Below are 57,671 nucleotides of genomic sequence, written 5' to 3'. Positions count from 1 at the left end.
ATCATCGGGTTCCAGGAAGTCTTCAACGCGCCCTACTTCTGCCAGGTGCAGGAGCCGGAGCACTACCGCTGGGCCGAACCGGTCCCGGACGGGCCGACCGTGCGCCGGATGCGGGACCTCGCCCGGGAGACGGGGATGGTCGTCGTCGCCCCGGTCTTCGAGGTCGAGCGGTCCGGCTTCTACTACAACACCGCCGCCGTGATCGACGCCGACGGCAGCTATCTCGGCAAGTACCGCAAGCACCACATCCCGCAGGTCAAGGGCTTCTGGGAGAAGTACTACTTCAAGCCCGGCAACCTCGGCTGGCCGGTCTTCGACACCGCCGTGGGCCGGGTCGGCGTCTACATCTGCTACGACCGCCACTTCCCCGAGGGCTGGCGGCAGCTCGGCCTCAACGGCGCCCAGCTCGTCTACAACCCGTCCGCCACCCACCGCGGTCTGTCCTCCCACCTGTGGCGGCTGGAGCAGCCCGCCGCGGCCGTCGCCAACGAGTACTTCGTCGCCGCGATCAACCGCGTGGGCCGCGAGGAGTACGGCGACAACGACTTCTACGGGACGTCGTACTTCGTCGACCCGCGCGGGCAGTTCGTCGGCGACGCCGCCGGTGACGCCGGAGAGGAACTGGTCGTCCGCGATCTCGACCTCGACCTCATCGAAGAGGTGCGGCAGCAGTGGGCCTTCTACCGCGACCGCCGCCCCGACGCCTACGAAGGGCTGGTGCAGCCGTGAACGACCTGTACGACCGTCACCGGGCCGTGCTGCCCGACTGGCTCGCCCTCTACTACGAGGACCCGCTGGAGATCACCCACGGTGAGGGCCGCCACGTCTGGGACGCCGAGGGCCGCCGCTACCTGGACTTCTTCGGTGGCATCCTGACCACCATGACCGCGCACGCGCTGCCCGAGGTCACCAAGGCGGTGAGCGAGCAGGCCGCCCGGATCATCCACTCCTCGACCCTCTACCTCAACCGTCCGATGGTCGAACTGGCCGAGCGCATCGCCCAGTTGAGCGGCATCCCGGACGCCCGGGTCTTCTTCACCACCTCGGGCACCGAGGCCAACGACACCGCGCTGCTGCTGGCGACGGCGTACCGGCGCAGCAACACGGTCCTGGCCATGCGCAACAGCTACCACGGCCGCTCCTTCAGCACGGTCGGCATCACCGGCAACCGCTCCTGGTCGCCCAGCTCCCTGTCCCCGCTGCAGACGCTGTACGTCCACGGCGGCGTCCGCACCCGCGGCCCCTTCGCGCACCTGGACGACGCCGGGTTCGTCGCGGCCTGCGTCGACGACCTCAAGGACCTCCTCGGTCACACCCGCCCGCCCGCCGCGCTCATCGCCGAACCCGTCCAGGGGGTCGGCGGCTTCACCTCCCCGCCCGACGGCCTGTACGCCGCCTTCCGGGACGTCCTGAAGGAACACGGCATCCTGTGGATCGCCGACGAGGTGCAGACCGGCTGGGGCCGCACCGGCGACCACTTCTGGGGCTGGCAGGCGCACGGGCGCAGCGGGCCGCCGGACATCGTCACCTTCGCCAAGGGCATCGGCAACGGCATGTCCGTCGGCGGGGTCATCGCCCGCGCCGAGATCATGAACTGCCTGGACGCCAACAGCATCTCCACGTTCGGCGGCACCCAGATCACCATGGCCGCGGCCCTCGCCAACCTCAACCACCTCGTCGAACACGATCTCCAGGGCAACGCCCGGCGGGTCGGCGGACTGCTCATCGAGCGTCTGCGGGCCGTCGCCGCGGGGCTGCCCGGCGTACGGGAGGTACGCGGACGCGGGCTCATGATCGGCGTCGAACTGGCCCGGCCCGGCACCGACGAGGCGGACCCGCAGGCCGCGGCCGCCGTGCTGGAGGCGGCCAGGGAAGGCGGCCTCCTCATCGGCAAGGGCGGCGGCCACGACACCAGCGCGCTGCGCATCGCCCCGCCGCTGTCCCTGACCGTCGCCGAGGCCGAGGAGGGCGCCGCGATCCTGGCGGACGCCCTGCGCGCCGCCCACTGAGGGCGCGCCCGAGGCGCACCCCGCGGCGCCAGGCGAGAAGAGGGGAGTGCCGCCCATGACCACCGCCTCGGACCGGCCGCCGGCCGCCCACGGCCGCCCGGGACCGGCCGCCCGCGGCCCCCGGGAACCCGGCCGCCCGGGACCGGCCGCCCGCCCCGCGCCGGAGACCGGCCCGTCCGCCCCGTCCGTTCCGTCCGCCCTGTCCGTCCGCCAGGTGCTCGCCCTGGAGCGCGTGCTCGCAGGGGAGCCCGAGGTGGTGGCCGGCGCGCACCGGCTCGACCGGCCCGTGCGCTGGGTGCACGTCGCCGAGGCCGCCGACGTCGGCGTGATGCTCAGCGGCGGCGAGATGGTGCTCACCACCGGCGTGCTGCTCGCCGGGGACGAGGAGAAACAGGCCGAGTACATCCGCTCCCTGCACCGCGCGGAGGCCGCGGCCGTGGTCCTGGGCCTCGGGCGGGCGTTCCCCGCGCCGCCCGAGGTGATGCGCCGGGCCGCCGAGCGGTGTGGGCTGCCGCTGGTCGTCCTGCACCGGCCCTTCCCGTTCGCCGAACTGACCGAGGAGGTCCAGTCCCGTCTGGTGCGGCGGAAGTTCGCCTCGGTCAGCCTCTCGGAGGCCGTGCGCACCGCCCTCACCGCCCTGATCACCGCCGGCGCCCCGCTCCAGGCGCTGCTCGACGAGATCGCCCGGCACAGCGCCTGTCCCGTCGTCGTCACCAACCTCGCCCACCGGGTCCTCGCCACCGCCGGGGAACGCTCGGCGGTGGACGACGTCCTGCGCGACTGGGAGCGCATCGCCCGGCAGGCCGGCCGCAGCGAGGGCGACGGCTGGATCCGCGCCGAACTCGGCGGCCGAGGCGGGACATGGGGCCGGATCGTGCTCTGCGGGCACCGCGGGGACGCCGCCGCCGGACGGCTCCTGGCCGACCGCGCCGCCGAGGCCCTGGTCCTGCACCGGATGCTCGGCGCCGCCGCGGGAGGCTCCTGGGAGGAACAGTCCGCGCAGAGCCTGCTGACCGACCTGATCGGCGAGGCCGTGCCCGCCCGGCAGCTGCTGCCCCGGGCCCGGGCGGCCGGCCTCCCGGTCAACCGCCGCACCTTCGTGCCGCTGTTCGTACGGGGCGCCGACCCGGCCCGACTCGACCGGTTGCTGCGGCTGCTGGGCCTGCCCGGCCTGGCCGCCGGAGTGTCCCCCGGCCTCACCGCCGTCCTCCTCAGCCTCCCCCGGGACCAGGACGCCGATACCCTCACCGCCCACTTCGCGGCCCGGCTGCGCGCGGGGCCGGACGGGCCGTGCGCCGGCCCGGGACACGGCGGGCCGGACCAGGCGCCCCCGGGCCCGGGCGCCCCGCACGCCGGGCCGGTCGTGGCGGCCGGAGAGGCCCGCGCGGGCTGGGACGACGTACCCGCCGGGCTGCGGGAGGCGCGGCACGTGGCCGACGCCGTGGGGGACGCCGCCTCCACCCGGGACCTGCCGGCCGTGGTCCGGCTGAAGGACGTCCACCTGCGCGGGCTGGTCCGGCTGCTGCGCGACGACCCGCAGGTGCAGTCCTTCGCCGAGCGGGAGCTGGACGGACTGCTGTGCGGCACCGCGCGGGACCTGCTGGACGTGCTGCGCACCTACCTCGCCACCGGCCGCAACAAGTCCCGCACCGCCCGCCTGCACCACGTCTCGCGGCCCGCGCTCTACCGCCGCCTGGAAGCCATACAGAGCCGCCTGGGAGTCGATCTCGACGACTTCGAACAGGCCGCCTCGGTGCACATCGCGCTCCTCGCGCACGACGCGCAGCGGCAGTGAGCGGGACAGGACGCCAGGACGCGGGAGGGGACGCGGCGGGGGACGCGGACACGGAAACGGCATGACGAGCGGCGGACGGCAAGGGCGGTGAGACATGGAACGGCGTCAGGGTGACACGGTGGCACGCCGCACCCCGGGGGACGTGACACCGTGCACCTCAAAACCGGGCCCGTCCCCTGCCTACGCTCACCGCACACCGACCCAGCAGCGGAGGTTCCGATGAGCCGAGTGATCCGTGCCGCCCTCTTCCAGACCGCCTGGACCGGCGACAAGGAGTCCATGATCACGGCGCACGAGCAGGCGGTGCGCGACGCGGCAGCCCAGGGCGCCCAGGTCCTCTGCTTCCAGGAGCTGTTCTACGGACCGTACTTCTGCCAGGTCCAGGACCCCGCGTTCTACGCGTACGCCGAACGGATCCCCGAGGGCCCCACCGTCCGCCGCTTCCAGGCGCTCGCCCGGGAACTGGGCATCGTCCTCGTCCTGCCGATGTACGAGGAGGAGCAGCCGGGGGTCCTCTACAACACCGCCGCCGTGATCGACGCGGACGGCTCCTACCTGGGCAAGTACCGCAAGACCCACATCCCGCAGGTGCACGGCTTCTGGGAGAAGTTCTACTTCCGGCCCGGCAACAGCGGCTGGCCCGTCTTCGAGACCGCCGTCGGCAAGGTCGGCGTCTACATCTGCTACGACCGGCACTTCCCCGAGGGCTGGCGGGCGCTCGGCCTCGCCGGCGCGGAGATCGTCTTCAACCCGTCGGCCACCTCACGCGGCCTGTCCGGCTACCTGTGGCAGCTCGAACAGCCGGCGGCGGCCGTCGCCAACGAGTACTTCGTCGGCGCCATCAACCGCGTCGGCGTCGAGGAGTACGGGGACGACGACTTCTACGGGACGTCGTACTTCGTGGATCCCGAGGCGCGGTTCGTCGGCGAGGTGGCGAGCGACAAGGAACCCGAACTCGTCGTCCGCGACCTGGACCTGGCCAGGCTGCGAGAGGTCCGCGACCGCTGGCAGTTCTACCGCGACCGGGCGCCGGGCGCGTACACGCCGCTGACCACCCCCTGACCGGCGCCCGTCCACCGGGAGGAGTTGCGACCATGAGCAGCCGTACCGTCATCCGCGGCGGCCTCGTCATCACCGCCGCCGACGAGATGCACGCCGACGTCCTGATCGAGGACGGCCGCATCGCCGCCCTCGCAGCGTCCGGCACCCCCGCCGCCGAGGCGTTCACCGCCGAGCGGACCGTCGACGCCACCGGCAAGTACGTCATCCCGGGCGGCGTCGACGGACACACCCACATGGAGATGCCCTTCGGCGGCACCTACGCCTCGGACACCTTCGAGACCGGCACCCGGGCCGCGGCCTGGGGCGGCACCACCACCATCGTCGACTTCGCGATCCAGTCCAGGGGCGGCACCCTGCGCGAGGGACTGGACGCCTGGCACGCCAAGGCCGAGGGCAACTGCGCCGTCGACTACGGCTTCCACATGATCGTCTCCGACGTGAACGAGGAGACGCTCAAGGAGATGGACCTGCTGGTGGAGGAGGGCGTGACCTCCTTCAAGCAGTTCATGGCCTATCCCGGGGTCTTCTACAGCGACGACGGGCAGATCCTGCGCGCCATGCAGCGCGCCGCCGGCAACGGCGGGCTGATCATGATGCACGCCGAGAACGGCATGGCCATCGACGTCCTGGTCGCCCAGGCCCTCGCCCGCGGCGAGAGCGACCCGCGCCACCACGGCGAGGTCCGCAAGGCGCTCCTGGAGGCCGAGGCCACCCACCGCGCGATCCGGCTCGCCCAGGTGGCGGGCGCTCCGCTGTACGTCGTGCACGTCTCGGCGCGCGAGGCGGTCGCCGAGCTGACCCGGGCCCGCGACGAGGGGCTGCCCGTCTTCGGCGAGACCTGCCCGCAGTACCTGTTCCTGTCCACCGACAACCTCGCCGAACCGGACTTCGAGGGCGCGAAGTACGTGTGCAGCACACCCCTGCGCCCCCGGGACCACCAGGCGGCCCTGTGGCGGGGGCTGCGCTCCGACGACCTCCAGGTGGTCTCCACCGACCACTGCCCCTTCTGCTTCACCGGCCAGAAGGAGCTGGGCCGCGGCGACTTCTCCAAGATCCCCAACGGACTGCCGGGCGTGGAGAACCGCATGGACCTGCTCCACCAGGCCGTCGTCGACGGGCACATCTCGCGCCGCCGCTGGATCGAGATCGCCTGCGCCGCCCCGGCCCGCATGTTCGGCCTGTACCCGAAGAAGGGCACCATCGCCCCGGGCGCCGACGCCGACGTCGTCGTCTACGACCCGCACGCCGAGCAGGTCCTGTCCGCGGCGACACACCACATGAACGTCGACTACTCGGCGTACGAGGGCAAACGGGTCACCGGCCGCGTCGAGACCGTGCTCTCGCGCGGCGAGCCCGTCATCACCGAGCGGGAGTACACCGGACGCGCCGGCCACGGCGTCTACACCCCGCGCTCCACCTGCCAGTACCTCGACTAGGAGCGGCGCCCATGGACTTCGGACTCGTCCTGCAGACCGACCCGCCGGCCTCGCGCGTCATCAGCCTGATGCAGCGCGCCGAACACAACGGCTTCCGCTACGGCTGGACCTTCGACTCCGCCGTGCTGTGGCAGGAGCCCTTCGTCATCCACAGCCAGATCCTCGCCCGGACGCAGCACCTGACCGTCGGCCCGATGGTCACCAACCCGGGCACCCGCACCTGGGAGGTCACCGCCTCCACCTTCGCCACCCTCAACGACATGTTCGGCAACCGCACGGTGTGCGGCATCGGCCGCGGCGACTCCGCGATGCGCGTGGCCGGCCGCAAGCCCAATACGCTGGCCCGCATCAGCGGGGCCATGAAGGTCATCCGGGCGCTGGGCAGGGGAGAGGAGGCCGACCTCGGCGGCGGCACGGTCGTCCGCTTCCCCTGGGTCGGCCCGGGCGCCGAAGTACCCGTCTGGATGGCCGCGTACGGGCCCAAGGCCCTGAAGATGGCGGGCGAGGAGGCCGACGGCTTCATCCTCCAGCTCGCCGACCTGTACCTCACCGAGTACATGGTCAAGGCGGTGAAGGACGCCGCCGTCGCCGCCGGACGCGACCCGGCCGAGGTGAAGGTGTGCGTGGCCGCACCCGCCTACGTCACCGCCGACGACTCGCCCGGGGCGCTCGCCCACGCCCGTGAGCAGTGCCGGTGGTTCGGCGGCATGGTCGGCAACCACGTCGCCGACCTGGTCGCCCGCTACGGCGAGCACTCCGCCGCCGTACCCGGCGCCCTCACCGACTACATCAAGTCCCGCCAGGGCTACGACTACGCGCACCACGGGCGCAGCGGCAACCCGGACACCGCGTTCGTGCCCGACGAGATCGTCGACCGGTTCTGCGTGATCGGACCGGTCGCACAGCACATCGAGAAGCTGAACGCGCTGCGCGAACTGGGCGTGGACCAGTTCGCCGTGTACGCCATGCACGACGCGCGGGAAGCCGTGATCGACGCGTACGGCCGAGAGGTCATCCCCGTCGTCAACCCCGGATAGCCGAGCACCCCTTCTCGATTGGGGCCGTCCATGACCGACACCGCACCCGCGGGCATACCGCCGACCGCACAGGTCACCCTCCCCGACGGGCGCGTGGAGATCGCCCCCGGCACTCCACCGCCCAGCGGCCCCTACGCCAACGCCGACCTGCTCCCGGTCCCGGTGGCACGGCGCACCTGGACCACGTACAGCTTCTCCGCCCTGTGGGTCGGCATGGCCCACAACACGGCCTCCTGGACCCTCGCCTCCGGACTGATCGCCGTCGGCATGGACTGGAAGCAGGCGGTGTTCACCATCGCCGCGGCCAACCTGATCGTGCTCGTCCCGATGCTGCTCACCGGCCACGCGGGACCCAAGTACGGCATCCCCTTCCCGGTCTTCGCCCGTGCCTCCTTCGGGGTGCGCGGCGCCAACCTGCCCGCAGTCGTGAGGGCGTTGGTGGCGTGCGGCTGGTTCGGCATCCAGACCTGGATCGGCGGTGAGGCGATCTACTTCCTGGCCGGGAAGCTGATCGGGTCCGGCTGGAGCGACGCCTCCCGCATCGGCGGGTACGCCTGGACGATGTGGCTGTCGTTCGCGATCTTCTGGGCGATGGAGGTCGCGATCATCTACCGGGGCATGGACACCATCCGCCGCTTCGAGAACTGGGCGGCGCCCTTCGTGCTCGTCGGCGCGCTGGTGATGCTGTGGTGGATGAGTGCCAAGGCCGGCGGCTTCGGCCCGCTGTTCGACCAGCCCTCCCGGCTCGGCTGGGGAGCGGACTTCTGGCGACTGTTCGCGCCGTCGCTGATGGGCATGATCGGTTTCTGGTCGACGCTGTCCCTGAACATCCCCGACTTCACGCGCTACGGCAGGAGCCAGCGGGCACAGACCTGGGGCCAGACGCTGGGCCTGCCCACCACCATGACGCTGTTCGCGTTCCTGTCGGTGCTCGTCACCTCGGGTTCGCAGGCCGTCTACGGCCGACCGGTCTGGGACCCCGTGCAGTTGGCGGCGAAGACGGACAGCACGGTCGGGCTGCTGTACGCGCTGGTGACCGTGCTGGTGGCGACCCTGTCGGTGAACATCGCCGCCAATCTGGTCTCCCCGGCCTTCGATTTCTCCAACGTCGCCCCGCGCAAGGTGAGTTTCCGCACCGGGGCGCTCGTCACGGCCGTGCTCGCCGTGGTGATCTGCCCGTGGAGGCTCTACTCCGACCCGCAGGGCTACATCTTCACCTGGCTCGGTCTGGTCGGCGGGCTGCTCGGCACGGTCGCGGGCATCCTCGTCGCCGACTACTGGATCCTGCGCCGTACCCGGCTCGACCTCGGTGACCTGTACCGTCCGGGCGGGCGCTACTGGTACGCGGACGGCTGGAACTGGCGGGCCGTCACCGCGTTCGTGGTGGGCGGCGTGCTGGCCGTCGGCGGCGCGGACTTCCATCCGCTGATCGACGGCCGGCCCGTCGCGGCCCTGAAGCCGCTGGCCGACTACGGCTGGGCGGTGGGCCTGGGCACGTCGGCCGTGCTGTACCTGCTGCTGTCGCTGCCCGCCCTGCGGGACCGGTCCGCCGCCCGCTGAGACGCGGCGGACGGAGCCGGCCGGGCCGGACGGAGGAGGCGGTCCGGCGGGACGGGCCCGGCCCGGCGCAGGCGTGGACGGGAGGGCACCTGGACGGGGCGGTCAGTTCCCCTGGCCGCCCCCGCTGTTCACCAGCGCCGCCACCGCCTCCCTGGCGGCCTTGATCGCGCCCTTGTTGATCCCGTCCGTGGCGGGCGCCTTCTTCGTCTCGAAGTCGCTGCCGTTGTACGTCACCACCACCAGCGCGTTGGCGGCCCGGACCAGCACCACGCCCTCCCGGGTCTGCTGCTTGTCCTCGGTGGTGAGGTTCACCACCGAGTACGCGGCGTCCCCGAGGCCCGGGACCGCTCCGCCGCCGCTCTTCTCGCCCGTGCGCTGCTGGTAGGCGGTGGTGGCCGCCTCGTTGGACCGCATCACCTCGAAGGACACGTCGAGCCAGCGGTAGTCGTAGCCCTTGAGCGCGTTCCACGAACAGGTGCGGCGCACGCTCTCGTCCGTCGACGCGATCTCCTTGCCCGCCGTCTTCGCACCGGGCACCAGCGCGGTGACGGTCTTCGTGGAGACGGCGGTGCAGGGCGCCGGGGCCGACGTGTAGGTCTTGGGCCGGTCGGCCGCGGCCGACGCCGAGGACGCTCCGGGGACCTGGGGCGAACCGTTCGACGAGGCCGACCGGGTGCCGGTGCCGCCGGCCCCCTGCCCGGCCGCGCCGTGCCCGTCGGCGGACGGGGCGGCGAACGGGCCGGACGTCAACGCCCAGCCCGCACAGGCGATTACGACGACCGGGCTGAGCCGCGCGGTGAGTGCGAGCGGCAGGGGAAGATCACGCACGGCACACTTCTCGTGTGGGGGAACGGACGATGCGGGGGCCGTCCGCAGTGTGGACGGGACGACAGTGTCACACGCCCGCCTGTGCGGCGGAAGTGCCAACTCGCTCCGTGCTCGCGCGCTCACGCGGCCGGCGCCGGCCGGGCGCGCGGAGGACGCGAGGGGGCGGGGGTCGTCAGGGGACGCGCGCCGTCCACTGGGACGTGCCGAACTTGGTGCGCGCCAGTTCCCGGGCGCGGGCGAGTTCCTCGCCGGTGACCTTGCCGTCCGTCAGCCCGTACCGCCCGTCGAAGGACTCGATCATCCGCTCGATGACGGTCTCGCGGGCCAGGCCGGTCTGCCTGCGCAGCGGGTCCACCCGCTTCTTCGCGCTCCTCGTGCCCTTGTCGGACAGCTTCTCCCGCCCGATCCGCAGCACGTCGAGCATCTTGTCGGCGTCGATGTCGTAGGACATGGTCACGTGGTGCAGCACGGCGCCGGGCCCGCCGCCGGGACCGACGATCCGCTTCTGCGCGGCGCCCGCGATCTTGCCCTGGTCGGTGGCGATGTCGTTCAGCGGCTGGTACCAGGCGCGGATGCCCATGTCGCCGAGGGCGCCCAGCACCCAGTCGTCCAGATACGCGTAGCTGTCCTGGAAGGACAGTCCCTGCACGAGCGCCTCGGGGACCGACAGCGAGTACGTGATCGTGTTGCCCGGCTCGACGAACATCGCGCCGCCGCCGGAGATGCGGCGCACCACCTCGATACCGTGCCGGGCGGCGCCGTCGGCGTCCACCTCGTTGCGCAGCGACTGGAAGCTGCCGATGATCACAGCGGGGGAGGCCCACTCCCACACCCGCAGGGTCGGCGGGCGGCGGCCCGCGGCGACCTCGGCGGTCAGCACCTCGTCCAGCGCCATGTGCAGGGCGGGAGACTGCGGGCCCTCGTGGATCAGCTGCCAGTCGTAGTCGGTCCAGTCGGTGGCACGGGCCAGCGCGCGGCGCACCGCGATCCCGACGCCCTCCGAGGTCAGCCCGTACATGACGGTGCCCTCGGGCAGGGCCGCGTCGATCCGGGCGGCGAGCCCCGCCGCGTCGGTGTCGGCCGGGGCGCCCTCCAGCGCGCCGTTGACCGCGTCGAGTGCCTCGTCCGGCTCCAGGAAGAAGTCGCCCGCCACGCGCACCCGCCGCAGCACGCCGTCCTCGGACTCCACGTCCACGACGACGAGCTTGCCGCCGGGCACCTTGTACTCACCGTGCACTTTCCCGGGCCTCCCTTGCTGCCGCAGGGGACAACGCCCGGGCCGGCCGCCGTGTTCCCGGGCTGCCGCGCCGCGGGCCGGTGACGCACACCGTGCTGCCCGCCGGTCACGCGCACCGGTGACGCGTCCTCGGGGCGCATCCCGGTGACGCGTACCCGTGATGCGCCTGTGACCCGGAAGTATGGCTTCCATCACAGTCCCGCCGGACCGCCCCTGATGAGCTGACCGGATGCGCAGAGCCACCCCCCTCGCCCTGATCCTCACCGCCTGCCTCGGGCTCTCGGCGGGCGGTGACCAGTCCGGCACCCGGGCCCCGGCCACCGGGTCCGCGGCCGCCGGCTCCCAGCCGCTGGACGCCTACGACATGACCCCCGCCGAGACGCGCACCGTGAACACCGCCCGCTGGACCCTCGCCGCACGGTGCATGCGCGGCCTCGGGTTCGGCAGTCTGCGCGGCCTGGACCCCGCCCGGCCGCCGGCGTGGCCGCGGCGCCCGGCCGACGGGACGAAGATCTTCGCGCTGGTGATCGTCTCCGACGCCGCCCACCGCTACGGGGTCCAGGACCCCGAGGAGGCCGCGGCCCACGGCTACCGGGGCCCGGCCGCCGCGTACGAGCACGCCGCACCGGACAGGAAGTGGACGCTTCCCGAGTACCTGGCGCTCACCGGCGCCGGCTTCGGCGACGACCCGACGAGCGTCCACGGCCACCGGATCCCGGCCCAGGGCTGCCTGGGCCAGGCCGACCGGCGCATCTACGGCACCGACCGCCGTGCCGCACCGGACCCGTTCTTGACCCTGCTCTCCGAGAGCCGGCGCCAGGCGCGGGAGGACCCGGCCTGGAAGCACGCCGACCGGACGTGGTCGGCCTGCATGAGCCGGGCGGGCTACCACTACGCCACGCCGCAGGACGCGCAGAAGGGCGACGACCGCCTGGAGGAGGAGCTGAGGCGGCGTCTGCTGGGCGACGGCCGCGCCCCGGACGAGCCCTCGGACCCGGAGAAGCGGACCGCGGTCGCCGACGCCCGCTGCAAACTGCGCACGGGCTACGTCCCCGCGGTGCACGCCGCCGACGTCCGCGCGCAGCGGCGCGTCATCGCCGGGCACCGCGCGGAGCTGGACCGGATCCGCGAGCGCAACCGCGCCGCCGCGCGCAACGCCCGCGCCATCGTGCGCAACGGGTCGTGAGGCGGGGTCTGGCCGCGAGCGGCGCGTGAGGCACGCGCGAGGCGTGAGACGGGGCCCGGCCCGGAACGGGCTGTGAGGCGGGGCGCTCGTGCGGGGGCGGCCCGTGAGCCGGACCAGGTCAGGGCGCCCGGGTCAGGTCGCCAGGCCGTGCCGGTAGGCGTAGACGACGGCTTGGACGCGGTCGCGGAGCTGGAGTTTGGCGAGGATGCGGGAGACGAAGGTCTTGACCGTCTCCTGGCTGATGACGAGTACCGCGGCGATCTCGCTGTTGGACAGGCCGTCCGCGATGAGGCGCAGCACCTCCAGTTCGCGGGGGGTGAGCGGGATGTCGGGAGTGGTGCTCTCGGCGGGCCGGATGCGGGCGGCGTACCGCCCCACGAGCCTGCGGGTCACGTCGGGGTCCAGCAGGGCCGCGCCGGTGGCCACGGTCCGGATGCCGTGCAGCAGCCGGTCCGGCGGGGCGTCCTTGAGGAGGAAGCCGCTGGCGCCGGCCCGCAGTGCCTCGTAGACGTACTCGTCCAGGTTGAACGTGGTCACCACGAGGACCTTCACGGGGTGGGCCACCCCGGCGCCGGCCAGCAGGCGGGTGGCTTCCAGGCCGTCGAGGACGGGCATGCGGATGTCCATCACGACGACGTCCGGCCTCACCGCGCGGGCGAGTTCGACCCCGGTGCGCCCGTCCGCGCACTCGCCCGCCACCTCCATGTCGGGCTGGGCGCCGATGATAGTGACCAGGCCGGTGCGGACCAGCATCTGGTCGTCGCAGACCAGGACCCGGATCGGTGCGCTCACGAGGTCCTGCCGGCGGGGATGCGCGCCCGCACGGTGAAGCCGCCGTCCGCTCCGCCGCCGGCGCTGAAGTCGCCGCCCAGGACGCCGACGCGTTCGCGCAGGCCGGCCAGGCCCCGGCCGCCGCCGAGCGCGGCAGGGGTGCGCGAACCGGTCCCGTCCGTGCTGACCTCCACGGTGATCTCCCTTTCGCCGTGCCGCACCTGGACGGAAGTCCGGCTGCCGTGAGCGTACTTGAGGGCGTTGGTCAGCGCTTCCTGCACCACCCGGTAGGCGACGAGGTCGGCGCTCCCGGTCGACGCCGGGGGTGTGCCCTCCTCGGTGAAGTCCACGGGCTGCCCGGCCCGGCGGGTCTGCTCGACGAGCGTGAGGACCCTGCCGACGGCCGGGGTCCTGGGCTCCTTGGCCGCTGCCGTGCCGGCCCCGGTACCGCGCTCGACGCCCTCGCCGGCGCCGTGGTCCGGGCCCGGGCCGGGGTTGAGCAGGTCGAGCAGGTGGCGCAGGTCGGTGAGGGCACGGCGGCCGGTGTCGCTGACGGCCGTCAGGGACTGCTCCAGCCGCTCGGGCGCGGCCGTCAGGTAGCGCGCGGCCTCGGCCTGCACGACCATCGCGGTGACGTGGTGGGTGACCACGTCGTGCAACTCCCGCGCGATCCGGGCGCGTTCGGCGACGCGGGTCTGCTCCGCGACGCGCTCGCGGCGTTCGGCCTCGGCGAGCCGGGTGGACCGCAGCCACGTCCCGGCGCCCCAGGCCAGCGCCAGCACCAGGTAGAACGTCACGAACTCGTCGGGCGTCTCGCTCCCCGAACCGAGCCGGGACAGCGCGACCGCCAGCGGCACGTACGCCACGGAGAGGAGGACCGCGGTGGTGCGCCTGCGGTGTTCCAGATGGGAGCCCGCGCTGATCAGCACGAGGGGCAGGGTGGCGCCGGCACTCGAGTGGTAGCCGCGCAGCTGGTCGAGGGCGAAACCGCCCGCCACCAGGGCCAGGCAGACGGCCGGCCACCGCCGGCGCACCGTGAGCGGCAGGCATTCGAGCGCGAGGGCGACGACGGCGAGTGCGTCGAAGGGACGGGTCGGCAGGTCCCCGACCTCCGTGCCGTGCCCGCGCAGTCCCGGCAGGAACGACGCGAGCAGGAACAGGATCCCGAGCGGGAGGTCGCGGACCGTGACGTCGAGCCGGTGCCATGCCTGGCGGGCCCCCTGAAGGCTCATCACCGGGCGAGTGTAACCAGGGCGTCGACGCGCTCGGTCCGCCGGCGGGGGACGACGGTGCCGCGCCGGTGGGCCAGCCACAGGAAGGCGATCGTCACCAGCGCACCGAACACCACCGAGTACACACTGGCCTCCGGACCGAACTCGCCGCCCGTGATCAGCTTGCTGCCCGACGTAGAGGCGTCCAGCAGTCCGTGGGTGGCGCCGTTGCCGGAGACCTCGGTGCCGAAGATGCCGGACTCGGCGAAGTTCCAGCCGAAGTGCAGGCCGATCGGCAGCCACAGCGAGCGGGTGGCGATGTAGGCGGCGGCGAGCGTGCCACCGGCCTCGATCGCGATGGCGACGGCACCCAGTACGGTGGCGTCCTTGTTGAGCAGGTGGCTCGCGCCGAACACCACACCGGACAGCACGAGCGCGATGTACGTGCCCGTTCCCCGCTCCACGAGCCGGAAGAGCAGGCCGCGGAACATCAGTTCCTCCGTGACGGCGGCACCGGCCATGAAGCCGATCAGCGCCACCGCGCCGGTCAGCGAGCCGAAGCCGTGGACCTTGTAGTCCCCGAGGAAGTAGAGGTTCGCGATGACGCACCCGAACCACACGACGCCGATGACCAGGCCCCGCAGCAGCGCCCCCCGCGCCCCCTGCCGGGCCAGCTCCGTGACCGGGCGCCCTTCGGTGCGCCCCACGACCCACCGGTAGACCAGCAGCGACAGCACGGCCGCCAGGCCGCCCAGGAGCAGGGAGAGCCACGGGTTGCCCTGTACCGCGCTGACGATCTGACCGCCGATCGCACTGACCGCCACCACGGCCAGGATCTGCCACACCAGTTTCATGACGACTCTTTCTCGCGGGTCCCGTCTCCGGTACCTCGTCCGGTCCGCGGCAAGGGCTCCGCGGCTGCACCGAACGCTAGGGAAACGGTGATCAGGAATCGTCACCTCACGGTGGACACCTGCACGTAGCTCTCACGGGGGACAGGGCGGAACCCGGGCCTCGATCACCCGCGCCCCCGCGAGGCCGGTGTCCTCCACGGGTGTCCCGGGGCGCGCGTGCGGGGAGCATCGCGGGCAGGCGGGGAACGCGACGCGGCTTCGCCCGGTCCACCGACGTACACGACAGCGAGGTCAGGTCAGAGATGCGCTTCACGACGCGCCCCACCCTCCAGGGCACCTTCGGAATGGTGTCCTCCACCCACTGGCTGGCCTCCCAGTCGGCGATGGCCGTACTGGAGGGCGGCGGCAACGCCTACGACGCGGCCGTCGCCGGCGCGTTCGTGCTGCACGTCGTGGAGCCGCACCTGAACGGGCCGGCCGGCGAGGTCCCGATCCTGCTCGCACCGGCCGGCGGCGAGGTACGGGTGCTGTGCGGGCAGGGGGTGGCGCCGGCCGGGGCCACGGCCGCGCACTACCGGGGGCTCGGCCTCGACCTCGTGCCGGGCACCGGACCGCTCGCCGCCGCCGTCCCGGGCGCCTTCGACGCGTGGATGCTGCTGCTGCGCGATCACGGCACCAAGAGCCTCGACGAGGTCCTGCGGTACGCCATCGGGTACGCCGAGCACGGCCACGCGCCCGTGGAACGCGTCGGGGCGACCGTGGAGACCGTACGGGAACTGTTCGAGACCGAGTGGACCTCGTCGGCCGAGGTGTACCTGCCCGGCGGCCGGGCGCCCCGGCCCGGCGAACTGCTGCGCAACCCCGGCCTTGCCGCCACCTGGAAGCGGCTGCTCGCCGAGACGGCGGGGGCCGGCGACCGGGAGGCACGGATCGACGCCGCGCGCGAGGTGTGGCGGTGCGGCTTCATCGCCGAGGCACTGGTGCGCCAGGCCCGGCGGCCCACGCTGGACACCAGCGGCGAGCACCACACCGGGACCCTCACCGCCGCCGACCTCGCAGGCTGGTCCGCGTCCTACGAAGAACCGGTGACCTACGACTGGAACGGCTGGACCCTGTGCAAGGCGGGCCCCTGGAGCCAGGGACCGGCCTTCCTCCAGCAACTCGCCCTGCTCCCGCCCGAACTGCCCCCCTACGGGTCCGCGGACTACGTCCATCTGCTGGTCGAGGGCTGCAAGCTCGCCATGGCCGACCGCGAGGCCTGGTACGGGGACGCGGCCGGCGTACCGCTCACCGACCTGCTCTCCGCGCGGTACAACGCAGGGCGGCGCGCACTGATCGGCGACGAGGCCTCCTACGACCTCCGCCCGGGCAGTCCCGGCGGGCGTGCCCCGCGGCTGAGCGCGCACGCGCACCGGATCGCCGCGGACGAGGGCGACTACGACGCCCTGGGCGTCGGCGAGCCGACGGTCGCCAAGCCGACCACGTCAGCCGTGCCCGGCGAGCCCGCGGTCCGCGCCGACGGCGCCACCCGCGGCGACACCTGCCACCTCGACGTCGTCGACCGCTGGGGAAACATGGTCGCCGCCACGCCCAGCGGCGGCTGGCTCCAGTCCAACCCCGTCGTGCCCGGACTCGGGTTCCCGCTCGGCACCCGGCTGCAGATGACCTGGCTGGAGGAGGGCCTGCCGAACACGCTGACCCCCGGCCGCCGCCCGCGCACCACCCTCAGCCCGTCGCTCGCGCTGCGTGACGGCGAACCCGTCATGGCCTTCGGCACGCCCGGCGGCGACCAGCAGGACCAGTGGCAGGTGCACTTCTTCCTGGCGGTCGCCCTGCGCTCCGCCGTCCGCGGCGGCCCGGACCTCCAGGGCGCCGTCGACGCCCCGAACTGGCACACCGACGCCTTCCCGGGATCCTTCTACCCGCGCGGCATGCGCCCCGGCTCCGTCACCGTGGAGTCCCGCACCGACCCGGAGGTCGTCGCCGGGCTGCGCCGCCGCGGCCATGACGTGACGGTCGGCGACGCCTGGTCCGAGGGCCGCCTGTGCGCGGTCGCCCGGGACCCGCGCACCGGGGTCCTGTCGGCGGCGGCGAACCCGCGCGGGATGCAGGGGTACGCGGTGGGCCGCTGAGCGGCATGGGAGCGGGGCCGCCACCGGCCCCGCTCCCAGGGCCTGCCACCGGGCCCGGCCGGCGGGACCCCGGCCCCGGGTGTTCACGCCGATTCCACCCGGTGTGTGCACCCTGCGGGCGGGCGTTGTCACAGGCGCGTGCTCTCATGGGGACATGATCGAAGAGACGGAAACCATCGAAGAGTTTCTCGCGGACCGCTCGGCCGACGTGGAGGAGGCGGTCCGCAAGGCCGCCGCGGCCGAGATCATGCCCCGTTTCCGCAGGCTCGCGGAGCACGAGATCGACCAGAAGTCCGGTCCGCACGACCTGGTCACCGACGCCGACCGGCTCGCCGAGCGGTACCTGACCGACACGCTCGCCGCCCTGCTGCCCGGCTCCCTCGTGGTCGGCGAGGAGGCGGTGCACGCCGACCCGGCGGTGTACGGGGCGATAGGCGGTGACGCCCCGGTCTGGATCGTCGACCCGGTGGACGGCACCCGCCAGTTCGTCCACGGCGACCCCGGCTTCTGCACGCTGGTCGCCCTCACCCTGCGCGGGACGGTGCTGGCCTCCTGGACCTACGCGCCGGCCCTCGACCGGCTCGCCACGGCCGTACGCGGCCGCGGTGCCCGCCTCGACGGCGAACCGCTGCGCGCCGGCACGCCCGAGCCGGGCCGCGCCCTGCAAGTGGCCACCTCCCACCCCGACTACACGACCGACGCGCAAAAGCGCGCCCTGCACGGTCTGTGGACGGACGGGTTCGCGCCCCGCCCCTGCGGCTCGGCGGGCCTGGAGTACCTCGCCGTCGCCCGCGGCGAGTCGGACGCGACCGCGTTCACCTGGGAAGCGGCCTGGGACCACGCAGCGGGCCTGCTCCTCGTCGAGGAGGCGGGCGGCACCCATCTGACCCTCACCGGCGAGCCGTTCCGCATCACCGGCGGCAACGCCCTGCCGTTCACGGCCGCGAGGGACACGGCCACCGCCCGGCGGGTGACCGGCGTGCTCACGCCATCGGAGTGATCCGTACACCGGCCGCCCGGACCGTTCCCCTCCTCCCCGGGGGCCGAGCCGCCTGCCAAGGCCACCGGACGGCCGGTCCACAGGGACCGACCCGCAGGGACCGGCCCAGAGGCCGGGCACGCAGGGACCGGACCGTAGCGGCCGGATCGCAGAGGCCGAACCGTAGAGGCCGGATCGCAGCGGCCGGCTCGCAGGGACCGGACCGCAGGGACCGGTCCTCTGGCCGGTGACCACGGCGTCCGCCGGTCAGTGGCGCCACCGCCACCGCGCCACCCCGGGCAGTGGCCGCCGCACCCTTTGCCCGGGGCGCCCTGCGGTCCGGGGGGCCGGGCCGGCGGCATATCCTGGCCCGGACGACAGGTCCGCGTGGCCATCGGCTGACGAAGGGGTCCGAAGGTGCCGTCGATGCTCGATGTCGTGGTGGTGGGAGCGGGGCCGAACGGCCTGACCGCCGCCGTGGAGCTGGCCCGCCGCGGCTTCTCCACAGCCGTGTTCGAGGCCCGTGACACGGTCGGCGGCGGTGCCCGCACCGAGGAGCTGACCCTCCCCGGCTTCCGGCACGACCCGTGCTCCGCCGCCCACCCCCTCGCCGTCAACTCGCCCGCCTTCCGTGCCCTGCCCCTGGACCGCTACGGCCTGCGCTGGCTCCACCCCGAGCTGCCCATGGCCCACCCCTTCCCCGACGGCACCGCCGCCGTCCTGGCCCGCTCCGTCGCCGAGACGGCCGCATCGTTCGGACCGCGTGACGCCGGTGCGTACCGCAGGCTGGTCGAGCCGTTCCTGCCCCACTGGGACACCCTGGCCCGCGACTTCATGTCCCTGCCGCTGACCGCGCTGCCCCGCGACCCGGTGACCCTCGCCCGCTTCGGACTGGCCGGGCTGCCGCCCTCGACCTGGCTGACCCGCCGCTTCCGCGACGAGCGGGCCAAGACGCTCTTCGCCGGCCTCGTCGCCCACGTGATGGCCCCGCTCGGCGGCTTCGCCACCGGCGCCATCGGCCTGGTCTTCGCACTGGCGGCGCACGCCCGCGGCTGGCCGCTCGCCCGCGGCGGCTCGCAGGCGATCTCCGACGCCCTCGCCGGCTACCTCCAGGACCTCGGCGGTGCCGTGCACACCGACTACGAGGTCAAGCGCCTCGACGACCTGCCGCCCGCCCGGGCCTACGTCTTCGACACCTCGCCCACCGCCCTGGCCCGCATCGCGGGCCTCGGTCACTACTACGACTCGTTCCGGTACGGCCCCGGCGTCTTCAAGATCGACTACGCGCTGGACGGCCCCGTCCCGTGGACCGCCGAGGAGCCCCGCGTCGCCGGCACCGTGCAGATCGGCGCGGACAGCGCCGAGATCGGCACCGCGCTGCGCGCCGCCTCCCGCGAGGGCCGCGCACCCGACAGACCCTTCCTCATCACCGTCCAGCCCACCGTCGTCGACCCCACCCGGGCCCCCGCGGGCAAGCACGTCTTCTGGGCCTACGGCCATGTGCCGGCCGGCTGGGACGGCGACCTCACCGACGCCGTCGAACGCCAACTGGAGCGCTACGCGCCCGGGTTCCGCGACCGCGTCCTCGCCCGTGCCACCGCCGGGCCGGCCCAACTCGCCGCACGCAACGCCAACTACGTCGGCGGCGACATCGCCTCCGGCGCGGTCTCCGGACTCCAGATCCTGCTCCGGCCAAAGCTCACCCTGTTCCCGTACCACACCCCGCACCCGGCCGTCTTCATCTGCTCCTCGGCCACCCCGCCGGGTCCCGGGGTGCACGGCATGTCCGGACACAACGCCGCCAAGGCGGTCTGGAGGAGGCTGAGACAGACATGACCCACGCTTCCGGCGCCGCCCCCGGGCCCGCCATCACCCTGGTCCGCGGCGACATCACCCGTCAGCGCGCCGACGCCCTCGTCAACGCCGCCAACTCCTCCCTGCTCGGCGGAGGCGGTGTCGACGGCGCCATCCACCGACGCGGCGGGCCCGCCATCCTGGAGGAGTGCCGCGCGCTGCGCGCCTCCAGGTACGGCAAGGGCCTGCCCACCGGCCGGGCCGTCGCCACCACCGCGGGCGCGCTGGACGCCCGCTGGGTGATCCACACCGTCGGTCCGGTGTACCAGGGGCCGGGCAGCGACCCGTCCCCCCTGGCGTCCTGCTACCGCGAGTCCCTGCGGGTCGCCGACGAACTGGGCGCCCGTACGGTCGCCTTCCCGGCGATCTCCACCGGCGTCTACCGCTGGCCGCTCGACGACGCGGCCCGGGTCGCCGTCCGGGCGGTGCGGGAGACCAGGACCGCGGTCGAGGAGGTCAGGTTCGTCCTCTTCGACGAGCAGGCGTACCAGGCGTTCGCCGCGCGGCTCGGCTGACTCCCCGGCCGCCCGCGCCACCACCGGGGGCCCCGCGGGCGGTCCCGCTCCGGGTGGACCCCGCGTGTCCGCCGCCGCGGACGGCCGGCGAGGCACCATGATCTCCACGACGAGCGGTCCGCCGGCCCGGCACCGCGGGCCCGCCGCCCACGGACCGGCCGGCGACGAGCGGTCCGCCGCCCCCGGCCGGTGGCCCGCCGGCCCGCCTGCCGATCCTCCGAGGAGCTGTCCCGTGTCCAAGCCCCCGCTGCCCGCCGAGGCCGTCGCCCTGCTGCGCCGGCCCAACCCCTGCGTCATGGCCACCCTGCGCGCCGACGGCGCTCCGGTGTCCACCCCCACCTGGTACGTCTGGGACGACGACGGACACGTGCTGATCAGCCTGGACGAGGGCCGCGTACGCCTCAAGCACCTGCGCCGCGACCCCCGCGTCACCCTCACCGTTCTCGCCGGGGACGACTGGTACACGCACGTCACCCTGATCGGCCGGGTCACCGAACTGCGCGAGGACGAGCACCTCGCCGACATCGACCGCATCGCCCGGCACTACACCGGCGGACCCTACCCGGACCGGGTCCGGGCCCGGGTCAGTGCCCGGATCGAGGTCGACCGCTGGCACGGCTGGGGCGCGCTCAAGGACAGCGACCAGGCCTCCACCTGACCGGGCGGGCTTCCGGACCGGCCCGCTTCCACGACCGGCCCGGCCCCGTGACGGGCAGGGCTCCGCTACCGGCCCGCCCCCGCGACGGGCCGGCCTTCGCGACGGGACCCGTGACCGGCCGGCTCCAGCCCGTCCCTACTTCGGCGCCGACAGCCACGCGCCCAGCCAGTGGAAGGCCAGCGGGTAGGACGCCGCGAACGTGTGGTAGTTGTGCCCGCCGGTGGGCAGCAACTGGGTGCGTACCTGCACCGAGGACGCCGCCGACGCCGCCAGGAACTTCTCGATGGAGGCCGGCGGGCTGACCCGGTCCTGGCGCGAGGTGGCGAGGAACAGGCTGACCCGGGCCGTGGAACCGACGACGAGATCGGCCGGCGTGTTGGCCCGGCGCAGCTTGGGGTCGGGCAGGACCGCGTTGTCGCCGGTCAGCGGGTCGGGGTCGATGGCGGCACCCGCACCGAAGATCTTCGGGTACTGCAGCGGCAGTTTCGCGGCGCAGTACCCGCCGGTCGAGTAGCCCATCACGCCCCAGCCCCGACTCCCGTGCAGGGTACGGAACTTGTGCCGGACCAGGTCGGGGACGTCGTACGCCAGCCAGGTCGCCACCTTGCGGTCGGGAAGGTCGCTGCAGTCCGTGTCCACGCTGCCCGGGTCGATCACCGGCATCACCAGGATGAAGGGGTGCACCTTCCGCTGGTTCATCAGTTTCTCGAAGTCCCCGGGCATCCCGCCGTGCTCCAGCCAGGACTGCGGCGAACCGGGGACGCCGTGCATGAGGATCAGCACCGGGAACCGCTTCTTGCGGTAGGCGGGCTCCTTGTACTGCGGCGGCGTCCACACCAGGACCTGGCCCGACAGGGTCGAGCGGCTGCCGCGGAAGTACGTGTCGAGCACGCCGTCGCGCGTCCCGTGGTTGAACTTGGCGCGGCTCACCGGCGGGCCGGGCATCGCGTCCGCGTTCGCGCTGCTGGTCGTGCCCAGCAGGTCCTGCCAGGAGGCGTACAGCCCGTAGCTGTTGTTTATCCAGGTCGCCACCACGGTGATGGCGGTGAGCTGGCACAGGGCGATCATCGCGCCGTGCACCAGCCAGCGCACCGGTCGCGGCCCGCGCACCTTGGACCACACCGCGACCGTTCCGATCATCGCGAGGACCGTCGCGACGACGAGAACGAAGAAGAACGTCGCACCAGTCAGCGCCACGCGGCCACCTTCCCGTAGCGGCACGCCGCACCGGCGGCTGCCGTTCGAAAACCAAGAAGCCGGTGTGTCGACGGGCAGACCCTGCGAACACCCCAGCATCAACCAGGATGCAAAATGGGGAGCCCGGGTTGCCGATGCGCACACCGAAATACGGTGAAAAGTTCGCCAAGGCGATCCGGAGCCGCCCAGGACACGCAAGGGTCATGTCGGATTCCCGCCAGCGACCAGCCGGCGGATGCAGGATCCTGGACGCATGCAGAAGGGGATGCACACCGACCGTGCACGCTGTGTCCGCGCCGTCCAGTCCAAGGACGCACGATTCGACGGCTGGTTCTTCACCGCCGTCCTGACCACCCGCATCTACTGCCGGCCCAGCTGTCCCGCGGTGCCGCCCAAGCCGGAGAACATGACGTTCCTGCCGAGCGCGGCCTCCTGCCAGCAGGCCGGGTTCCGGGCGTGCAAACGCTGTCGCCCCGACACCAGTCCCGGCTCACCGGAGTGGAACCGGCGCGCCGACCTCGTGGCCCGCGCCATGCGGCTCATCGCCGACGGTGTCGTGGACCGCGACGGCGTCCCCGGCCTCGCCGCCCGCCTCGGCTACAGCACCCGCCAGATCGAACGCCAGCTCCTCGCCGAACTCGGCGCGGGCCCGCTCGCGCTCGCCCGCGCCCAGCGCGCCCAGACCGCCCGGCTGCTCATCGAGACCACCGCCCTGCCCATGGCGGAGATCGCCTTCGCCGCCGGCTTCGCCTCGATCCGCGCCTTCAACGACACCGTGCGCGAGGTCTTCGCGCTCACCCCCAGCGAGCTGCGCGGCCGCACGCCCAGACAGCCCGCCCCGGGCAGGGCGCACGCCGTCACGCCCGGCGCCCTCTTTCTCCGCCTCCCCTTCCGCGCCCCGCTCAACCCGGACAACCTCTTCGGCCACCTCGCGGCGACCGCCGTACCCGGCGTCGAGGAGTGGCGCGACGGCGCCTTCCGCCGCACGCTGCGCCTGCCCTACGGCCACGGCATCACCGCCCTCACCCCGCACCCGGACCACATCGCCTGCCGGCTCACCCTCAGCGACCTGCGCGACCTGCCCGTGGCCATCAGCCGCTGCCGCCGCATGCTCGACCTGGACGCCGACCCGGTCGCCGTCGACGACCAGCTGCGCGCCGACCCCGTCCTGGCCCCCCTGGTCGCCAAGGCCCCCGGCCGGCGTGTGCCGCGCACCGTCGACGAGGCCGAGTTCGCCGTCCGGGCCGTCCTCGGCCAGCAGGTCTCCACGGCCGCCGCCCGCACCCACGCCGCCCGCCTCGTCACCGCCCACGGCGAGCCGGTCGACGACCCCGACGGCGGCCTCACCCACCTCTTCCCCGTCCCCGAGGCGCTGGCCGCCGTCGACCCCGAGTCGCTGGCCATGCCCCGCAGCCGGCGCACCACCTTCACCACCCTCGTCCAGCGGCTGGCCGACCGCACCCTCCAGCTGGGGGTGGAGAGCGACTGGGCCCAGACCCGCGCCGACCTGCTGGCGCTGCCCGGTTTCGGCCCCTGGACCGCCGACGTCATCGCGATGCGCGCCCTCGGCGACCCCGATGCCTTCCTCCCCACCGACCTCGGCATCCGCCGCGCCGCCCGGGAACTGGGCCTGCCGTCCACCCCGGCCGCCCTCACCGCGCGTGCCGCGGCGTGGCGTCCCTGGCGGGCCTACGCCGTCCAGTACCTGTGGGCCACGGACAGCCACCCCATCAACTTCCTTCCCGTCTGAGGACGTTCGCCATGAAGCAGCACACCGTCATCGACAGCCCCTACGGCCCGCTCACGCTCGTCGCCGAGGACGGCGTCCTGTGCGGCCTGTACATGACCGACCAGCGCCACCGCCCGGCCCAGGAGACCTTCGGCGAGCCGCGGAGCGGCGCCTTCGCCGAGGCGGCGGAGCAGCTCGACGCGTACTTCGCGGGCCGCCGCCGGGAGTTCACCCTGCCGCTGCGCCTGACCGGCACCCCCTTCCAGCGCCGCGTGTGGGAGCAACTGCGCGCGATCCCCTACGGCGAGACCCGTACGTACGGTGAACTCGCCCATGCGCTCGGCAACCCCCAGGCCTCCCGCGCCGTCGGCCTGGCCAACGGCAAGAACCCCATCGGCATCATCGTCCCGTGCCACCGCGTGATCGGGGCGAACGGCAGCCTCACCGGCTACGGCGGCGGCCTGGCCCGCAAACGCCGGCTGCTCGACTTCGAACAGGGCGCCGGTCTCTTCTGAAGGTTCCGCCGGAACCTTCTAGAGGTGCGGGGCGCTCTCGTCGCGCAGCCGGCCGAGCAGGGCGGGCAGCGAGGTGCCGATGGGTTCGCGGATCACCTCGTCGGCGATGTCGTCGTACGGCGTCGGTTCGGCGTTGACGACGACGAGCCGGGCGCCGTGGTCGGCGGCGACCCGGGCGAGCCCGGCGGCGGGCTGCACTCGCAGGCTCGTCCCCACGGCGATGAACACCTGGCAGGCCTTGGCGATGGCGACCGCCTCACCCAGCACGACCGGGTCGAGACGCTCGCCGAACATCACGGTGGCGGACTTGAGGATGCCGCCGCACTCCCGGCAGGGCGGATCGTCCTCGCCGGCCTCGACCCGGGCGAGGGCGTCCTCCATGGGCCCGCGGACGTGACAGCCGGTGCACACGAAGCGACGTACCGTGCCGTGCAGTTCGACGACCTTGCGGGCGGGCATCCCGGCGAGCTGGTGCAGCCCGTCCACGTTCTGGGTGATCACGCGGACGGGCACCCCGGAGCGCTCCAGCTCGGCCACCGCCCGGTGCGCGGCGTTCGGCTCGGCCCCCAGCGTCCGGTTCTCGCGCCGCATCCGCCAGGACCGCCGCCGGATCTCCGGATCGCCCATGTAGTACTCGTAGGTCACGAGCTTCTCGGCCTCGGGGTCCTTGCGCCACAGCCCGTTCGGTCCGCGGTAGTCCGGGATGCCGGAGTCGGTGGAGACACCGGCTCCGCTGAGGAGGGCGATCAGGGGCTTGGCCATGGGTCCGAGGGTAGGACGGCCGGGCGGGACCGGCGAACCCTTGTCAGGGCTACGGGGCCGGCGGGGGAAGGGCCGGGGCGCGGTCAGCCCACGCGGTACCCGTTCTCCAGTTCCGCGGTGCCCGCGCCCTCGGTGAGGACGTCCAGGGCGGCCAGGACCCGCCGGCCCAGCGAGCCCGCCAGATGGGCGGTGAGGTCGTCGCGCGCCACCAGGCGCCAGGACAGCAGTTCCTCCTCCTGGAGCCGGATCGCCTTGAAGTCCTCGTCCGCGAGGACGCCGCCGTCGTAGAGGTACGCCACCAGCGGCGGGCGTCCGGTGCCGGGCACCCAGTCCACCGCGAGGAGCCGCCCGAGCGGGCGGTCGAGGCCGATCTCCTCCAGGGTCTCGCGGCGGGCGCCCTGGCGCGGGCTCTCCCCGGTGTCCGATTCGACCGTGCCGCCCGGCAGCGCCCAGCCGTCCCGGTAGTTCGGCTCGACGAGCAGCACCCGCCCCTGGGCGTCACGGAAGAGGGCGGCGGCACCGGCGAGCACACGGGGCAGGCCGGCGATGTAGGTGGCGTAGTCCGCAGTGGTCATCCAGGAAGGGTAAGGGCAACCGGGGGAGGGGCGGGCGCGGTCGCGGAGCTTCCCGGGAGGCCCGGCGCTCGCCGGGGCAGGTCCTTCCCGGGGCGGCCCGGTGCTGCTCGGGCTGCTGCCCGCTGAGGGTGCGCCGCTTCTCAGGGAGCGGGCGGGGCATGACGGCGGGGGCCGTCGCCGGTTATGGTCACAGCGGCGCGGCTGGCCCCCTGACGTGCGGGGCCCGGAGAGCAAGGGGATGCAAGGTGGCGGACGCTGCAGTGCACGGCACCCGCAGGGTGCTGGTTGCCGCGGACAAGTTCAAGGGCTCGCTGACGGCCGTGCAGGTCGCCGAGCGGGTGACGGCCGGGCTGCGCAGGGTCGTGCCGGACCTGGAGGTCGAGGCGCTGCCCGTGGCCGACGGCGGTGACGGCACCGTGGACGCGGCGGTCGCGGCCGGGTTCGAGCGCCGTGAGGTACGGGTCACCGGCCCCCTCGGCGACGAGGTGACGGCCGCGTTCGCGCTGCGCGGTGACACCGCGGTCGTGGAGATGGCCGAGGCCAGCGGGCTGCAGCGGCTTCCGGCCGGGGTCTTCGCGCCGCTGACGGCCTCCACGTACGGCTCGGGTGAGCTGCTGCGGGCCGCGCTGGAGGCGGGCGCGCGGACGATCGTGTTCGGGGTCGGCGGCAGCGCGACCACCGACGGCGGCGCGGGCATGCTCCGCGCGCTCGGCGCGCGGTTCCTGCGGGCCGACGGCGAGCCGGTCGCGCCCGGCGGCGGCGGTCTGGCGGACCTCGCCCACGCGGACCTGTCCGCGCTCGACCCGCGGCTCGCCGGGGTCGAGTTCGTGCTCGCCAGCGACGTGGACAACCCGCTGACCGGGCCCAAGGGTGCCGCGGCGGTCTACGGGCCGCAGAAGGGCGCCTCGCCCGAGGACGTCGAGACGCTGGACGCGGCCCTCGCGCACTACGCGAAGGTGCTGGAGGGGGCGCTCGGGGCCAGGGCCGCCGAGTACGCCGCCTCGCCGGGCGCCGGCGCCGCGGGCGGCATCGGGTACGGGGCGCTCATCCTCGGTGCCCGGTTCCGTGCCGGGATCGAGGTCATGCTCGACGTGCTCGGCTTCGCGCCGGCGCTTCAGCGGGCCTCCCTGGTGATCACCGGCGAGGGTTCGCTGGACGAGCAGACCCTGCACGGCAAGGCCCCGGCCGGGGTCGCCGCCGCCGCCCGCGCCGCGGACAAGGAGGTCGTCGCGGTGTGCGGACGGCTCGCGCTCGCCCCCGAGGTGCTGGGCCGGGCGGGGATCCGCCGGGCCTACGCGCTCACGGACATCGAGCCGGACGTCGCGAAGTGCATCGCGGACGCCGGGCCGATCCTGGAGCGGGTGGCCGAGCGCATCGGCGAGCACTTCCTGCGCTGACCCGGCCGGCCGTCGGCGGACGAACGGAAGGGCCCCGGAACCGTACGGTTCCGGGGCCCTTCCGTGTGCCGAGGGTCACGGGAGCTGCGCCGCCCGTGCCTCGCGCCGGTTGTCGCGGAAGTTGTTCACCCGGCGGGCCGTGGCGAACAGCGGGATCACCGCGCCCATCACCAGCTGGAGCGCGCAGCCGGTCTGCAGCAGCAGCTGACCGCTCGGGGCGTCGAAGGCCCAGGCGGCCAGCAGGCCCATCGACAGCACGATCCAGGAGAGCATCGCCACCGCGAGACGGCCGCGCGGCTTGGGGTACTCCACGCGGCTCACCATCAGCCACGCCGTGCCGAGGATCGCCAGCAGCGTCGCCACGAAGGGCAGCTCCAGCAGGACGACGGAGACCACCGTCAGCGCGCCGAACGGCGAGGGCATGCCCTGGAACACGCCGTCCTTCATCGTCACGCAGGAGAATCTCGCCAGCCGCAGGACGACCGCGAGGAGTACGACGATCGCGCCGAGCGCCGCCATCCGCTGGTGGGCGTCGTCGGCGACCATGCCGTAGACCAGCACGAAGTAGGCCGGGGCCAGGCCGAAGCTGATCAGGTCGGAGAGGTTGTCCAGCTCCGCTCCCATGGGGGAGGAGCGCAGCTTGCGCGCGACCAGCCCGTCGAACAGGTCGAAGACCGCCGCGCACAGCATCAGGATGACCGCCGTGGCGGCGCTGTGCCGGGCCATCCCCGACTCCTGGCTGCCGGTGAGGTGCGGGATCAGGATGCCGGTGGTGGTGAAGTACACCGCCATGAACCCGCACGTGGCGTTGCCCAGGGTGAGGGTGTCCGCTATCGACAGGCGCAGCGAGAGGGGCATCTCCTCCTCGTCGTCCATGTCGTCGGCCTCGGGTACCCAGCCGGCCTGGGTCTCGGGATCAATCACGGTCAATGCGAGTCACCCCAGCCACGGTCTTCTGGCCGACCTCGACCGCGACCTCCACGCCCTCGGGCAGGTAGAGGTCGACGCGCGAGCCGAAGCGGATCAGACCGATCCGGTCGCCCTGCTCGACCTTGGTGCCCGACGGGAGATAGGGGACGATGCGGCGGGCCACCGCGCCGGCGATCTGGATCATCTCGATGTCGCCGAGCTCGGTGTCGAAGTGCCAGACGACCCGCTCGTTGTTCTCGCTCTCCTTGTTGAACGCCGGAACGAACCCGCCGGGAACGTGCTCGACCGACGTGACCGTGCCGGAGAGCGGGGCGCGGTTGACGTGGACGTTCAGCGGGCTCATGAAGATCGCGACGCGGGTGCGGCCGTCCTTCCACGGCATGATGCTCTGCACCACACCGTCGGCGGGCGAGATGACCCGGCCCGGGGTGATCTCGCGCTCGGGGTCGCGGAAGAACCACAGCATCCCCGCCGCGAGCGCGGTGGCGGGGACGGCTACTGCCTTGGCCACGCCCGAGCGGCGGGCGCGGACCAGGCTGACGGCTGCGGTGGCGACGGTCGGCAGAAGCCACGGCGATGCTCCGCGCGCGAGGCGTACGCCGGCGAGGCTGTCGCGAGGTGCAGAGGTTTGGCTGTGGGGCATGGATGACCTTCGTAGCGGATGATGCCGCGCTCTCGACGGGGGACGGCGGCTTTCCGCGATCGTAGCGGTTAAGGGCCACAACTGGGTAAGCCGGGAAGCCGAGTCGGCGGCCGAAGACCGCTGACGGGGTGTGATCTTCTTCTCGGAGAAAACACCCCGTATGCGGACATTCAGCCTTGGAACCGATACTCCTCGAGCAGTCGGCGGCCGATGATCATTTTCTGGATCTCGGCGGTACCTTCACCGATGAGCAGCATCGGGGCCTCGCGGTAGAGGCGCTCGATCTCGTACTCCTTCGAGAAGCCGTAGCCGCCGTGGATGCGGAAGGCGTCCTCGACGACCTCCTTGCAGTATTCGGAGGCCAGGTACTTCGCCATGCCCGCCTCAAGGTCATTGCGCTGGCCGGAATCCTTCTTCCGGGCCGCGTTCACCATCATGGCATGAGCGGCCTCGACCTTGGTGGCCATCTCCGCCAGTTTGAACTGAATGGCCTGGTGCTGGGCGATCGGCTTGCCGAAGGTGTGCCGCTGCTGCGCGTAGCGCACGCCCAGCTCGAAGGCGCGCTGGGCGACGCCGCAGCCGCGGGCCGCCACGTTCACCCGGCCGACCTCGACCCCGTCCATCATCTGGTAGAAGCCGCGGCCGGTGACCCCGCCGAGCACCCGGTCGGCCGGAACCCGCAGGCCGTCCATGATCAGCTCGGTGGTGTCGACGCCCTTGTAGCCCATCTTGTCGATCTTGCCGGGGATGGTCAGACCGGGCCGCACCTCACCGAAGCCGGGCTCCTTCTCCACCAGGAAGGTCGTCATCGACTTGTGCGGGGCCGTCCCCTGCGGGTGACCCTCGTCACTGCGGACCAGCACCGCGACCAGCGAGGACGTGCCGCCGTTGGTCAGCCACATCTTCTGGCCGGTCAGGACGTACTCCTCGCCGTCCCGCACCGCCTTCGAGGTGATCGCCGACACGTCCGAGCCCAGGGCCGGCTCCGACATCGAGAAGGCGCCCCGGACCTCGCCCAGGGCCATCCTCGGCAGGAAGTGGTCCTTCTGCTCCTGCGTGCCGTGCTGCTTGAGCATGTACGCGACGATGAAGTGGGTGTTGATGATGCCGGACACCGACATCCAGCCGCGCGCGATCTCCTCCACGCACAGCGCGTACGTCAGCAGCGACTCGCCCAGCCCCCCGTACTCCTCGGGGATCATCAGACCGAACAGGCCCAGCTCCTTGAGGCCGTCCACGATCTGCTGCGGGTACTCGTCGCGGTGCTCCAGCTCGGTCGCGACCGGGATGATCTCCTTGTCGACGAAGTCCCGCACGGTGGAGACGATCTCCTGCTGGACATCGGTGAGACCGTGGGTCTGGGCGAGACGGCTCATCTACTTCTTCCCCTGTTCCTCGGGTTCGGGGCGGCCCGGCTGCTCGCCGCCGCGCTCCTTGATGTACGTCCCGGTCGGCACCATCACCTTGCGGCGGAAGACGCACACCAGTGTGCCGTCCTGCTTGTAGCCCCGGGTCTCGACGTGCACGATGCCGCGGTCGTTCTTGGACTTCGACGGCCACTTGTCCAGCACGGTCGTCTCGCCGTACAGGGTGTCGCCGTGGAAGGTCGGCGCCACGTGCCTGAGCGATTCGATCTCCAGATTGGCGATCGCCTTGCCGGACACGTCGGGGACGCTCATGCCGAGCAGCAGGGAGTAGATGTAGTTCCCGACCACCACGTTCTTGCCGAAGTCCGTCGTCTCCCCGGCGTAGTGCGCGTCCAGGTGGAGCGGGTGGTGGTTCATGGTGAGGAGGCAGAAGAGGTGGTCGTCGTACTCCGTGACCGTCTTGCCGGGCCAGTGCTTGTAGACCGCGCCGACCTCGAACTCCTCGTAGGTGCGTCCGAACTGCATGGCGCTCAGCCCTCCGGGATCTCGAACTTGCTGGTGCGCCGCATGCCGGCGGCGCGGCCCTTGCCCGCGACGACCAGCGCCATCTTGCGGCTGGCCTCGTCGATCATCTCGTCGCCGAGCATCGCCGAGCCCTTCTTGCCGCCGGCCTCGGAGGTGCAGTACTCGTAGGCGTCCAGGATCAGCTCGGCGTGGTCGTAGTCCTCCTGGGAGGGCGAGAAGACCTCGTTGGCGGCCTCCACCTGACCGGGGTGCAGCACCCACTTGCCGTCGAAGCCCAGCGCCGCGGCGCGCTGCGCGACCTCGCGGAAGCCGTCCACGTTGCGGATCTGCAGGTAGGGGCCGTCGATCGCCTGGAGGTCGTGGGCACGGGCCGCCATCAGGATCTTCATCAGGATGTAGTGGTAGGCGTCCGCGGGGTAGCCGGGCGGCTGCTCGCCCACGACCAGCGTCTTCATGTTGATGGAGGCCATGAAGTCGGCCGGGCCGAAGATGATCGTCTCGGTGCGCGGCGAGGCGGCGGCGATCTCGTTGACGTTGTTCAGGCCCCGCGCGTTCTCGATCTGCGCCTCGATGCCGATGCGGCCCACCTCGAGGCCCATCGTCTTCTCGATCTGCGTCAGCAGCAGGTCGAGCGCCACCACCTGCTGGGCGCTCTGCACCTTCGGCAGCATGATGCAGTCCAGGTTCTGGCCGGCGCCCTCGACGACGGTGACGACGTCGCGGTACGTCCACTCGGTCGTCCAGTCGTTGACCCGGACCACCCGTGTCTTGCCGCTCCAGTCGCCCTCGTTGAGGAACTTGACGATGGTGTGCCGCGCCTCGGGCTTGGCCAGCGGCGCGCACGCGTCCTCCAGGTCGAGGAAGACCTGGTCGGCGGGCAGACCCTGCGCCTTCTCCAGGAAGCGCGGGTTGCTGCCGGGGACGGCCAGGCAGGAGCGCCGCGGGCGCAGTCGGCTGGCCTGGGGAGCGGGGCTGGTCATGCGGGGACCTCCAGGGGGTCGAGCTTGTTCGCTGTGCGGATCTCGTCCACGATGCGGCCGATGATGCCGGTGATGTCGAAGTCCTTCGGGGTGAACACCGCGGCCACTCCGGCGGCCCTCAGCTGTTCGGCGTCACCGCCAGGGATGATGCCACCGGCGATCACCGGGATGTCTGTGGCACCGGCCACACGCAGCCGCTCCAGCACGTCCGGCACCAGTTGCGCGTGCGAGCCGGAGAGGACGGACAGGCCGACCGCGTGCACGTCCTCGGCAAGGGCCGCGTCGACGATCTGCTCGGGGGTCAGCCGGATGCCCTGGTAGACCACCTCGAACCCGGCGTCGCGGGCCCGCACCGCGATCTGCTCGGCGCCGTTGGAGTGCCCGTCCAGGCCCGGCTTGCCGACCAGGAAGCGCAGCTTGCCGACGCCGAGGTCGCGGGCGGTGGCGTCCACCTTGCGGCGCACGTCGTTCAGCGCCGAGCCCTCCGCCGCGGTGATCGCGACCGGCGCGGACGAGACGCCCGTCGGCGCGCGGAACTCGCCGAACACCTCGCGCAGGGCCCCGGCCCACTCGCCGGTGGTGACTCCGGCGCGGGCGCACTCCAGGGTGGCCTCCATGAGGTTGTCGGTGCCCTTGGCGGCCTCCTTCAGCTTCTCCAGCGCCTTGCACGGGCGCGGGTGGTTGAAGGGCGGCTGGTAGCGGGTGTCGCGCCAGTGCTGGAGCCCCGCGACGACCCGGGCCTCGACGGCCGGGTCGACCGTCTGGATCGCGGTGTCCAGGTCGGCCGTGAGCGGGTTCGGCTCGGTCGTCCCGAAGATGTTGACGCCCACGATCTTCTCCTGCCCGGACTCGATACGGGCGCGGCGCTCGGCGTGCGAGGAGACGAGCTGCGACTTGAGGTAGCCGGACTCGACGGCGGCCATCGCGCCGCCCATCTCCTGGATCCGCTCGATCTCGGCCAGGGACTCCTCGACGAGCTTCGCGACCTTCGCCTCGACGACGTGCGAGCCCTCGAAGATGTCCTCGTACTCGAGCAGGTCGCTCTCGTAGGCCAGCACCTGCTGCATCCGCAGCGACCACTGCTGGTCCCAGGGGCGGGGCAGACCCAGGGCCTCGTTCCAGGCCGGCAGCTGCACGGCACGCGCGCGGGCGTCCTTGGAGAGGGTGACGGCCAGCATCTCCAGCACGATCCGCTGGACGTTGTTCTCCGGCTGCGCCTCGGTCAGCCCGAGGGAGTTGACCTGGACGCCGTACCGGAAGCGGCGGTGCTTGGGGTTCTCGATGCCGTAGCGCTCACGCGTGACCTGGTCCCAGATGCGCCCGAAGGCTCGCATCTTGCACATCTCCTCGATGAACCGGACGCCCGCGTTCACGAAGAAGGAGATACGGCCGACCACGTCGCCCATCCGCTCCTGCGGCACCTGCCCCGAGTCCCGGACGGCGTCCAGGACCGCGATCGCCGTCGACATCGCGTACGCGATCTCCTGGACCGGCGTGGCGCCCGCCTCCTGCAGGTGGTAGCTGCAGATGTTGATCGGGTTCCACTTCGGGATGTGGGAGACCGTGTACGCGATCATGTCGGTCGTCAGACGGAGGCTCGGCCCCGGCGGGAAGACGTGCGTCCCGCGCGACAGGTACTCCTTGACGATGTCGTTCTGGGTCGTGCCCTGGAGCCGGGTGATGTCCGCACCCTGCTCCTCGGCGACGACCTGGTAGAGCGCCAGCAGCCACATGGCGGTGGCGTTGATCGTCATCGAGGTGTTCATCCGCTCCAGGGGGATGTCCTGGAACAGCCGGCGCATGTCACCGAGGTGCGCGATCGGCACGCCGACCCGGCCCACCTCGCCGCGGGCGAGGACGTGGTCGGAGTCGTAGCCGGTCTGCGTCGGCAGGTCGAAGGCCACCGACAGGCCGGTCTGGCCCTTGGCGAGGTTGCGCCGGTACAGCTCGTTGGACGCCTCGGCGGTGGAGTGTCCGGCGTACGTGCGCATGAGCCACGGCCGGTCCTTCTCCCGCTCGCCCGCGGCGGGCTGACGCTCAGTCATCCAGCGCTCCTCAGATGTTCCGGAAGCGGTTGATGGCGTCGAGGTGCCGCGCGCGCATCTCCTCGTCACGCACGCCCAGCCCCTCCTCGGGGGCCATGCACAGCACGCCGACCTTGCCCTGGTGGACGTTGCGGTGCACGTCGTGGGCGGCCTGTCCGGTGTCCTGGAGGGAGTACACCTTGGAGAGCGTCGGGTGGATCCTGCCCTTGGCGATGAGCCGGTTGGCCTCCCAGGCCTCGCGGTAGTTGGCGAAGTGGGAGCCGATGATGCGCTTCAGGGACATCCACAGGTAGCGGTTGTCGTACTGGTGCATGTAGCCCGAGGTCGAGGCGCAGGTGGTGATGGTGCCGCCCTTGCGGGTGACGTAGACGCTCGCGCCGAAGGTCTCGCGGCCGGGGTGCTCGAAGACGATGTCGATGTCCTCGCCGCCGGTGAGTTCACGGATGCGCTTGCCGAAGCGCTTCCACTCCTTGGGGTCCTGGGTGTTCTCGTCCTTCCAGAACCGGTAGCCCTCGGCGTTGCGGTCGATGATCGCCTCGGCGCCCATGGACCGGCAGATGTCCGCCTTCTGCGGCGAGGAGACCACGCAGATCGGGTTGGCGCCGCCGGCCAGCGCGAACTGGGTGGCGTACGAGCCGAGACCACCGCTCGCCCCCCAGATGAGCACGTTGTCGCCCTGCTTCATGCCGGCGCCGTTGCGGGAGACGAGCTGGCGGTAGGCGGTGGAGTTGACCAGGCCGGGCGCGGCGGCCTCCTCCCAGCTGAGGTGGTCCGGCTTGGGCATCAGCTGGTTGGACTTGACGAGGGCGATCTCGGCGAGGCCGCCGAAGTTCGTCTCGAAGCCCCAGATGCGCTGCTCGGGGTCGAGCATGGTGTCGTTGTGCCCGTCGGAGGACTCCAGCTCGACGGAGAGGCAGTGGGCGACGACCTCGTCGCCGGGCTGCCAGGCGTTGACGCCGGGCCCGGTGCGCAGGACCACGCCCGCGAGGTCGGATCCGATGATGTGGTACGGCAGGTCGTGCCGCTTGGTGAGTTCGCTGACCTTGCCGTAGCGCTCCAGGAAGCCGAACGTCGACAGGGGCTCGAAGATCGAGGTCCACACGGAGTTGTAGTTCACCGAGGAGGCCATGACGGCCACCAGGGCCTCGCCAGGGCCCAGTTCGGGCAGCGGCACGTCGTCCAGGTGCAGCGACTTGCGCGGGTCCTTGTCGCGGGTCTCCAGGCCCGCGAACATCTCCGTCTCGTCCTTGTGCACGGTGATCGCGCGGTACGACTCGGGGAGCGGCAGGGCGGCGAAATCGGCGGACGTGGCGTCCTTCGACTGGATCGCGTCCAGGATGTCCTTCACGGTCACGGTGTTGCCTCCGGCGGTGAACGTCCCTGTGAGGGGCAGGGGCGCTGAGGGTTCGTCGGTGCGGGGTGGGTGCTGCTGGGGTCGGGGCGGGTGCCGTCGGTTCGGCGGGGTGCCGGCGGTGCGGCGGGTGGTGCGTGGCGGCGCTTTGTGGCGCGGAAGATGCCTGTGACGCAGGCGTCCGGGCGTGCGGGCGGGCCCGCCGGGACAGTCGGCACGCGGTGCGGTCGCTGCGTGCCGGTCGCCCGGACACCTTCAACGTATGACACCGCGTGTCAGCTGACAAGGCACTGAGTGCCATAACTTCCGCTCAGACGAAATCTTTACGCGACAAATGAGCGATGATCGATCGAACGGGCCCGGGAAGAAGGGCGAAAAGCGCTCTGACATGCCAGAACGGCCACCCCGAAGGGTGGCCGTGAACGCCGCGCGCCGACGGTGGCGCGGCCGTGAGAGGCGCGCGGGAGGGCGCCGGACGGTGCCGGAGCCCGTGGTGGGTACGGTGCCGGAGCCGTGGTGAGGACCGAAGGGAGAGCGGCGCTCAGCGGTCCTTCAGCGCCTCCTCGATGGTCCGCATGACCTCGTCCAGCGGCGCGTCGGTGCGGGCCACGGTGACCAGGACCTCGCCCTGCCGGGACACCGCGGCGGGGGAGGCGGCGGCCGGCCCGGCCGTCGCACCGGCCGTGGAGCGGCCCGCCCCGATCCCCGTCCCGAAGGTCTTGCGCACGATCGCGAAGGCGTGGTCCAGCTGCGCCTCCACGTCGCCCTGTCCGTCCGCCCGCAGCCAGCGCCGCAGCACGTGGTTGTGCGCGGTGACCACCGCGGAGGCGGCGACCTCGGCCAGCAGCGGGTCGTCGTTGGCGTCGTCCGCGTGCGCGCGCTCGTCGAAGTGGCCCAGCAGATACCGGGTGAACAGACGTTCGTAGCGGGCCACCGAGGCGATCTCCGCCTCGCGCAGCGTCGGCACCTCGCGGGTCAGCTTGTAGCGGGCGACCGAGATCTCCGGCCGGGCCGCGTACATCTTCATGACCTCCTTGATGCCGCGGCAGACCGTGTCGAGCGGGTGCTCGTGCGCGGGGGCGGCGTTGAGGACGGCCTCCGCGCGGACGAGCGTGTCGTCGTGGTCGGGGAAGATCGCCTCTTCCTTGGAGCGGAAGTGGCGGAAGAAGGTGCGGCGGGCGACCCCGGCCGCCGCGGCGATCTCGTCGACCGTGGTCGCCTCGTACCCCTTGGTCGCGAACAGCTCCATCGCCGCGGCGGCCAGTTCCCGGCGCATTTTGAGCCGCTGGGCGGCGGCGCGGGAGCCGGCGGCGCTCTCCGGAGCGTCGGGCGCAGCGGGTGTACGTGAGGACTTGGCGGGCTGGGGCATGACCCGAACGTACTGCATACGCGCAGCCCGGTGCGCGGGTGCCCGGCCTTCGCCGGGCCCGGTGACCGGGGGCGGGGCGGCCGGCTCGAGCAGACCGCCCCACTCGGCGCCCTCCTGGAACCGGCCACCCGGCCACGGGCCGGCGCGCTCGCCCGGCCGGTCGCCCGGCCGGTCAGCGGCGGGCATGTTCGCGGAAGCCGCGGCCCGTCTTGCGGCCGAGGCAGCCCGCGGCCACCAGGTGCTCCAGGAGGGGCGCGGGGGCCAGGCCCGGCTCGCGGAACTCGTGGTGCAGGACCTTCTCGATGGCCAGCGAGACGTCCAGGCCGACCACGTCCAGCAGCTCGAAGGGCCCCATCGGGTAGCCGCCGCCCAGCTTCATCGCCGCGTCGATGTCGTCCAGCGAGGCGTAGTGCTCCTGCACCATCTTGATCGCGTTGTTGAGGTACGGGAAGAGCAGGGCGTTGACGATGAACCCGGCCCGGTCCCCGCAGTCCACCGCGTGCTTGCCGACCGTGGCGCACACCTCGCGGACGGTGGCGTGGACGTCGTCGGCGGTCAGCACCGTACGCACCACCTCGACGAGCTTCATGGCCGGGGCCGGATTGAAGAAGTGCATGCCGATCACGTCCTGCGGACGCGAGGTGGCACGGGCGCAGGCGACCACCGGCAGCGAGGAGGTGGTGGTGGCCAGCACCGCGCCCGGCTTGCAGACCTTGTCCAGCGTGCCGAACAACTGCTGCTTGACGGCCAGGTCCTCGGCGACCGCCTCCACGGCCAGGTCCACGTCGGCGAAGTCGTCGTACGTGCCGGTGGCCGTGATCCGGTCCAGGGCCCGCGCCGCGGCCTCGGCGGACAGCCGGCCCTTGTCGACGGAACGCGAAAGAGACCTGCCGACACGGGCCTTGGCGGCCTGTGCCTTCTCGGCGCTGCGCGCGGCGAGCACCACCTCGTACCCGGCCTTCGCGAACACCTCCGCGATGCCGGAGGCCATGGTGCCCGAGCCGGCCACCCCGACACCGCGGACGGCCCGGCCCGGGACGAGGGCGTCGCCGTCCAGCGGGGTGAGCGCGTCCCGCACCACCGTGCCGCTGCCCGCCGCGGCGTAGGTGTAGAAGCCGCGGCCCGCCTTGCGGCCGGTCAGACCCGCCTCGCTGAGCTGCTTGAGGACCGGCGCGGGGGCGTGCAGCCGGTCACGGGACTCGGCGTACATGGCCTCCAGCACCGTCCGGGCGGTGTCGACGCCGATCAGGTCGAGCAGCGCCAGCGGGCCCATCGGCAGCCCGCAGCCGAGCCGCATCGCGGCGTCGATGTCCTCCCGGGAGGCGTACTTGGCCTCGTACATCGCGGCGGCCTGGTTGAGGTAGCCGAACAGCAGCCCGTCGGCGACGAACCCGGGCCGGTCGCCGACCGCGACCGGCTCCTTGCCCAGTTCGACGGCGAGGTCGGTGACGGCGGCGACGGCCTGCGGCGCGGTCAGCACCGAGGAGACGACCTCGACCAGCTTCATGGCCGGGGCCGGGTTGAAGAAGTGCAGGCCGAGCACGCGCTCGGGGCGGGCCGAGTCGGCGGCCAGGCGGGTCACCGACAGAGCGTTGGTGCCGGTCGCCAGGATCGTCTCCGGCCGCACCACGGCGTCCAGTTCGCGGAAGATCCGGTGCTTGATCTCGTACGACTCCGGTGCCACCTCGATGACCAGGTCGGCGTCGGCCGCGGCGGTCAGGTCGGCACAGGTGCGCACACGGGCGAGGACGTCCGCGCGCTCCTGCTCGCTCAGGCGTCCGCGGGCCACCGCGTGGGCGGTCGAGGCCTCCAGGGCGGCGACGGACCGGGCGGCCGCCGCTTCGCTGATGTCGATGCCGACGACCTCGCGGCCGGCGCGGGCCAGGACTTCGGTGATGCCGGTGCCCATGGTGCCGAGACCGATGACGGCCACGGTCTTCAGCGGGCAGGCGGGGGTGTCGGAGAGGGGAGCGGCCATCGCGGGACTCCAGGAATGAGGGGTGACGACTGGGAGCGCGACCCGGTGCGCCGTGGGCGTACCGGGTGCGGAAGGAGAGGGTGCGGGTGCTGCCGGGCTGCATGCGCACACGCCCGGGTGCCGTTGCCGCGGGCGCGCACACGCCCGCACGGCGCGGGACCGGCCGGCTCTGTCCCCGAGCCGGGTCGTACACCGGTGCCCGTGGTACCAGCGGTACCTGAAGCACCGGGGGCACCGGAAACCGGGTGCCGGACCGACAGCACTCGCGGTGGCTGCGTCACCAGGCCACTGCGAGTCGGTGCGAGCGGTGGCTCGCTCGTCTGAGATTAACCCGTGGGTAACGAGCGCGCCAGAGGCGAGGGGCCCCGAGTTCGCAAGGCGGCTCCCGCACGGCCGGTCACGGCTCTAAGGTGGCTTTCGTGGACGAAGAGTTGCGATCACTCACGGAGCGTTTACGGCAGGAGTCGGGCGGGACGGCGGAGTACCGGCAGCTCGTGGCGACGCAGGACCTGGACGAACTGGCCGGCGTCCTCACCGCCGCGGGCCGGCCGCTGTGGGCCCGGGAACTGGCCGCCTTCCGGCTGGGGACCGCGGGCGACCGCCGGGCCTTCGAGTCCCTCGTCCTGCTCCTCAACCACCGCGACCCCCCGCGCTGCGCCAGCGCCGCGCACGCCCTGGCACGCCTCGGCGACCCGCGCACGGCCCGCGCGGCGGCGGCCCTCGCCACCAACGAACTGCGCGTCGCCTACGCCCTGCACCCGGTGCGCCTCCTCGTCGCCCTGCGCGCCCCCGAGTCGGTGCCCGCGCTGATCACCACGCTGCGCCGGCGGCTGCGCCCCCACGACCCCTACCGCCGGGTGGCACTCGCCTGCGTGGAGGGCCTCGGCGCGCTCGGTGACGCCCGAGCCCGTCCGGTGCTCGACGAGGCCCTCGCCCACCCGGCCCTCGCCGAGGCGGCCGTCCACGCGCTGGCCCGGCTTCCGAAGCAGCGGTGAAGCGGGGAGCGCCCGCTCGGCCCGGCAGCTCCCTGACGCACCGCACCTCGGACACGGCGGCACCGCCCCTCTCGAAGGAGTCCTCGGCGCCGTGGCCGCGACAACCCGCGCGTCGGTACGAACGCCGGGCGCGGGTGTCCTCCTCGCAGCCGGCCGGAGCCGCCTCCCGCACGCGGACAGCCGTCAGCCGTCCACCACCGCGAAGGCCTCGATCTCCATCAGGAACTCCGGGCGGACCAGGGCGGCGACCTGGACGGCCGAGCAGGCGGGGAGGCGGTCGTCGGGTATGTGGGCGGCGCGGGCCTCGCGGATGGCCGGTAGGTGGGTCATGTCGGTGACGAAAAAGGTGAGTTTGACGACGTCGTCGAAGGTGGCGCCGGCCGCCGACAGGCAGCGGCGGAGGTTCTCGAAGACCTGACGGGCCTGGGCCGCCGGGTCGCCCTCCCCGACGAGGGCGCCCTTCTCGTCCAGGGCGAGCTGGCCCGAGACGGCGACGAACCGGCCGGTGCCCAGGACGACATGGGAGTACTGGGCGGCGGGGGCGACGCCCTCGGGGGCGGGGATCCGGGTCAGTTCACTCATGCCCTCATGGTGGACCATGGCTCTGACAGCCGGGCCGCCCCCGCCCCCGAGGGGCCCGTAGCGCCTCAGCCCCGGAAGCGGACCAGGTCGTGCAGGGCCGCTCCGCGGGCCGCGCCGGTGCCGCGCGGCACCGGCGCGGCCGAGGCCCTGGCGCTCAGCGGCTTCGGGTCGGGCACCTTCCGGCAGACGGCGTCGGCCCCGCCGGCCGCACCGCGCGGCACCGTGCCGTTGCCCAGGTACGCCGACAAGTACGCGTCCAGGCAGGCGTTCCCGCTCAGCGTGATGCCGTGGTTGCCGCCGCCCTGCTCGACGACCAGGCTGGAGCCCGCCAGCAGCCGGTGCACCCGTACGCCGCCCTCGTACGGGGTGGCGGCGTCGTCGGTCGCCTGGAACAGCAGCACCGGCGGCAGGTCGCGGTTGGCGATGTCCACCGGGCGTGCGGCCGCGCCCGGCCAGAACGCGCACGGCGCGTTGTACCAGGCGTTGTTCCAGGCCATGAACGGTGCCTTGCCGTACACCGCCCAGGTGTCCTCGCGCCACTGCCGCCAGTCGCGCGGCCAGGCGGCGTCGCGGCACTGCACCGAGGAGTAGACGCTGTAGCCGTTGTCACCGGCGGCGTCGACGGCACCGAAGTCCTCGTAGGCCTGGATGAGCGGGCCGGTCGCGTGGTCCTTCACGTACGCGGCGAACGCCTGGGCCAGATAGGGCCAGTAGCCGTTGTAGTAGCCGCCGGGGATGAAGGTGTCCTCCAGCTCGGAGGCGCCGATCCTGCCCGCCGCGGGTTTCCCGGCGAGCGCCGACCGCATCGCGTACCACGCGTGCTCGACCCGGGCCGGGTCGGTGCCCAGGTGGTAGGCCGCGTCGTTGCGGGCGACCCAGGCCATGAACGCGCGGTGGCGGTCGTCGAAGGCCTGGTCCTGCCGGAGGTTGTCGTCGTACCAGATCCCGCTCGGGTCCACGACCGAGTCCAGCACCAGCCGCCGCACCCGCCCGGGGAACAGCTTGGCGTACACCGCGCCGAGATAGGTGCCGTAGGAGTAGCCGAAGTAGTTGATCCTCTGGGCGCCCAGGGCCCGCCGGACGGCGTCCATGTCCTCGACGGCGTCGACGGTGCCGATGTGCGGCAGCACGCTCGCGTACTTCTTCGCACAGGCGGCGGCGTAGGAGCGCACGCGCGCGAGGTTGGCCTGTTCGAGCGCGGCGGTCGCGGGCACCGAGTCCGGGCGCACCGTCCCGAAGTGCCCGGGCGCGCAGTCCAGCGCCGGGCTGCTCCGGCCCACCCCGCGCGGGTCGAAGCCGATGACGTCGTACTGGGCCGCGACCGCCTCGGGCAGCGCGGAGGCGACGAAGGGGGCGAGGGAGAGTCCGCTGCCGCCTGGGCCGCCCGGGTTGACCAGCAGCGGTCCCTGGTACGTCTTCGCGGTGTGCGGGACGCGGGACAGCGCCAGTGTGATCTGCCGTCCGGACGGCCGCCGGTGGTCCAGCGGCACCTTCACGGTGCCGCACTGGAGCGTCGGATGGCCGGTGGTGCCGCACTTCTTCCAGCTGATCTGGGCGGCTCGGGCGACGGCTGCGGGGTGCGGTGTGCGCGCGTCGGCGGGGACGGCGGTGACGGTTCCGGCCACGACGAGTGCGGCACCGCACAGCACGGCAGCGCGTTTTCTCATGCGTCCTCCCAGGACGGAGAGGCTGCGGACCGCGCGTCCCGCGATCCTCGCCGCATCGTCCCGGAAAGCACTCCCGGAAGAACGCGAACCGGGGGCTGTTGACCCGAATGGGCTGACCGATGCGCTCGAACGATCCCCGGTGTGCCGGTGACGGTCCCCGGTGCGCCGATGAGGGTCCCGGTCTCCTGGTGACCGCCCCGGCGCCGGGGCGGTCTCAGAGGAGCGAGAGCTGGACCGGTTCGGGCGGTGCCGGCACCGGCGCGGGGGCCGGACCGGGGGAGTCCTGGTCCGGTGGCGGCGCCTGCGGACGGATGCGCCGCGCCGCGCCCGCGCGCGCGGGGCCGATCCCGTACTCCTGGGCCAGCTCGTGCACCTGACGGGTGATCCGGCGCTGGTACCACTTGGGCGCGTAGGCGCCGTCGGCGTACAGCCGCTCGTAGCGCCGCACCAGGTGCGGGTGGTGCTGCCCCAGCCACGCCATGTACCACTCCCGGGCGCCGGGCCGCAGGTGCAGGGTGAGCGGGGTGACGGAGGTGGCCCCCGCCGCCGCGATGGCCCGCACCGTCGCCCGCAGCTGCGCGGGGTGGTCGCCGAGGAAGGGGATCACCGGCGCCATCAGCACCCCGCAGCCGATGCCGTGCTCCCCGAGGGTGCGGACGACGTCCAGACGGCGCTCCGGTGCCGGTGTGCCCGGCTCCACCGTGCGCCACAGCTCGTGGTCGGTGAATCCCACGGAGACGGAGATGCCCACGTCGGTGACCTCGGCTGCCCGCACCAGCAGGTCCAGGTCGCGCAGGATCAGCGTTCCCTTGGTCAGGATCGAGAACGGGTTCGCGCGCTCGGTCAGCGCGGAGATGATGCCGGGCATGAGGCGGTAGCGGCCCTCGGCGCGCTGGTAGCAGTCGACGTTGGTGCCCATCGCGATGTGCTCGCCGCGCCAGCGGCGGGCGGCGAGCTGGTGGCGCAGCAGCTCGGGCGCGTTCACCTTGACCACGATCTGGGTGTCGAAACCGAGACCGGTGTCCAGGTCCAGGTAGCTGTGCGTCTTGCGGGCGAAACAGTAGACGCACGCGTGCGTGCAGCCCCGGTAGGGGTTGACCGTCCATTCGAACGGCATGCGGGAGGCCCCGGGGACCCGGTTGATGATCGAGCGGGCCCGGACCTCGTGGAAGGTGATCCCGCGGAACTCGGGCGTGTCGAACGTGCGGGTGGTGACCGCGTCCGCGCCGAAGAGCGCGGCGTCGGCCCGGCTGTGTCCGGTGTCCCCGGAGTGTCCGGACTCCCCGGTGTCCCCGGAGTCCGCTGTGAGGTTGTCCCAGCGCATGACGCCTCCTCGGTAGCACTCCTCACAGAATAGAACACACGTTCCCATGATCGTGCGGACGACCGCGGCGGCCCCGTTCCGGAACCGTTCGCGACCGTCCGCCGCACCGGGTCCGATCACTTGCCGCACCCCGATTTGGGGCGCCGGGGAGCGGGGTGGTTGGCTTGCCCCAACCCTGAGAACGGATGTCCTGGAGGAACCCCATGGCGCAGGTCGAGGCCACTACGGAGCGGGTCGTCGCGGCGGACGCGGAGAAGGTGTTCGACGCCCTCGCCGACTACAGCGGCACCCGCGAGCGGCTGCTGCCCGAGCACTTCAGCGAGTACGAGGTGCGCGAGGGCGGCGACGGCGAGGGCACCCTCGTCCACTGGAAGCTCCAGGCCACCAGCAAGCGTGTCCGCGACTGCCTGCTGGAGGTGAGCGAGCCCACCGACGGCGAACTGGTCGAGAAGGACCGCAACTCCTCCATGGTCACCACCTGGCGGGTCACCCCGGCGGGCGAGGGCAGGTCCCGCGTCGTCGTCACCACCACCTGGCAGGGCGCGGGCGGCATCGGCGGCTTCTTCGAGAAGACGTTCGCCCCCAAGGGCCTCGGCCGGATCTACGACGCGCTGCTCGCCCGGCTCGCCACCGAGGTGGAGAAGTAGTCCCGCCCCGCAACTGACCCGGCAGCGGCCCCCGTTGGCCGCGTCACCGGTTCGGGTGATCTCCCCACCGCCCCGCCTCGCGCCGTAACCCCGCGGGCTGTCCGTAGTTGTCGCTTTGCGCGCGGAATCTGCGCGCCAGTGCGACGAGGGAGAGGGCCAAGTGGGCGGGATCACTCTGGTGCAGGACGAACCGGTCGCGGCGCCACCGGAGACCCGCGCCGCCCCGGCCGGGAGCACCGCCGTGCTCCCGGCCGGCGCCGACCCGCTCAGCCCCCGCCGGGTCCGGCTGGTCTTCGTCGGGCTGATGCTCGCTCTGCTGCTGGCCGCCCTGGACCAGATGATCGTCGCCACCGCGCTCCCCAAGGTCGTCGGGGAGCTGCACGGCCTGGACAAGATGTCCTGGGCGATCACCGCCTACCTGCTCACGGCCACCGTGGGACTGCCCGTCTACGGCAAGCTCGGCGACCTGGTGGGCCGCAAGGGGGTCTTCCAGTTCGCCATCGCGGTCTTCGTCATCGGCTCCGCACTGGCCGGGCGGGCCGGGACCATGGACCAGCTGATCGCCTTCCGCGCCGTACAGGGGCTCGGCGCCGGCGGCCTGATGATCGGCGTGCAGGCCATCATCGCGGACATCGTCCCGCCCCGGCAGCGCGGCCGGTTCATGGGGCTCATCGGCGCCGCCTTCGGCCTCGCCTCCGTCGCAGGCCCCCTGCTCGGCGGGTACTTCACCGACCACCTCTCCTGGCGGTGGTGCTTCTACATCAACGTGCCCTTCGGCCTGGTCACCCTCGCGGTCGTCACCGTCGTGCTCAAACTGCCCAGACCGCACGTCAAGGCCCGCTTCGACATCCTCGGCACGCTGCTCCTCGGCACCGCCTCGACGTGCGCGGTGCTGCTGACCAGCTGGGGCGGCACCGAGTACGCCTGGGGATCGCGGGTCATCCTCGGTCTGGGCGCGGGCGCCGCCGTCGCGGCCGTCCTCTTCGTCGTCGCCGAACGCTTCGCCGCCGAACCCCTCATCCCGCTGCGGCTCTTCCGCGACTCCGTCTTCAACATCAGCGGCCTGGTCGGCCTGGTCGTCGGCGTCGCCCTGTTCGGCGCGGCAAGCTACCTGCCGACCTTCCTGCAGATGGTCGACGGCGCCTCCGCCACCGAGTCCGGGCTGCTCATGCTGCCCATGATGGGCGGCATCGTGGTCGCGTCCATCGTCTCCGGGCAGCTGATCAGCCACACCGGCCGCTACAAGATCCACCCGCTGCTCGGCAGCGCCCTGTCCGTCGTCGGCATGTGGCTGCTGTCCCGGCTGGAGGTCGGCACCTCCCGGCTGGAGTACAGCATCTGGATGGCCGTCCTCGGCGCGGGCATCGGCCTGGTGATGCCCGTCCTCGTGCTCGCCGTGCAGAACTCCGTGCGTCCCGCCGACCTCGGCACCGCCACCAGCGCCAACAACTACTTCCGCCAGATCGGCGGCAGCGTCGGCGCGGCCGTCTTCGGCACCCTCTTCGCCGACCGGCTCGCCGACGCCCTGCGCGACCGGCTCCCCGCGCGCGCGGGCACCGCCCTCCCCGACCCCGAGTCGATCACCCCGCAGATGGTGCACGCGCTGCCGCCGGCCCTGCGCGACGCCTACATCCAGGCGTACGCCGACGCGATGCCGCGGATCTTCCTCTACCTCGTGCCGGTGCTCGTCCTCGGCCTGATCATCGCCTTCTTCCTCAAGGAGAAACCGCTGGTGTCCCACAACACCCCCGCCCCGGCCGCCTTCGAGACCGAGCCGGCGCCCCTGAACCACACCGTGCCGCCGTCGCGGGCGCCGTACCCGGCCGGAGTCCCCGTCTGCGGCACGGTGCAGCACGCGGACGGGACCGTCGTGCCGCGCGCCGCGCTCACCCTGATCGACGTCGGCGGACAGCAGATCGGGCGGGGCGCCAGCGGCGAGGACGGGCGGTACGCGCTGTCCACGCCGGGCACCGGCTCGTACGTCCTGATCGCCGCGGCCGGCGGGCACCAGCCGCAGGCGGTCTCCGTGACCGTCGGCGAGCGGCCCGTCGAACTCGACGTCGTCCTCGGCGGCGCCGGACGCCTCGCGGGCACCGTGTGCACCGCGGACGGCAGCCCCGTGCGGGACGCCACCGTCACCCTGACCAACGTCCACGGCGAGGTCGTCGCCAGCACCCGCAGCGGACGCGAGGGCGGCTACGTCATCACCGAACTGGTCGCGGGGGAGTACACCCTCGCCGCCAGCGCGCCCGCCTTCCGCCCGGCCGCGCTCCCCGTCAGCGTGCAGGCCTCCCGCGAGACGCGCCAGGACGTGGAACTGGCGGGCGGCGCCGTCCTGCGCGGCACCGTGCGGGCGAGCGCGGGACGGCCCGTCGAGGACGCGCGCGTGACGCTGCTCGACGCGGCGGGCAACGTCGTCGACACGCTCACCACCGGACCCGACGGATCGTTCCGGTTCGTGGACCTGTCCTCCGGCGAGTACACCGTGATCGCGGCCGGCTACCCCCCGGTCGCCACGGTGCTCCAGGTCGCGGGCGGCGGACGCACGGAACGCGACCTCCAGCTCGGCCACGAGGACTGAGCGGACCGGCGGCGGGGCGCGCCGGGGCGCGGGGCGCACCGCGTCCCAGGGGCGCACCGGCGGCCCTGCGCGCCCTGGGGGGTGCCGGACGACGGGGCGCCGGAGTGCGCACCGTCTCGCCGCGGGAGCCAATTCCCGGGTTTGCCGCACATCGTGACCGGACGGCCCCGTACCGTGGTGGGCCTGGGATCGCAGATCTTGCGGAGCCGTGCGAGAGGGGCCTGGCCATGGACCGTGGCACCGACGGGGACGCGTCTCGCGGCCACCCGGCCGGGACCGGGGCGGCGCGGGCCGCGGCCGGTTCGGCACGGGCCGGGGCCGGGCGGGTTCCGCTGGCCGTGGTCGTCGTCGACCGGGACGGCCTGGTGTCGCACTGGAGCACCGGCGCCCGGCGGCTGTTCGGCACCGGCAGGCAGGAGGCCGTCGGCCGGGCGGCGGCCGACCTGCTGCCCGTCTCCGGGGCGCTGCCCGACGATCCCGAGGACGGCGGGGTGCTCGCGCACCCGGGGCACGCCGCTCATGCCGCCCCCTGCGCCCACGACGGCCACGACGGGCTCGGGCCCGGTCTGGAGACCTCCCTCGACGGGCGCCTGTCCTACCCGGCCGCGGGCCGAGCCCGGCTCACCGTGCCGGGGCGCGGCCGCGTCGACGTCCTGTGGTGGGCCTACCCCCTGGTGGGCCCGGGACCGGAGCGGCTGCTGGTGCTCGCGGCCGACGCGGCCGACGCGGACGTGTTGCGCCGGCCCGCCGGCGCCGGCGGTCACGGTGCCGACGGCGACGGCACCGCCGGCGCCGGCGGTCACGGTGCCGACGGCGACGGCACCGCCGGCGTGGGTCCCGCCGGCCGGGCGGGGCTCGTGGGCGGTGCGGCGGCCGGGCACGGCGCCTTCGCCGTCGAGCGCATCGCGCCCGCCTTCGCGCTGCACACCGACTTCCCCGGCGCCGAGGAACTCGCCCGCGGGCTCCCGGAGATCATGCCCAGCATGAGCGTGGGCGAGAGCGCCCGGATCGTCGCGCAGATCCTCGAACTGGGCTACCCGGTACTGGAGTTCTGCCAGAACGACCGGGTGCCCGTCACCCCCGACTGGGGAGTGCCCCGGCGGGCCGGGCGCGGTGCGCGCCGGCGGCGGGCCGCACGGGCCGCCGCCCCGGGACGACCCGCACCGCACGGCCCCGGCGAAGGCCTCGGCGAGACCACCGGCGGGCGGTCCGGTGAGGCGTTCGACGGAGGGTGCGAGGACGAGCCCGTCGACCTGGAGTACGCCGCCGTCCGGGAGCGCCTGGAGTTCCTCAACGAGGTCAGCGGCCGCATCGGCACCTCCCTCGACCTCGCGCAGACCATCGAGGAGGTCAGCCGGGCCGTCGTCCCGCGCTTCACCGACGTCGCCGGCACCTATCTGCGCGAACAGGTCGTCGCGGGCGAGGGCTTCGCCGAGGGGGTGCCCGACACCACGACCATGTGGCACCGGGTCGCCCTGGAACACACCGACGAACCCGGCCGCTGGGACGACGTGGTGCCCGTCGGGGAGGCGATGCCCTTCCCGGCGCACACGCCGTTCTTCCAGTGCATGACGAGCGGTGAGCCCGTGCTCGTGCCCCGCATCGGCGAGGAGATGGGCCACGCCATCGCCTCGCAGTTCGAGAAGCGGGACATCCGCCCCCTGATCACCCACCGCTCGATGCTCGTCGTCCCGCTCAAGGCGCGCGACGTCGTCCTCGGCTTCATGATCCTGCTGCGCCACCCCGAGCGGGCCGAGTTCAACGACATGGACCGGGTCACCGGCGCGGAACTCGCCGCGCGCGCCGGGCTCGTGCTCGACAACGCGCGCATGTACACGTACCAGGAGAGTGTCGCCGAGACCCTCCAGGACAGCATGCTGCCGCACATCCCGGCACGGATGGCGGGCTGCGACATCGCCACCCGCTATCTGCCGGGCACCCTGCTCGGCAGGGTCGGCGGCGACTGGTTCGACTCGGTCAAACTGCCCGGCGCCCGGACCGCGCTCGTCGTCGGCGACGTCATGGGGCACGGGCTGAACTCGGCGGCGATGATGGGCCAGTTGCGCACCGCCGTGCAGACCATGGCCGCCCTCGACCTGCCGCCCGCGCGGTTGCTGCGCAACCTCGACGACCTCGCCCAGCGGCTCGGTGACGCCTACCTGGCGACCTGCCTGTACGCCGTCTACGACCCCGTCGCGGGCGAACTGCACCTCGCGAACGCGGGCCACATCCCGCCGGCCCTGGTGCGCGCCGCGGACGGCCGCAGCGAGCTGCTGGAGCTGCCCACCGGAGCGCCGATCGGCGTCGGCGGGGTGCCCTTCGAGGCGGTACGCGTGCGCGTGGAGCCCGGCGACCGGCTGGTGATGTGCACCGACGGGCTGGTCGAGGTGCGCGGCGAGGACATCGGGTCCGGACTGGCCACACTGTGCGCGTCCGCGGCTCATCCCGCCGCGTCCATGGACGACGCCTGCGACACGATCGTCCGCGCCCTCAACCCGCGCGGGGGCCGCAAGGACGACGTGGCGCTGCTGATGGCACGCCTCAACGGCATCGGGCCGGACGACGTCGCCGAGTGGCGGCTCGCCCGTGATCCGGCCGAGGTGGGCCGCGCCCGCGCGGCGGTCCGGGAGCAGGTGCACGCGTGGGGGCTGGGGCACCTCGCCGACCCCGCCGGGCTGATGGTCAGCGAGCTGGTCACCAACGCCGTACGGCACTCCCGCGCACGCCCCGTCGCACTGCGCCTGGTCCGCGCGGACACCCTGCTGTGCGAGGTGGAGGACGACGACCACGACCTGCCCGTGCTGCTGAGCGCGGGTCCCGCCGACGAGGCCGGGCGCGGCCTGCGTGTGGTCAGCGCCCTCGCCCGCGAGTGGGGCACCAGCCGTACGGGCACGGGCAAGACGGTCTGGTGCGAACTGTCCCTTCCCCGGCGCTGAGAAGAGAGGGCGGGCCGGGGCGGGGGTGTGAAGGAGTGGGCCGGGTGCTTGCCCGGAGGCGAGGGGCGCGGTAGACCGTTCTCCCGCCCGTCGCTCACGACGGATCACCGCCGCACACTGGGGAGTTGGGCATGAGCGTGACGAGTCGGTACCGGCAGGCCTGGGAGGGGTTCTGGCGTGCGGCGCCCGACGGACCGGGACAGGTGTTCTGGGACGCCGACCCGGCGGTGACCGCCGCCGTGCACGTTCCCCTGTTCGCGCCGTACCTGGCCGCCACCGCTCTGCCGCTGGTGGACCTCGGGTGCGGCAACGGCACGCAGACCCGGTACCTGGCCGGCCGCTTCCCGAGGGTCGTCGGCGCGGACATCGCGGCGGCGGCCGTCGCACGCGCCCGGCTCGCGGACCGGACCGGGCGGGCGGAGTACCGCGAGCTGGACGCCACCGACAAGGCGGCGGCCGGCGCCCTGCACGCCGAGCTGGGCGACGTGAACGTCTACATGCGCGGTGTCCTGCACCAGTGCGAGCCCGACGACCGGCAGGCGCTCGCGGACGCGCTCGCCGTGCTGGTCGGGGAACGCGGCCGGGCCTTCCTGGTCGAGCCGTCCCAGGCGGCGCGATCGGTCCTGGGCCGGCTGGCGCAGGACCCCGCGGGGCCGCCGCCCAAGCTCGCCCCGGTCCTCCGGCACGGGATAGCCCCCGGCGAGGTGAGCGACGAGGCGGTGCCGTACCTCCTCCGCTCGGCCGGCCTCACCGTCCTGGCCGCGGGAGAGCTCCCGCTCGTCACGACGGAGCGCACACCCGCCGGCACCCGAATAGAGCTGCCGTCCAGGTGGCTGGTGGTCACGGCCGCCCGGGAGTGACGCCCCGGCCGCGGGACCGGCCGCCGGAGGTCCCCGGTCCCGCGCTTCGTCCCCTGGCGGGCCCCGGTCTCGCGGTCGCGTTCCGGTGAACCTGGTCTCGCGGTCGCGGCTCGGTGACCTGGGTCTCGCGGTCGCGGTCAGGTGAACCCGGTCTCGCGGTCGCGGTCCGGCCATCCCGGGCCGCACCATCGCGCCCGTGCCTCGGGCTGAGCAGTCGCGCCCGTGCCCCGGGCTGAGGGGGCGCGCGCCCTGACATCCCGGCCGCGCGCCGCCGCGGCCCCGCAGCCGCGGCAGCCTCCCCGCCCCGCGGCGCCTGACCGGTGAGCCGGGCGCTCCAGTCCCGGGAACAGCCGCCGCCACCGCCCCCGCCCCAGCTCAGCGTGTCAGAGGGGCGGCGTATTGTCGCATTGACGTAGTTTGCAGGAGGGGTGGGAGCGGGGGTGGTCCCTACAGCCTGTAGGGTGACGTTCACCCCCACCGCATCCCCCACCGTACAGAGACGAGAGGTGGCCGTGTCGAGCGTCGCGCCCGAACCGGACGTCAGCGTTGTCGTCATCGTCTACAACGACGAAGAGCGTCTTCCGGCGGCCGTCGGTTCCGTTCTCGAGCAAACTCTGCGCAACGTCGAGGTCGTCATCGCCGACGACTGCTCGACGGACGGCTCCTACGGGGTCGCGCAGGCGCTCGCCGCGGCCCACCCGGGCAAGGTCCGCGCGATCCGGCTCGCGGAGAACAGCGGCGGCTGCGGAGAGCCCCGCAACGAGGGCGTCAAGGTCGCCCGGGGCCGCTACGTGATGTTCCTGGACAGCGACGACACGCTGGAGCGCAACGCGTGCCGCAACATGGTCGAGGCCGCCGACCGCACCGGCGCCGACCTCGTCTCCGGCCTCTGCGTCCGTGTGTACACGGACAACCGGCACGGCAAGCGCGTCGCCTGGTACCCGTGGCTGTACCGCAGCACCCGCACGCTGGAGTCCGTCGCCGAGCTGCCGGACCTGTTCGTCTTCGACACGCTGTCGACCAACAAGTGCTACCGGCGCGACTTCCTCCTCGGCAACGACCTCGTCTTCCCGCGCGGCATCCACTACGAGGACCTGCTCTTCTCCGCCCAGGCCTACCTGGCCGCGCGGCGCATCACCCTGATCCCGAACACGGTCTACCACTGGAACGTCGTGGAGAAGACCGAGGCCAAGTCGATCAGCAACCGCCGCGGCGAGATCAGGAACTTCGCCGACCGGGTCGAGATCCACCGCCGTATCGACGCCCTCCTGGACCGCCAGGGCCAGGAGAGGCTGAAGCTGTGGAAGGACATCAAGTTCCTCAAGCACGACCTCGTGCTCTACCTGCGGGAACTGCCCTTCCTCGACGACGACTACCGGCACGGCTTCGCCGAGCTGGCCCGCGGGTACGTCCAGGACTTCCCCGAGGCCGCCTACGCCGAGCTGGACCGCGTCCACGCCATCTGCGCCCAGCTGCTGCTGCGCGAGGACTGGGCGGACCTGATGCCGGCCATCGACACCCTGATCAACCGGCAGAAGATCGCCACCCCGCTGGTCGAGCGGGACGGGCGGATCTACTGGACCGACCGCTACCTCGACGATCCGGACATGCGCTCCGTCCTGGACGTCACCAGCCTCGGCTACCACGCCAAGCGGCTGAACCAGATGTTCCTGCGCAACCAGCTCACCGAGTACGCCGTGGACGGCGGCGACGTGCGGCTCGCGGGTGCGATCGTCAACCCGCTGCACACCATCGCCCCCGGTGCGAAGCTCACCGCCGAGCTGGAGTTCCGGGCCCGGCGGCGCAGCCTGCAGACCTTCCGGTTCCCGGTCGCCGCCGTCAGCCACGAGGGCGACACGATCGCCTGGCGGGCCGAGGTGCCCCTGACCCGGCGCCTGCGCCCGCTCGGCATCATCGACGACGTCTGGGACGTCCGGCTGCACCTGACCGCGGACGGCGCGCGGACCACCAGCCGCCTCACCGTCGGCACCGTCGACCTGGAGCACGCCGAGGCCCTCCCCGTCCGGCCGCGCCTGACGAGGCTGATGGCCGACCGCATCGAGGCCCAGGTGTCCGCCAAGGGCCACCTCGCCTTCCGGCTCGCCCAGCACGGCCAGGCCGCCCGCGCAGGCCGGGCCGCCGTCCAGCGCAACCTGCACGGACGCCCCGCGCGCGCCGCCAAGGGCGCCTACCGCAAGCTGCGCGCCGTGCGCCGCGACCTGAACTCCGGCACCCGCAAGCTCCAGGTCTACGACCGCATGCTGAGCAAGCTCCCCGTCCGCAAGGGCACCGTCGTCTTCGAGAGCCACCTCGGCAAGCAGTACAGCGACAGCCCCCGCGCGATCTACGAGGAGCTGCGCCGCCGCGGCGTGCCCATCACCGCCGTCTGGTCCTACGCGGGCGACCGGCCCAAGGGCTTCCCCGAGGACGCGGAGCTGGTGCGCCGCTGGTCGTGGCGGTACCTGAAGGCGCTCGCCCAGGCCGAGTACTGGATCGACAACCAGGGCTACCCGCTGCGCCTGGCCAAGCGCCCCGAGACGACGTACATCCAGACCTGGCACGGCTCCGCGCTCAAGCGGATGGGCTTCGACGAGCCCACCCACCGGATGCAGTCCGAGCAGGAGCAGCGCTCCTACCAGCAGGCCCTGGACCGCTTCGACCACTTCGTGGTCCGCAGCGAGCACGACGTGCGCACCCTGGCCCGCGCCTACCGCATCCCCGAGCACAAACTGCTGCGCACCGGCTATCCGCGCAACGACGCCCTCGTGCGGGCCCGCGAGTCGGACGCACCGGACCCGCAGGCGCGGCGGCTGGCCGAACGCCTGGGCATCGACCCGGGCAAGCGGGTGCTGCTGTACGCGCCGACGTTCCGCGCCCACCCCGACGGCCGGGTACGCGACTTCGCGTTCCCCTTCGACGTCGAGGAGTACGCCGACCGCTTCGGCGACGACCACGTCCTGCTGGTGCGCGCGCACTACCTCAACCGGCTCACTCTGCCGCCCTCGGTGGCCGGACGCGTCATCGACGTCAGCGCGGAACCGGACATCACCCCGCTGATGCTGCTCGCCGACGCACTGATCACCGACTACTCCTCGGTGATGTTCGACTACGCGCTGCTCCAGCGCCCCATCGTGTTCTACGTCCACGACTGGGAGGAGTACGCCGAGGACACCCGCGGCACCTACTTCGACCTGCTCACCGAGGCGCCCGGCCCCGTGCCGCGCACCCCGGAGGACCTCTTCGCCGCGCTCGGCGACCTGACCGCCGTGCACACGGCGTACGAGGCCCTGCTGAAGGAGTTCGTGGACAAGTACGGCGAGTACGACCGCGGGGACGCCGCGGCGCAGATCGTGGACCGTTTCTTCGGCCCCGCGGGAGAGGCCCGATGACCCAGCGCGACATCTTCTTCGTGGCCAACGAGGTCAACGAACTCGGCGGCGTGGGCCGCTGGCAGGCCCAGCTCGCCAGGCTGCTGGCCGACCGCGGCCACCGGGTCACCATCGCCGGCATCGCACCGGCGGGGCACCCGATGGACCTCGGCGAGAACCCCCCGTTCCGCACGGTCACGCTGTACGCCCGCCGGCCCCCGGGCCGCCCCCGGCCGCGCCGCCTGCTCGGCTCCGCCGACCCCGCCCTGCGCCGCCACGACGCCCACATGCGGGCCGCCGCCGGACGGCTCACGGCACTGTTCCGCGCCGCCTCGCCCGGTGCGGTGATCATCGTCACCCAGGTCTGGGCGATGGAGTGGGTGGCCCTCGCGGACACCGCCGGACACACCGTCATCGGCATGACCCACGAGTCCTTCGAGACGGCCCGCAAGTCGTCCCGCTTCGCCCGGGTCAAGAAGTACTACGCCGACGTCGACCGGCTCCTCGCCCTCACCCAGGAGGACGCCGACCGCTGGGTCGGCGAGGGCATGAACAACCTCGACTTCATGCCGAACCCGCTGCCCATCGAGCCCGGCACCCCCTCCCCGCGCACCGAGAAGGTCGTCGCGAGCATCGGCCGGCTCTCCCACGAGAAGGGCGTCGACCTGCTGCTGGACGCCTGGGCGCAGGCCGCTCCGCAGCAGCCCGGCTGGACCCTGCGGATCTACGGCAGGGGAGAGTCCGAGGCGGAGCTGCGCCGGCAGTGCGCCGAGCTGGGCATCGAGGACTCGGTGGACTTCGCCGGGCAGACCGACGACGTGCCCGGGGCGCTGCGCGCCTGCTCCGTCTTCGTCCAGTCCTCCCGCGGCGAGGGCTTTCCGCTGGTGCTGCTGGAGGCGATGGCGAGCGGGGTGCCGTGCGTCGCGTTCGACTGCGCGCCAGGCGTCCGGGAGATCGTCACCCATGACGAGGACGGACTGCTCGCCCGGCCCGGCAACACCTCCGAACTCGCCCGCCACCTCGTCCGGTTGATGTCCGACGAACCCCTGCGGGACGCGATGGGGGAACAGGCGCTGCGCAGTGTGCGGCGTTTCGACCCCGCAGCCATCACCCGCCGCTGGGAAGAGCTGTTCGACTTCCTGGAGCGGTGACACGAGGATCCAACGGGCGATTCCGGGTACCGGTACGCCGACGACAGGCCGGCAACCGGCCGAGGACAGGCTGACGACAGACCGAGGACGGAGCGCGCATGACGGTGAGGCACCCCCGTGACGACCGCGGTGAGAGCCGGGACCTGATGGTCAACCCGGTCTTCAGCCGGGAACCGCTGAAGGTTCCGCGGTACGCGATGCCGTCGGGGGAGATGGAACCGGACACGGCCTACCAGATCGTCCACGACGAGCTGATGCTCGACGGCAACGCCCGGCAGAACCTCGCCACGTTCGTCTCCACCTGGGCCGAGCCGGAGGCCCGGCGGCTGATGGACGAGTGCGCCGAGAAGAACATGATCGACAAGGACGAGTACCCGCAGACCGCGGAACTCGAGACCCGGTGCGTCCACATGCTCGCCCGTCTCTGGCACGCCGAGGACCCCCGGCACGCGGTCGGCTGCTCCACCACCGGGTCCAGCGAGGCGGCGATGCTGGGCGGGCTCGCGCTCAAGCGCCGCTGGCAGCACCGGCGGCGCGCGCAGGGCAAGCCGGCCGACCGGCCCAACCTGGTCATGGGCATCAACGTCCAGATCTGCTGGGAGAAGTTCGCCGACTACTTCGAGGTCGAGCCGCGCTACGTGCCGATGGAGGGGGAGCGCTATCACCTGACCCCCGAGAAGGCCGTCGAGCTGTGCGACGAGAACACCATCGGGGTCGTCGCCGTCCTCGGCTCCACCTTCGACGGCAGCTACGAGCCCGTCGCCGGCATCGTCGCCGCCCTGGACGACCTCCAGGACCGCACCGGACTGGACATCCCCGTCCACGTCGACGGCGCGTCCGGCGCGATGATCGCCCCCTTCCTCGACCCGGACCTCCCGTGGGACTTCCGGCTGCCGAGGGTCGCCTCCATCAACACCTCCGGCCACAAGTACGGCCTGGTCATGCCGGGCGTCGGCTGGGCCCTGTGGCGGGACAAGGACGCCCTCCCCGACGACCTCGTCTTCCACGTCAACTACCTCGGCGGCGACATGCCGACCTTCGCGCTGAACTTCTCCCGGCCCGGCGCGCAGGTCGTCGCCCAGTACTACAACTTCCTGCGCCTGGGCTTCGACGGCTACCGGCGGGTCCAGCAGACCTGCCGGGACGTCGCCACCCGGCTCGCCGCCGAGATCGCCGGACTCGGACCGTTCGAGCTGATCACCGACGGCAGCGACATCCCCGTCTTCGCCTTCCGGATGCGGGACGGCATCGACCACTACAGCGTCTTCGACGTCTCCGCGGCCCTGCGCGAGAGCGGCTGGCTGGTGCCCGCGTACACCTTCCCCAAGAACCGCACCGACCTGGCGGCCCTGCGGATCGTGGTCCGCAACGGCTTCAGCCACGACCTCGCCGACCTGCTCCTGGCCGACCTGCGCCGCGTCCTGCCCCGCCTGGACAAGCAGCACGAGCCGCACCGCAGTGCCGACGACTCCGGCGGTTTCGCCCACGGCGCGGAGACCAAGAACCCGCGCACCCCGGGCCGCCACTGACCTAGGAGGTACCCGATGTGCCGTCTGTTCGGCCTCAGCAGTGCCCCGCAACGCAGCCACGCCACCTTCTGGCTCCTGGACGCGCCCGACAGTCTCAGCCGGCAGAGCCGCCACGACCCCGACGGCACGGGCCTCGGCTACTTCGCCCCGGACGGCACCCCGCACGTGGACAAGGCCCCGATCGCCGCGTACCAGGACCGGGTCTTCGCCGAAGAGGCCCGGGAGGTGGAGTCCGCCACCTTCCTCGCGCACGTCCGCTACGCCTCCACGGGCAGCCTGGACGCCCGCAACACCCATCCCTTCGAGCAGGAGGGGCGGCTGTTCGCGCACAACGGGGTCATCGAGGACCTCGGCCGGCTCGACCAGCACCTGGGGCAGGACCGGGCGCTGGTCCGCGGCGACACCGACTCCGAGCGGTTCTTCGCCCTCATCACCCGGGAGATCCGCGACGCCGGCGGTGACATCACCGCCGGCATCGGACACGCCGCCCGCTGGATCGCCGCGCACCTGCCCGTCTACGCCCTCAATCTCGTCCTCATCACCCCGGGCGGGCTGTGGGCGCTGCGCTACCCGGACACCCACGAGCTGTACGTGCTGCGACGTCCCGAGGGGGGACCGCACGGCGGCCGCCACCTCGACCACAGCGGCAGCCGGGGACGCATGCGGGTCCACTCGCAGAACCTGGCCGACAAGCCCGCCGTGGTCGTGGCGAGCGAACGCATGGACGACAACCCCGACTGGCGTCTCATGGAGCCGGGGGAACTCCTCCATGTGGGTCCGGACCTGAGCACCACCAGCAGCACCGTCCTGCCCGACGCCCCCGCCCACCGGCTCACCCTGGCCGGTCTGCGCCCCGAGGCCGCAGCGTCCCAGACCGTCGCCTGATCCGCCGCACGAACCACCGACGCTACGCCAGATACGTTCCTGACATGGCGTCAAGCGGTCGTCAGTCAAAGGTGAAACGGCGCCGCTGACGCGGCATCAGACCCGTACGCCGAACTGGTAGGGCATGTTGCCCATCGACTCGTAGCGCACGAAAGCGCCGCTGTGCGGGGCGTGCAGGACCATGCCCTTGCCGGCGTAGAGGCCGACGTGGTGCAGGTCGCCGTAGAAGAAGACCAGGTCGCCCACCTGGAGCTGGTTCTGCGAGTAGATGCGCTGGCCGATGTTGGCCTGCGCCTCGGAGGTGCGCGGGATGGAGACGTTGGCCTGCGCGTACGCCCAGGAGGTCAGGCCCGAGCAGTCGAAGGTGGACGGCCCGTTGTGGCCGTAGTCGTACGGGCTGCCGATCTTGCTCTGGGCGGCGGAGAAGGCGGCGCCCGCGTGGCCGCTGCCCGGGGTGATCTTGCCCATGGAGACCCGCTCCGTGCCCCGGGTGGCGCGGGTCTGCTCGGCGGCGGCGAGCTGCTGCTTCTCCTGGGCGGTGAGCGTGTTGAGGAGCTGCCGCGCCTCGGCGAGCTTGCCCTGGACTTCCTTCTTCTTGCTGCCCAGTTCGGTGCGGGTGGCGGCGAGGTCCTTGAGCTTGGCGGTGGCCTCGGCCCGCT

General features: G+C 72.9%; 46 protein-coding genes (1 of these 46 running past the window's edge). 25 read left to right on the top strand and 21 right to left on the bottom strand.

All coding sequences use genetic code 11. From position 1 onward, the window contains the following. The 7 genes from IG64_RS27835 to IG64_RS27805 form a co-directional block, all read left to right on the top strand. Positions 1–729, top strand: the 3' portion of a protein-coding gene (locus IG64_RS27835) for a nitrilase-related carbon-nitrogen hydrolase (RefSeq protein ID WP_037861161.1). 114 nt of this gene lie to the left of the window's left edge; 729 of the gene's 843 nt are visible here — the last part of the coding sequence; its start codon lies off the left edge, out of view; its stop codon occupies positions 727–729. Further along, entirely contained in the window at positions 726–2,009 is a 1,284-nt protein-coding gene (locus IG64_RS27830; RefSeq protein WP_037861160.1) for an aspartate aminotransferase family protein, read from the top strand. Before IG64_RS27835 ends, IG64_RS27830 begins: the two co-directional genes overlap by 4 nt. Positions 2,010–2,064: 55 nt before the next feature. Next, a complete protein-coding gene (locus IG64_RS27825; protein WP_078884258.1) occupies positions 2,065–3,804 on the top strand; it encodes a PucR family transcriptional regulator in 1,740 nt (579 codons plus the stop codon). Between the two features lie 219 nt (positions 3,805–4,023). Next, entirely contained in the window at positions 4,024–4,866 is an 843-nt protein-coding gene (locus IG64_RS27820) for a nitrilase-related carbon-nitrogen hydrolase (protein WP_037861158.1), read from the top strand. Positions 4,867–4,898: 32 nt separating this feature from the next. Beyond that, the gene (gene hydA / locus IG64_RS27815; protein WP_037861157.1) at positions 4,899–6,302 is read left to right on the top strand and encodes a dihydropyrimidinase; all 1,404 of its coding nucleotides are present in this window, start codon (positions 4,899–4,901) and stop codon (positions 6,300–6,302) included. Positions 6,303–6,313: 11 nt separating this feature from the next. After that, positions 6,314–7,339, top strand: a complete 1,026-nt coding sequence (locus IG64_RS27810; RefSeq protein ID WP_037861156.1) for a TIGR03842 family LLM class F420-dependent oxidoreductase — start codon at positions 6,314–6,316, stop codon at positions 7,337–7,339. Between the two features lie 30 nt (positions 7,340–7,369). Continuing rightward, positions 7,370–8,899, top strand: coding sequence for an NCS1 family nucleobase:cation symporter-1 (locus tag IG64_RS27805; protein WP_037861154.1), 1,530 nt, complete (start codon positions 7,370–7,372; stop codon positions 8,897–8,899). 102 nt (positions 8,900–9,001) lie between these two features. Here IG64_RS27805 and IG64_RS27800 read toward each other — a convergent pair whose 3' ends face one another. Beyond that, entirely contained in the window at positions 9,002–9,727 is a 726-nt protein-coding gene (locus IG64_RS27800; protein WP_037861153.1) for a hypothetical protein, read from the bottom strand. 172 nt (positions 9,728–9,899) lie between these two features. After that, entirely contained in the window at positions 9,900–10,964 is a 1,065-nt protein-coding gene (locus tag IG64_RS27795; RefSeq protein ID WP_037861152.1) for a lipoate--protein ligase family protein, read from the bottom strand. Between the two features lie 229 nt (positions 10,965–11,193). Here IG64_RS27795 and IG64_RS27790 point away from each other — a divergent pair, with 229 nt between their 5' ends. After that, entirely contained in the window at positions 11,194–12,150 is a 957-nt protein-coding gene (locus IG64_RS27790) for a hypothetical protein (RefSeq protein WP_037861151.1), read from the top strand. 132 nt (positions 12,151–12,282) lie between these two features. Here IG64_RS27790 and IG64_RS27785 read toward each other — a convergent pair whose 3' ends face one another. From IG64_RS27785 to IG64_RS27775, 3 genes are read right to left on the bottom strand one after another with little or no spacing between them, the layout of a single operon-like run. Continuing rightward, positions 12,283–12,942, bottom strand: a complete 660-nt coding sequence (locus IG64_RS27785; protein ID WP_037861150.1) for a response regulator — start codon at positions 12,940–12,942, stop codon at positions 12,283–12,285. Further along, a complete protein-coding gene (locus tag IG64_RS27780) occupies positions 12,939–14,153 on the bottom strand; it encodes a sensor histidine kinase (protein WP_037861191.1) in 1,215 nt (404 codons plus the stop codon). Before IG64_RS27780 ends, IG64_RS27785 begins: the two co-directional genes overlap by 4 nt. Continuing rightward, positions 14,153–14,986 carry a CPBP family intramembrane glutamic endopeptidase gene (locus IG64_RS27775; protein WP_037861149.1) on the bottom strand — a complete coding sequence of 278 codons (834 nt, stop codon included), beginning with the start codon at positions 14,984–14,986 and terminating at the stop codon, positions 14,153–14,155. Before IG64_RS27775 ends, IG64_RS27780 begins: the two co-directional genes overlap by 1 nt. Before the next feature lie 302 nt (positions 14,987–15,288). On the opposite strand from IG64_RS27775, the gene IG64_RS27770 reads away from it, so the two are divergent. From IG64_RS27770 to IG64_RS27750, 5 genes are all read left to right on the top strand, one after another. Further along, the gene (locus IG64_RS27770) at positions 15,289–17,118 is read left to right on the top strand and encodes a gamma-glutamyltransferase family protein (RefSeq protein ID WP_037861148.1); all 1,830 of its coding nucleotides are present in this window, start codon (positions 15,289–15,291) and stop codon (positions 17,116–17,118) included. Positions 17,119–17,272: 154 nt separating this feature from the next. Continuing rightward, positions 17,273–18,118 (top strand): inositol monophosphatase family protein, encoded by an 846-nt coding sequence (locus IG64_RS27765; RefSeq protein WP_037861147.1) that lies wholly within the window; start codon positions 17,273–17,275, stop codon positions 18,116–18,118. A gap of 405 nt (positions 18,119–18,523) precedes the next feature. Continuing rightward, positions 18,524–19,933, top strand: a complete 1,410-nt coding sequence (locus IG64_RS27760) for a phytoene desaturase family protein (protein WP_037861146.1) — start codon at positions 18,524–18,526, stop codon at positions 19,931–19,933. Continuing rightward, positions 19,930–20,466 (top strand): O-acetyl-ADP-ribose deacetylase, encoded by a 537-nt coding sequence (locus IG64_RS27755; protein ID WP_051813401.1) that lies wholly within the window; start codon positions 19,930–19,932, stop codon positions 20,464–20,466. Before IG64_RS27760 ends, IG64_RS27755 begins: the two co-directional genes overlap by 4 nt. Positions 20,467–20,698: 232 nt before the next feature. Further along, on the top strand, positions 20,699–21,124 hold the full coding sequence (locus IG64_RS27750) for a PPOX class F420-dependent oxidoreductase (protein ID WP_037861145.1): 426 nt from the start codon (positions 20,699–20,701) through the stop codon (positions 21,122–21,124). Positions 21,125–21,259: 135 nt separating this feature from the next. On the opposite strand, the gene IG64_RS27745 is transcribed toward IG64_RS27750, so the two are convergent. After that, complete coding sequence (locus IG64_RS27745; protein ID WP_037861143.1) at positions 21,260–22,321, bottom strand: alpha/beta hydrolase; 1,062 nt, start codon at positions 22,319–22,321, stop codon at positions 21,260–21,262. A gap of 253 nt (positions 22,322–22,574) precedes the next feature. Here IG64_RS27745 and IG64_RS27740 point away from each other — a divergent pair, with 253 nt between their 5' ends. Together IG64_RS27740 and IG64_RS27735 are read left to right on the top strand one after the other, a co-directional pair. Beyond that, the gene (locus IG64_RS27740) at positions 22,575–24,071 is read left to right on the top strand and encodes an AlkA N-terminal domain-containing protein (RefSeq protein ID WP_324609593.1); all 1,497 of its coding nucleotides are present in this window, start codon (positions 22,575–22,577) and stop codon (positions 24,069–24,071) included. 11 nt (positions 24,072–24,082) lie between these two features. Further along, the gene (locus IG64_RS27735; protein ID WP_037861141.1) at positions 24,083–24,565 is read left to right on the top strand and encodes a methylated-DNA--[protein]-cysteine S-methyltransferase; all 483 of its coding nucleotides are present in this window, start codon (positions 24,083–24,085) and stop codon (positions 24,563–24,565) included. An 18-nt stretch (positions 24,566–24,583) separates the two neighbouring features. Here IG64_RS27735 and IG64_RS27730 read toward each other — a convergent pair whose 3' ends face one another. Next, positions 24,584–25,327: an SIR2 family NAD-dependent protein deacylase gene (locus IG64_RS27730; protein WP_037861139.1), complete on the bottom strand. Its 744-nt coding sequence runs from the start codon at positions 25,325–25,327 to the stop codon at positions 24,584–24,586. A gap of 83 nt (positions 25,328–25,410) precedes the next feature. Then, positions 25,411–25,902 carry an NUDIX domain-containing protein gene (locus IG64_RS27725; protein WP_037861137.1) on the bottom strand — a complete coding sequence of 164 codons (492 nt, stop codon included), beginning with the start codon at positions 25,900–25,902 and terminating at the stop codon, positions 25,411–25,413. Positions 25,903–26,180: 278 nt separating this feature from the next. Between IG64_RS27725 and IG64_RS27720 the strand changes: the two genes are divergently transcribed. Further along, the gene (locus IG64_RS27720; protein WP_037861187.1) at positions 26,181–27,299 is read left to right on the top strand and encodes a glycerate kinase; all 1,119 of its coding nucleotides are present in this window, start codon (positions 26,181–26,183) and stop codon (positions 27,297–27,299) included. A 75-nt stretch (positions 27,300–27,374) separates the two neighbouring features. Here IG64_RS27720 and pssA read toward each other — a convergent pair whose 3' ends face one another. From pssA to IG64_RS27675, 9 genes are all read right to left on the bottom strand, one after another. Then, complete coding sequence (gene pssA / locus IG64_RS27715; protein WP_037861186.1) at positions 27,375–28,175, bottom strand: CDP-diacylglycerol--serine O-phosphatidyltransferase; 801 nt, start codon at positions 28,173–28,175, stop codon at positions 27,375–27,377. Between the two features lie 40 nt (positions 28,176–28,215). Beyond that, the gene (locus IG64_RS27710; RefSeq protein WP_078884257.1) at positions 28,216–28,872 is read right to left on the bottom strand and encodes a phosphatidylserine decarboxylase; all 657 of its coding nucleotides are present in this window, start codon (positions 28,870–28,872) and stop codon (positions 28,216–28,218) included. A 170-nt stretch (positions 28,873–29,042) separates the two neighbouring features. After that, positions 29,043–30,248 (bottom strand): acyl-CoA dehydrogenase family protein, encoded by a 1,206-nt coding sequence (locus IG64_RS27705; protein WP_037861135.1) that lies wholly within the window; start codon positions 30,246–30,248, stop codon positions 29,043–29,045. Beyond that, a complete protein-coding gene (locus tag IG64_RS27700; protein ID WP_037861133.1) occupies positions 30,249–30,764 on the bottom strand; it encodes a MaoC family dehydratase in 516 nt (171 codons plus the stop codon). It abuts the gene before it with no gap. Between the two features lie 5 nt (positions 30,765–30,769). Continuing rightward, entirely contained in the window at positions 30,770–31,744 is a 975-nt protein-coding gene (locus IG64_RS27695; protein WP_037861132.1) for an HpcH/HpaI aldolase/citrate lyase family protein, read from the bottom strand. Then, positions 31,741–33,789, bottom strand: coding sequence for a protein meaA (locus IG64_RS27690; RefSeq protein WP_037861130.1), 2,049 nt, complete (start codon positions 33,787–33,789; stop codon positions 31,741–31,743). Before IG64_RS27690 ends, IG64_RS27695 begins: the two co-directional genes overlap by 4 nt. Before the next feature lie 10 nt (positions 33,790–33,799). Beyond that, complete coding sequence (ccrA, locus tag IG64_RS27685; protein ID WP_199811665.1) at positions 33,800–35,137, bottom strand: crotonyl-CoA carboxylase/reductase; 1,338 nt, start codon at positions 35,135–35,137, stop codon at positions 33,800–33,802. Between the two features lie 544 nt (positions 35,138–35,681). Beyond that, positions 35,682–36,509, bottom strand: coding sequence for a TetR family transcriptional regulator (locus IG64_RS27680; RefSeq protein ID WP_037861185.1), 828 nt, complete (start codon positions 36,507–36,509; stop codon positions 35,682–35,684). A 172-nt stretch (positions 36,510–36,681) separates the two neighbouring features. Next, positions 36,682–38,487 carry a 3-hydroxyacyl-CoA dehydrogenase family protein gene (locus IG64_RS27675; RefSeq protein ID WP_037861128.1) on the bottom strand — a complete coding sequence of 602 codons (1,806 nt, stop codon included), beginning with the start codon at positions 38,485–38,487 and terminating at the stop codon, positions 36,682–36,684. A gap of 419 nt (positions 38,488–38,906) precedes the next feature. Between IG64_RS27675 and IG64_RS27670 the strand changes: the two genes are divergently transcribed. After that, a complete protein-coding gene (locus IG64_RS27670; RefSeq protein WP_037861126.1) occupies positions 38,907–39,482 on the top strand; it encodes an adenylosuccinate lyase in 576 nt (191 codons plus the stop codon). Between the two features lie 183 nt (positions 39,483–39,665). Here IG64_RS27670 and IG64_RS27665 read toward each other — a convergent pair whose 3' ends face one another. The 3 genes from IG64_RS27665 to IG64_RS27655 form a co-directional block, all read right to left on the bottom strand. Continuing rightward, on the bottom strand, positions 39,666–40,064 hold the full coding sequence (locus IG64_RS27665; protein ID WP_037861124.1) for a RidA family protein: 399 nt from the start codon (positions 40,062–40,064) through the stop codon (positions 39,666–39,668). Positions 40,065–40,129: 65 nt separating this feature from the next. Continuing rightward, positions 40,130–41,731, bottom strand: a complete 1,602-nt coding sequence (locus IG64_RS27660; protein ID WP_037861123.1) for an alpha/beta hydrolase — start codon at positions 41,729–41,731, stop codon at positions 40,130–40,132. 214 nt (positions 41,732–41,945) lie between these two features. Further along, positions 41,946–43,055, bottom strand: coding sequence for an Rv2578c family radical SAM protein (locus tag IG64_RS27655; protein ID WP_037861122.1), 1,110 nt, complete (start codon positions 43,053–43,055; stop codon positions 41,946–41,948). A gap of 203 nt (positions 43,056–43,258) precedes the next feature. Here IG64_RS27655 and IG64_RS27650 point away from each other — a divergent pair, with 203 nt between their 5' ends. From IG64_RS27650 to IG64_RS27615, 8 genes are all read left to right on the top strand, one after another. Then, positions 43,259–43,702, top strand: a complete 444-nt coding sequence (locus tag IG64_RS27650; protein WP_037861121.1) for an SRPBCC family protein — start codon at positions 43,259–43,261, stop codon at positions 43,700–43,702. 160 nt (positions 43,703–43,862) lie between these two features. Further along, the gene (locus IG64_RS27645) at positions 43,863–46,283 is read left to right on the top strand and encodes an MFS transporter (RefSeq protein ID WP_037861120.1); all 2,421 of its coding nucleotides are present in this window, start codon (positions 43,863–43,865) and stop codon (positions 46,281–46,283) included. 227 nt (positions 46,284–46,510) lie between these two features. Then, positions 46,511–49,219, top strand: coding sequence for an ATP-binding SpoIIE family protein phosphatase (locus IG64_RS27640; protein ID WP_037861119.1), 2,709 nt, complete (start codon positions 46,511–46,513; stop codon positions 49,217–49,219). Positions 49,220–49,350: 131 nt separating this feature from the next. Further along, a complete protein-coding gene (locus tag IG64_RS27635; RefSeq protein ID WP_037861118.1) occupies positions 49,351–50,079 on the top strand; it encodes a methyltransferase domain-containing protein in 729 nt (242 codons plus the stop codon). Between the two features lie 506 nt (positions 50,080–50,585). After that, on the top strand, positions 50,586–53,468 hold the full coding sequence (locus IG64_RS27630; protein WP_078884255.1) for a bifunctional glycosyltransferase/CDP-glycerol:glycerophosphate glycerophosphotransferase: 2,883 nt from the start codon (positions 50,586–50,588) through the stop codon (positions 53,466–53,468). Next, on the top strand, positions 53,465–54,598 hold the full coding sequence (locus IG64_RS27625; protein ID WP_037861117.1) for a glycosyltransferase: 1,134 nt from the start codon (positions 53,465–53,467) through the stop codon (positions 54,596–54,598). The genes IG64_RS27630 and IG64_RS27625 overlap by 4 nt, the downstream gene beginning before the upstream one ends. A gap of 98 nt (positions 54,599–54,696) precedes the next feature. After that, positions 54,697–56,127 (top strand): glutamate decarboxylase, encoded by a 1,431-nt coding sequence (locus tag IG64_RS27620; protein WP_037861115.1) that lies wholly within the window; start codon positions 54,697–54,699, stop codon positions 56,125–56,127. A gap of 15 nt (positions 56,128–56,142) precedes the next feature. Then, a complete protein-coding gene (locus IG64_RS27615) occupies positions 56,143–57,012 on the top strand; it encodes a class II glutamine amidotransferase (RefSeq protein WP_037861113.1) in 870 nt (289 codons plus the stop codon). 96 nt (positions 57,013–57,108) lie between these two features. Here IG64_RS27615 and IG64_RS27610 read toward each other — a convergent pair. Then, a partial coding sequence (locus tag IG64_RS27610) for a C40 family peptidase (RefSeq protein WP_037861111.1) occupies positions 57,109–57,671 on the bottom strand: 563 nt, incomplete at its 5' end.

It is taken from the genome of Streptomyces sp. NRRL S-340 (assembly GCF_000720185.1).
Classification (GTDB): domain Bacteria; phylum Actinomycetota; class Actinomycetes; order Streptomycetales; family Streptomycetaceae; genus Streptomyces.
This window is presented reverse-complemented; position numbering and strand designations above follow the sequence as displayed.

Excerpts from the sequence above, each read along its gene's own strand:
- IG64_RS27825 (WP_078884258.1), top strand. The coding sequence starts at position 2,065 with ATGACCACCGCCTCGGACCGGCCGCCGGCCGCCCACGGCCGCCCGGGA.
- IG64_RS27820 (WP_037861158.1), top strand. The coding sequence starts at position 4,024 with ATGAGCCGAGTGATCCGTGCCGCCCTCTTCCAGACCGCCTGGACCGGC.
- hydA (WP_037861157.1), top strand. The coding sequence starts at position 4,899 with ATGAGCAGCCGTACCGTCATCCGCGGCGGCCTCGTCATCACCGCCGCC.
- IG64_RS27810 (WP_037861156.1), top strand. The coding sequence starts at position 6,314 with ATGGACTTCGGACTCGTCCTGCAGACCGACCCGCCGGCCTCGCGCGTC.
- IG64_RS27805 (WP_037861154.1), top strand. The coding sequence starts at position 7,370 with ATGACCGACACCGCACCCGCGGGCATACCGCCGACCGCACAGGTCACC.
- IG64_RS27790 (WP_037861151.1), top strand. The coding sequence starts at position 11,194 with ATGCGCAGAGCCACCCCCCTCGCCCTGATCCTCACCGCCTGCCTCGGG.
- IG64_RS27780 (WP_037861191.1), bottom strand. The coding sequence starts at position 14,153 with ATGAGCCTTCAGGGGGCCCGCCAGGCATGGCACCGGCTCGACGTCACG.
- IG64_RS27775 (WP_037861149.1), bottom strand. The coding sequence starts at position 14,986 with ATGAAACTGGTGTGGCAGATCCTGGCCGTGGTGGCGGTCAGTGCGATC.
- IG64_RS27770 (WP_037861148.1), top strand. The coding sequence starts at position 15,289 with ATGCGCTTCACGACGCGCCCCACCCTCCAGGGCACCTTCGGAATGGTG.
- IG64_RS27765 (WP_037861147.1), top strand. The coding sequence starts at position 17,273 with ATGATCGAAGAGACGGAAACCATCGAAGAGTTTCTCGCGGACCGCTCG.
- IG64_RS27760 (WP_037861146.1), top strand. The coding sequence starts at position 18,524 with ATGCTCGATGTCGTGGTGGTGGGAGCGGGGCCGAACGGCCTGACCGCC.
- IG64_RS27755 (WP_051813401.1), top strand. The coding sequence starts at position 19,930 with ATGACCCACGCTTCCGGCGCCGCCCCCGGGCCCGCCATCACCCTGGTC.
- IG64_RS27740 (WP_324609593.1), top strand. The coding sequence starts at position 22,575 with ATGCAGAAGGGGATGCACACCGACCGTGCACGCTGTGTCCGCGCCGTC.
- IG64_RS27735 (WP_037861141.1), top strand. The coding sequence starts at position 24,083 with ATGAAGCAGCACACCGTCATCGACAGCCCCTACGGCCCGCTCACGCTC.
- IG64_RS27730 (WP_037861139.1), bottom strand. The coding sequence starts at position 25,327 with ATGGCCAAGCCCCTGATCGCCCTCCTCAGCGGAGCCGGTGTCTCCACC.
- IG64_RS27725 (WP_037861137.1), bottom strand. The coding sequence starts at position 25,902 with ATGACCACTGCGGACTACGCCACCTACATCGCCGGCCTGCCCCGTGTG.
- pssA (WP_037861186.1), bottom strand. The coding sequence starts at position 28,175 with ATGGACGACGAGGAGGAGATGCCCCTCTCGCTGCGCCTGTCGATAGCG.
- IG64_RS27710 (WP_078884257.1), bottom strand. The coding sequence starts at position 28,872 with ATGCCCCACAGCCAAACCTCTGCACCTCGCGACAGCCTCGCCGGCGTA.
- IG64_RS27705 (WP_037861135.1), bottom strand. The coding sequence starts at position 30,248 with ATGAGCCGTCTCGCCCAGACCCACGGTCTCACCGATGTCCAGCAGGAG.
- IG64_RS27700 (WP_037861133.1), bottom strand. The coding sequence starts at position 30,764 with ATGCAGTTCGGACGCACCTACGAGGAGTTCGAGGTCGGCGCGGTCTAC.
- IG64_RS27695 (WP_037861132.1), bottom strand. The coding sequence starts at position 31,744 with ATGACCAGCCCCGCTCCCCAGGCCAGCCGACTGCGCCCGCGGCGCTCC.
- IG64_RS27690 (WP_037861130.1), bottom strand. The coding sequence starts at position 33,789 with ATGACTGAGCGTCAGCCCGCCGCGGGCGAGCGGGAGAAGGACCGGCCG.
- IG64_RS27680 (WP_037861185.1), bottom strand. The coding sequence starts at position 36,509 with ATGCCCCAGCCCGCCAAGTCCTCACGTACACCCGCTGCGCCCGACGCT.
- IG64_RS27675 (WP_037861128.1), bottom strand. The coding sequence starts at position 38,487 with ATGGCCGCTCCCCTCTCCGACACCCCCGCCTGCCCGCTGAAGACCGTG.
- IG64_RS27665 (WP_037861124.1), bottom strand. The coding sequence starts at position 40,064 with ATGAGTGAACTGACCCGGATCCCCGCCCCCGAGGGCGTCGCCCCCGCC.
- IG64_RS27660 (WP_037861123.1), bottom strand. The coding sequence starts at position 41,731 with ATGAGAAAACGCGCTGCCGTGCTGTGCGGTGCCGCACTCGTCGTGGCC.
- IG64_RS27655 (WP_037861122.1), bottom strand. The coding sequence starts at position 43,055 with ATGCGCTGGGACAACCTCACAGCGGACTCCGGGGACACCGGGGAGTCC.
- IG64_RS27650 (WP_037861121.1), top strand. The coding sequence starts at position 43,259 with ATGGCGCAGGTCGAGGCCACTACGGAGCGGGTCGTCGCGGCGGACGCG.
- IG64_RS27640 (WP_037861119.1), top strand. The coding sequence starts at position 46,511 with ATGGACCGTGGCACCGACGGGGACGCGTCTCGCGGCCACCCGGCCGGG.
- IG64_RS27635 (WP_037861118.1), top strand. The coding sequence starts at position 49,351 with ATGAGCGTGACGAGTCGGTACCGGCAGGCCTGGGAGGGGTTCTGGCGT.
- IG64_RS27625 (WP_037861117.1), top strand. The coding sequence starts at position 53,465 with ATGACCCAGCGCGACATCTTCTTCGTGGCCAACGAGGTCAACGAACTC.
- IG64_RS27620 (WP_037861115.1), top strand. The coding sequence starts at position 54,697 with ATGACGGTGAGGCACCCCCGTGACGACCGCGGTGAGAGCCGGGACCTG.
- IG64_RS27615 (WP_037861113.1), top strand. The coding sequence starts at position 56,143 with ATGTGCCGTCTGTTCGGCCTCAGCAGTGCCCCGCAACGCAGCCACGCC.